This window comes from Enterococcus sp. AZ063 (assembly GCF_051715045.1).
Lineage (GTDB): Bacteria > Bacillota > Bacilli > Lactobacillales > Enterococcaceae > Enterococcus_D > Enterococcus_D casseliflavus.
Map to the genome: position 1 here is coordinate 2,924,716 of NZ_JBIOTA010000001.1, position 57,671 is coordinate 2,982,386.

The window sequence follows — 57,671 nt, forward strand, 5'->3', positions numbered from 1 at the left end:
TTCTTCGGCGGTATATTGTTTTGTCATGAACCAAACTTCCTTGGCTTTTTTATGACCGATCGTCCGTGCAAGATAGCCCGAACCATAGCCACCATCAAAACTACCGACATTTGGTCCTGTTTGACCAAATTTAGCGTTATCAGCGGCGATCGTTAAATCACAAACCAATTGTAAAACATTTCCGCCACCGATCGACCAGCCTTTGACCATGGCGATCACCGGTTTTGGTAACGTGCGAATCAAGCGCTGCAGATCCAATACATTTAAGCGAGGAACCTGATCTTCCCCAACATAGCCACCGTGACCACGGACTTTTTGGTCTCCACCTGAACAAAAGGCTTTATCGCCGGCGCCTGTCAAGATAATCACGCCGATGCCTGGTTCATCGCGACTGATCGAAAATGCATCAATCATTTCAAACACCGTTTTTGGTGTAAACGCATTGTGGACTTCTGGGCGGTTAATCGTGATTTTCGCCACTTTTCCATGTTGTTCAAACAAAATTTCATCGTACTCTTTTAAGGTTTTCCATTCTCTCATTACTTGTTCCTCCTCAATTCACATAGCTCTATTATACACATATCTAGTCGCTTTTCGTTAGAAATTGCTTTGGTTAAGGGAATTTCTTAAGACTTCTCCCCTTGTTGCCGACTTTCTGAGATCTTCGGCTATTTCTACCAAAACTCGTGCTATAATCATGGTAACTTTCTTAGAAAAAGGAGCAAAAAATGAATTTACTGGAAGCCTTAGAAATCGAAGTAGAAGCAGCAACAGCCGATTTTGTTCGTTTACGGATGCCGATCAAAGCGCAGCACAAACAGCCTTTTGGTCTCGTTCACGGTGGCATTAACGGTGTTTTGATCGAGACCGCCTGCAGCATCGGTGCCAATCAAGCTTTGGCTCAAGAAGAAGCCTTTGCCGCCGGCGTTGACCTGCAAGTCAATCATCTAGCCGCCGCCCAAGAAGGAACCCTGATTGTAGAAGCTAGTCCTGATCGTATCGGCGCTCATATCCAAACTTGGCAAGCCACTATTTGGTTAGCTAGCGGGTTAAAAACTGCCGTTGGGCGCTGCACCTTAACGACTGTGCGCAAATAATCCTTTACGCTCCTGCATTGTGCTCACGGGAGCGTTTTTTGGTCTGTTTTGAAGAAAGAGGTCACCAGTCAACGCCTTATTAAAGATATTCTTTCATTATAAAGATATTGAGAATGTGAGCGCGGTTTTTTCGAAAGGTACGTTGTTTTTTTACAGAATAGGGGTCTTTCGTTATAATGTAGCTAAGAAAGCGAGGCTTATTATGAAAAATAACCGATTGATCCACTTTTTAGGCGGCAAAACAAGCTATTATGTCTTAGGACTGATTATCTTGTCGGCAGTTGCTGTCTTTTTGCTAAATCAGATTTCTTTTTTATTTACACCCTTTTCAGCCATTCTTACAGCTATTATCCCACCCTTTTTATTTGGGCTGATCCTTTACTATCTGTTTAATCCGGTGGTCGATAAATTGGAAACGAAAAAAATTCCCCGCAGTGCTTCGATTGCTGGGATCTATCTGTTGATTCTTTTGTTGATCGTCTTTGCTGGTTTCCAGCTTTATCCGATTTTGGAGCAGCAAACCACCGATCTGATCAATAGCTTACCAAGTTTGGTCAGTGACTTTGAGAAAAACGCGACCGCCTTTTTAGAAAATACCCCATTTCAAGATGAGATGGCACAAATTACAGACACACTACAAAATATCACCAGTAATATCATGAGTTTTATTGGAGACTATTGGCAAACTGGTGCCGCTGGGCTCAGCAGTTTATTTTCAACCATTTCGACCTTGTTCATTGCTTTGTTTACTGGACCGATCATTGCCTTTTTCTTATTGCGTAACCCAAACAAGTTTTATTTTTCGGTCCTCTCATTAGTGCCACCACGTTTTCGCAAAGACTTTAATGAAATCGTCAAGATCTCTGACTTACAAGTCGGTGCCTTTTTGAAAGGACAAATCATTTCATCCCTGATTTTAGGGGCGATCTATTGGGTTGTTTTCCTCTTGATCGGCCTAGAGTATGCCAGTATTCTGGCGATCGCCGCTGGTCTGCTTTGCATCATCCCCTATATTGGACCTTTTATCGTCTTTTTCCCAGGGCTTTTCATTGCCGCACAAGACTCCACCGGGATGTTGGTTAAGTTTTTGATTGCTTGGTTTGCTGTACAGCTGCTTCATGGCGATTTAGTCGTGCCCCGTGTGATGGGTGACCGATTGAAAATCCATCCTATTACGATTCTGGTTGTTTTATTGGTGATGGGTGATTTGATGGGAATCGTTGGGGTGATTTTTGGAATCCCGATTTATTGTCTGCTAAAAGTTCTTGTCGTTTACGTGTTCCGCAAATTCAAGCAGCGCTACAACCGCTATTACGGTCAAGACGGCAAATACTTCCACAGTGCCTTCACTAGCAAAGATTACCTAGGTGATGAAGACAAAGGCACCAAGAAAAAAGCCTAAAAAACTGTCGCGAATCGTTGGTTCGCGGCAGTTTTTGTCTATTTTATTTCATCTCATGTTCCAAAAAGAAATGATAGAGCGCCCCTAATAAATTGGCGTCATTTTGAAATTTGCAGGCTTGGATTTCCGGCTTCGTCAAGGTCTGCTGCAAAATCGGTAAACTAGCCAGCAGTTGCTGATACTGACGGTCGATTTCTTCCACCACGATCGCTTGGGCACTGATGCCACCACCAATCACGAAGCGCTCTAAGTCAATCACGGCTTGAACATTGAGTATGACACACGCGATTTCTCGGCAATACGCTGTAAACAGTGCCCAGACCTGTGGCTCTTTTTGATTGATAGCGTCAAAAACTGCTTCACCATCAGCAAGATCAGCTAAGCCTAGCAGTTGGGCGCTGCGACGGATCATGGCGACCGCTGAACCGCTAAAACCTGCCAATTGCTGCAGGGTCAATCCCTGATTATTTGGTTGCTCAGCGTTTTCTGGAGCATCGCTTCTCTTAGTGGCATTTAGTAGAAAACTTAATTCCCCTGCTTGAAAATGTGCACCTTGGATCAGTTTTCCTTCAACGATCACACCACCACCCAAACCAGTACCTAAGGTTATGGCAGCCCCATTTTGAATCCCTTTAAGGTTTCCTAGCCACCATTCAGCTAATGCGGCTGCCTTGCCATCGTTGGTCACAGCCAGCGGCACTTGGTACTTTGCCAGCAGCTGTTTTAAGGAGACTCCATCTAAAAAAGGCAATGCCCCGCCAAACGAGATCGTCCCTGTCTCTGGGTTGACTTTTCCTGGAGTACTAACAGCAATGCCCCGAATGCTCCCATGAACGTCTTCAACGATCGTTTCAATCCCTGTCAGAAATTCCGTAAGATTTTTCGGCGTATCCATCCGTCCTCGTGTCAGAATATTCCCCGAGCGATCAATGACAGCCGATTTGATTTTCGTGCCGCCGATGTCGATGCTTAAATAGTTTTTATTCACTGAATCCCACCCTCTGCTTCTACTGCCCATCGCAGGACGGTTTTGGCTTTATCTGGTGAAACTTTTCGCGGATCAGACAAATAGATTTCTCGATGCTGGAACGTGTCCATCGTTGGACGGATCACTAACTGTTCTTGTTTTAACAGCTCCTTCATTTTCGCAAAGGTTTCCGCTTCAGTGTCAAAAAAGCCTGTATGCATCGCTTGCAGGCACAATCCTTCTTCATAGCGCTCAAAGATGAGCTTTTCTAGATTTGGATTGTCTTTCTTCTCTTTGACTGCCAAGAGCTGTTCTTGAAACAGTGTTTCCGTGACTGGTTCTGGTTGGCGAATCATGATTTTGTAGATCAATTCTTCTTTGTTGACGGCACCGTCTGGCTTTGTCAGAGAGGTCCACACACCTTCTAAAGGAAAGACCGTGTATTCAAAGGGTTCATTGCCAAAAGCCCCTTTTTTCAATCCCATCCTGAGTGAATAAGAAATCGTATATAAAGCGGCGATCTCTTCGCTGAATTCAGGTCGATTCGGATCGCCGCTGCCGCTCAAACTGATAAATTGATACGTTGGCACCTCGATCACTGTTGGTTTTTTGGGAAGATAGAGCTCTTTTTCTAGTTTGCGCCATTCATACTTCATAAGGACCCTCCTCGATTTGCTTTTCTTTATTTTACCATGAATCACTTGAGCCGACCGAATGAAATATAGGCTGTTTAAGTGAAGGAAAATAACTTGGTCAGCACCATTTTCATAATGAAACTAGTTTGACATTACAGAAATTTCTCTATCTTCCTTGCCTTCGCTCATTGTTTTACTATGAAAATCTCCTTTCTTCTATCTTTTCAAATACAAAAACTGCAGAAATCAATTCAAGAAGAGAGTGATTTCTGCAGTGATCGAGCCTCGGCTCTTTTTTTATTGTCTTACAGCCTCATTAGAGGCAAAGCGTTTTGAAAAATGTTGTTCTAATCGCTTTTGCCCGGCTTCAATCAAAATGCACAACAGCCAATAAATGATGGCAACTAGCACATACATGGACATGTAATCAAAGGTTCGTCCGCCAACGATCTTAGCTTTTTGAAAAATATCAGGAATCGTGATCATTGCTGCCAAGGAGGTTCCTTTCAACAAATCCATTGCCACATTACTCAATGCCGGTACAGAAATACGAAAGGCTTGTGGCAAAATAATTAGACGCATCGTTTTCGTAAAGGATAACCCTAACGCATAGGCAGCATCAAATTGCCCACGATCCACACCAGCAATTGATCCTCGGTAGATTTCCCCGATAAATGCGCTGCTGGTCAATGTAAAACAGATGATCGCAGCACTAAGCGCCGACAATTGATAAGGCAAGCCAAAATACAGTAGGAACAGCAAGACCAACGCTGGGACGCCTCTTAGAAATGAGAGGTAGCCCCGCACGAACCCTTTAATGATGGGGTTTTCCAGCATCCCTAAGAAGGTGAGTGTGATCCCTAATACGTTGCCTCCTAGAAACGAAACGACAGCAATGCCGACCGTATAGGACAAGCCCGACAGCAAATAGGGCAATGACTCCCACATCAACGGCAAATCAAGGGTTGGAATATACATTAGTCTGTTTCAACCGTTTGGATCGCTTGATCAGATTTTACTGAAATATCGGTTTGAAAATACGTTTCCGCAAGTTCTTTTAAACGGCCGTCTTCTTTCATTTCTGCTAAAACAGCATCCACTTTTTCCTGCAATGCTTGATGATCTTTCACAAATAAGAAGCCCGTTTCATTCGGATTAAAGTAGACATCTTCCAAAATTTTTACAGGGATATCTGGCAAAGCAGCGACTGCCATTTTTTGCAAATAATAATCATTCAAGATCACATCCGTTCGACCATTCGCAACATCTGTCAAATACTGATCATTCGTTGCGTTGTCGTAAGTCACTAATTCTGCCCCATAGGATTCGGCTAAGCGCATGTAGCTGGTATTCGGTTCACCAGCAGCTTTTTTGCCATCCAAATCTTCTAAAGAAGCAATCCCAGAGTCATCACTTTTACGCACGATCATACTATCGAACGAGTATTTAATAGGCGTTGAGAGACTGAATTTTTCCGCCCGTTCATCTGTCAAACCAAAATCGTTGGCAGCAAAATCGGCTTCTCCACGTGTTAAAGAAGAAACTTGTCCATCGACATTGTACTCTTTAAATGTGATCTCTACGCCTAATCGTTTGGCGACTTCTTTTGCCACATCGACATCATAGCCCACTAATTCATTTTCATCGTTATAGTAAGACGATGGATACAAGGTTCCCGAAGTAGCAACAACCAATGTTTTGGCTTCTTCCACCTTGCTTAAACTGGTGTCTTCTTCCGTTGGTTTGCTGCAGGCACTTAACAAGACTCCCGCAAATAAACCTAAAAAGCCAACCATTGCAACGATTTTCCCTTTTCTAACTTGTTTCATAATATCCTCCTCTTAGTCTCCTTGTTTTGGCAACAGAAATCGTTGCTGTGTTTCAAATAAATAGCCGACTTGGAAAAGTAGATCTTCTCTGCCTTTAGACGCCATAAATTGGATCCCTAGCGGCAACCCTTCCTCACTAAGAGCAGTTGGCAAGCTGATGGCTGGCTGCCCCGTTAAATTGGCTAATTGAGTGTAAGGTGTCAGAGCATAGCTCTTGGCAAACATTTCTTCGATCAACTCACCCGCAGCATTTTTTCCAAGCGTCTCGATCTCATGCAGTCTTTGGCGTATGCTATCGCTTTGTAAGTCTTCCTCAATCAAAGGGGCTGGATAAGCCGTCGTCGGGGTCAAAAAGAGATCATAGGTCGAAAAGACTTCTTCCATTTTTTCTGCCAGCTGATCCCACCACTGCAAGGCAAGAACGTAATCGGCGGCAGGCAGTTTTTTGCCATATTGGTAAAGTGCCCAGGTCATCAATTCCATCCCTTCCCGTCTGACCGGTACTTGACGAGCAGCATCGATCTCAGCAAACATCGCGGCTGTTTCGCCGCCATTCATGGCGTAATAAGTGGTCATCATTTGCTGACCATCCACTGGATAGCCCACTTCAACGACTTCATGCCCCTGCTTTTCTAAAAATGTGGCTGCACTTCGCACTGCTTGGATGGCAGTTTCAGACACTTGGCCACCGGTCGGCGATGCGGTAGTAAAAGCAACCTTCAACCGCGGTTTTTGACTCGCTTGCTGATGATGCCATTCTACTTGCGGTGCCTGATAAGGGGCAGTCGGCTGTGACGTCCGCAACGCATAAAACAATTGTTCCGTATCACGCATGGAAAGCGTCAACGCAAAGTTGATGGAAGCGCCTTGCCAGCTGCGCCATTCACTAGGACCCACAGGCATCGTACCACGGGTTGGCTTCAAACCGATCAATCCGCTAAAGGATGCTGGAATGCGGATCGATCCGCCGCCATCACTGGCACCCGCAATCGGAAACATCCCCGAAGCCACTGCCGCTGCCGCACCACCACTGGAACCACCGGCTGAATAGGCAGGATTCCACGGATTACGTGTAGGCCCATATAATGTTGGATCAGTAATATTTTTGAATCCAAATTCTGGTGCATTGGTTTGCCCTAACGGCACAAAGCCTGCCTCTTCTAAACGGGAGACAAAATGAGCCGTGCGGCTGGCTCGTGCATTTGCAAACAGTTTGGCTCCTGACGTTGCTGGCCACCCTGCTTTGGTTTGGCCGAGTATTTTTAACGGCATGGGTTGTCCCCCAAAAACCGTTTTTTGAAGATGCTGCTCGTAATGCTGGATCGCTGCTTGCGGATCAAATGTTACAAGCGCATTCAAAAGCGGATTTTGTTGATTGACTTTTTCTTCGATCATCGCCACCCGCTCTGCAAAACTGATTTGTCCTTGCCGCAATTGTTCCGCCCAATAGGTCGCATCTTGCATGCTTGCCCCTCCTTTTTCTCAAACCCTCAAACAATTATCTAAACTGTAACACACGAAAAATTCTTCTTTATATAGACTACAATATACCAAACACTAGGAAATCTTTCAACAAAAATAGAACAGTTTTTAAACCTGTATCACATCATTATCAAACGTTCCAATCTTTTTACTACTGGCTGTCGACCAACGCTTCTTCTTAGCTGCCCGAATCATAACCTAACAAAAACGGCACATCGCCAAACGATGTGCCGTTTTGATTTACTTGTATTTTTCTTCCAGCTTGCTCATCCAAAGACCTAACCAAGCCCCCAAGACAAACAAGATAATTCCGATGACGGCCGTTACCCAAGTAAAGCCGCTATAGTTTGCCACCGGAGGAATCACGATCAATATCGTTGAGGCAATAACGATCCCTAAAATGAAGTGATAGACTTTTGAATGATAATGGGTCAATAGCCACTCCATCAATTTCGAAAACAGCAGCATCACTGCCAAGCCGCCAATGGCGATCGGTAGAAAGACACCCATGATGTCAAAGCTCTTAAAGCCTTTCAACATCGGATCATAAAGTCCCAAAACGAGCAAAAGGTTTGAAGGACTCAAGCCGGGAACCAAAACACCTAACGCGATCAGACCGCCGGCGATCACAAAACCTATGAAATTGGCAGGGATCGTTCCTAAGATATCGCCCATAAAATAGAGGAACAAGAAGCCGATGACCATACTGCCGAAGAACCAAATCAAATCACCGGTTGTCCGTTTGCTTTTCAAGGTCGATTCTTTAGCAAGTGCTGGTAACGTCCCAATAATTGCCCCCGCAAAGCCCCACAAAACGATGATTTGATAGTTTTGCAGCAGCCACTCTAATGGCTTTGATAAAAGCCCGATCCCTACGATTCCCCCGATCCCTACTGGCAGGAAAAAGAGGAGATTCTCTTTAAAATTCTTCGTCAGATGTGCCATAAAGCGCAGCATCCGCTCATAAATGCCTAAGATGGCTGCCAATACGCCACCTGAAACACCAGGCAAGATAAAGCCCAAGGCAATCACCACGCCTTTAAGAAAACGTGACAAAATACTTTCGTTTCTCTGTTTTTCCATTTACAATTGCTCTCCTTAGCGATGGTTTTCACCAATCGTTCTTTTTTCATCAATCCCTTTAACTATACTTGATTGCCAAAAAAATGGAAAGTAATTTCTAATTCCTCATACAAAGACAGATTTCAAAGTTCTTTCAGCATCAAGAAATCCGTCTGCTCATCATCCCCCATAAAAAAGGAGTGACTGCCAACTCTTTCAAAGCCCATCGTATGATAAAAAGCCAACGCATTGTCGTTAAATTCCCAAACGCCTAACCAGATCGACTTTTTCTGCAGCTCTTTGGCGGTCTCTTGGGCAAACAGCAGCAGTGTTTTGCCATAGCCTCTGCGCTTATGTTCTTTTTTGATATAGATTCGTTCAATTTCCAACCCCTCTGGGGCAATCGCTTCCGTTTGCGCCTCACCCCAGTTAAGTTTGATATATCCTACGGTTTGATCATTTTCTTGTAAAAAATAAAACGCCGATTGCGGATTTTCTAACTCTCGGGTCAGTTTCGGCAGATTGTAGGCTTCTTCTAGATAGATACGAGTATTTTCCTCCGTATTGAAAGGAGCAAATGTATCGTAATAGGTGGATACGCTGATTTCTCCCAATTCTTCTAAATCTGCCAAAGTACATCGTTTGATAGCCATCAAAACGCCTCCTCATTTTTTCAAGCTATTCTATCACATCTCCATCATCCCTTGCAAAAGCAAAAAGGACAGACAGCTTTCCCCACTGTCCGTCCTTTCATAGACTTACTCTTTTATAACCAAGAGCCAGAAAACTGATGGATCACCATCGTACTCGGATCTTCCTCGACCTCACCAGTGATATAGCTTTTTGGTGAAAACGTCATTTGCGGGAAGATTTCTACACCCTTAACGGTTTGTCGTTGATTATTCAATTCTAATCCGTGGTTTTGCAACAGTTCCGTCACTCGGATCACATTGGTGACGACATCTTCCGTTTTTTCTGCCCGGACAAATTTTCGGTCATCGTAATCGTGGTACCATTCTTCCATAAAGGGATGATGCGGCACCGCTCCAATGATCCCAGTAGAAATCTTGGTTTCGATCTCAAAGCCCATAAATGCCTCCAGTGTCAAGAGCTCATCTAAAGGTTTGACCACCTCGATATCGGTATCCATATAAATACCGCCTTCTGTCACTAACGCATACAAACGAACCACATCTGACACAAAGGCCCATTCTTCTTGGTCATAGGCCTCTTTTAGATAAGGACCGAATTTTGAAAGGTCGATCGTTGATTCATCCCAACGTTTGATCTCATAATCCGGACAATATTTTTTCCAGGTATCCATGTATTTCTTTTCTTGTTCACCTAATGGATTGCCGCCAAACCAGCAATAATGAATAATTTTTGGAATCATCAATCTCTCTCCTTTAGTTTATTGGTCTCTTTTAAGTGTAGCTGATTTTGCAATTGTTTCAAAATCATATACACTTTTTTCAGCGAAAGCAGTTGCTCCTGCTCCTGGGCATGATCAGAAAAATCCATTAAAAAAAGCACCAGAATCAGCGATTCTAGCGCCTTTTTGAGGGATTACTTATAAATAGCGATTGTCCCGTAAAACGGCTTTTTTAATATCTGCCACCGTTTGCGTCCCCGCAAGCTGCATGACCATCTCCAATTCTTTTTTGAAGAAATCAAAGACTTGTTGAACACCGGTAGCACCACCTAGAGCCAACCCATAGATCACTGGGCGGCCGATCGCCACTAGATCTGCTCCGCAAGCAATCGCTTTAAAGACATGCTGTCCTCGCCGTACCCCGCTATCAAAGACGATCGGCGCCCGACCTGCCACTGCTTCAGCCACGATCTGTAAGGAATCAAAGGAAGCTGGACCACCATCCAATTGGCGTCCCCCGTGATTTGAGACCCAAATCCCTTGTGCACCTGCCCCTAAAGCTCGTTCCACATCTTCTTCTGATTGCACCCCTTTGACATAAACTGGCAAGTCAGATTCTTTGGCGATAAAAGCGACATCCTGGGGACTTAATTTTTGTTTTGAGGAGCCGTAAACGGCATCCATCGTTTGTCCGATCCCTGATTGATAGGCCTGAACGATCGGCATTGCCAACGGAAAGGTGAAGCCATTGCGGCGATCCGTTTCTCGATTGCCCCCCACAGTTGCATCTGCGGTCAAAACGATCGCTTTGGCGCCATTGCGTTTTGCCATCGCCAAGATGTCTTTATTGATGCCATCGTCTTTACTCATATAAAATTGGAACCACTGCGGCGCTTCTTGGCCACCAGCTGCTCGGATTTCTTCCAACGTACAAGAGGCATACGAACTCGCCGTATAGATCGTGCCAAAACGTGAAACCCCTTTGGCTGACGCTTGTTCTGCCGCAACATTTGCTAAGCCGTGGGCGGCAACAGGCGCCATAATGATTGGCGCTGACAACGTATCACCGCCAAAGGACAACGTTGTGTCCGGTAATTCAATGTCCTTTAAGACATGAGGAATGATCAATTTGTGATTGAAGGCGCGTTCATTTTCTTGATAGGTAAAAATATCCCCCGCACCACTGCTGATATAGCCATACCCACCTTTAGGAATCACTTCCTCTGCCGCGATCTCCAAATCGCGCATATTGATAAAATCGATTGCTCCTTCTGCGGTACTTGCTTGATAAATTTTTTCCATGCCTTTCCCTACTCTCCAATAAGATAACGTTTACATTTTCATCCTACCCCTGATTGCAGGATCACGCAACTCATTCGCTCACTCCTACTCAACACGCTGCTTTTACTTTCCCACTCAAGACAGCCCTCCATTTGAGTGGGCTGAATTATTTTTATGTTCGTGAGAAATATTCTGCCAACAACAACGGCTGAATCGTTGGATATGTCCAGTTGGCAGGCGGCTCTGCCATTACATAGATTGCCTCGATTTCTGAGGTCAATTCATCCTGCAAGTCCGTGATCTGGGCTTCAAACACCAAGCCGTAATCGGTCTCCCCGTCTTTTTCTACCCCATAGATAAATAACGGCTCTAGGGTAAAGTGCTTAGCGCCTGTTTCTTCTTTTAATTCACGGGCAGCACACTCTGTGATGCTTTCTCCTAGTTCTCGCTTGCCTCCAGGGATCTCCAATGTGTCTCGTTCTTTGTGTTTGACATAGACGAACTTTTCTTGGTACTTGCTGATGATCACGGCAAAAACTAGCTGCTCTTCTGCGATCTTTTCAAGCTCGAATATCGTTACGTTACTCATTTTTCTCTTTCCTTTCAAAAAAGCAGACATGCTTCTAAAATAAACAGTCGTTAAATCAAAAAAAGTGCTGATCCCTTATGGAAAGGGTCAGCACTTGCAACTTATTACTCTTCTTCTTCCGCCATGAATGTGTTGAAGACTTCTTCAATCATATCCCATTCTGCTTCTGTTTCGATCTGTTCTAATTCACCTTCAGAACCGTCTTCGTTTTCAATATAAGCGTACGCTTGTAATTCAACGTCTTCTTCTTCTGGTACGCCTGCTGGATAAAGCAAGACGTAGTTGCGGCCGAATTCTTCCGTACCGTCAACCGTTAATAGAATTTCGTATAAGGTTTCATTTCCTTGATCATCGATTAAAGTAATGTGTTCATGTCCTTCATGATCGTGATCGTGGTTATGATCGTGTGTATGTTCTGACATTTATTTTCCTCTTTTCTGTAAATTAAAACAGCTGTTTCCCAGCACCATCTAAATAATTCTGCAAAATCATGACTGCTGCTAATTTATCAATCACTTTTTTTCGTTTGGCACGCGATGTATTCGCCTGTTCTACCAGCATTCGTTCTGCTTGAACGGTCGTCAGACGTTCGTCTTGGTAAACGACCGGCAAACCGAATTGCTGTTCGATCGCTGCGCCGTAAGCCATAGAAGCTTCCGCTCTAGGTCCGATCGTATTATTCATATTTTTAGGTAGTCCTACCACAAAACGTGAGACTTCATATTCTTTCACCAATTCAGCAAGTCGATCATAACCGAAATTGCCTTCATCTTCATTGATGCGAATGATCTCGATCCCTTGTGCTGTCCAGCCCATTGGGTCACTGACCGCCACGCCGACTGTCCGCGAACCAACATCCAATCCCATGATTCTCATTATAGGTTGATCCCGTGATTGCCTAAATAATAACGGATCAGAACTTCCATGATCTCATCCCGTTCGTGACGACGAATCAAATTCCGGGCATCCCGATAACGAGGAATGTAAGCCGGGTCGCCAGAAAGGAGATAACCGACGATTTGATTGATCGGATTGTATCCTTTTTCCTCTAATGCTCGGTAGACGATAGCTAATGTTTCGCTGACTTCTTTTTTACGGCTATCATCAAAATCAAAGCGAACTGTTTCATCTGTAAAACCCATTTCACGACACCTCTCTTTTGTATAGATTTTAGCATATGTTCCTACTATATTGTACTAAACGTTTGATAAAACTACAAACATATGCTTAGATTTTCTCCATTATAACAAAGGTTTATGATGTTTTTATGAACTTTCTTAAAAAAAGCTAGAAAGCGCGATAGACATACTGGTTTTCTGGTGCTTCAATCGTCTTCTCTTGGTCTGCTACCACCATCGGCAAGTCCCGTTTGAAGGGTTGATAGTACTTCGATTGGATCGTCCCTTCCACGTGGAGCCACTGGTTATTTTCTGCCGTTGTTTGTTGCGGTAATTCCACTCGCAAGCCAAAAACGCCTGAATCAGCCACACAATGGATAATGCCAAAACGAAACAAAAAGATTTCATTGGCATCATCTTGATCTGCATGGTACACAAATCCATCATAGGTGATTTTCTTGCCAATAAATTCGCTCGGGTACGTATAGATCAACTCCATGACTTCCAAGTAATTTTCTTCCGTTACCGCAATCGTCTCATCTTTGGCGTAACGTGCCAATGCTGCATCCATCTGAGTGTCATAATCTTCTTTGTTAAAATAAAGACTTGTATCGGGTTTCAGATATTGGGTCGTCATTTCTGGATCCCCCACAGATTCTTCACTTAGGGGGAAATTAAACCCTTTTGCTTCAACGATCGTCGTATCCAAGCTAACGGTGGGGAAAAAGAGACCCACGATGATCGGTAAGGCTAATAGAAAATACGCAATCACTCGTTGGTGTTTTTTCTCTAATCCATGCTGGTGCTCATCGTCATGATGATGCTCGGGCTCTTGTTTGACCCAAAAATACAGCTGGACCAAAGCCAATAATAAAGAAATGATCATGGATAAAATAGCGAGATAGCGATAATGAATGTTGATAAACTGATTGAGTTTACCCGTCACTTGCAAATACATCATCAATTCAAAATAGCCTGATAAGATCAAAAAACGAACCATTTTTTACACCACCCATGCATAAATTGAAACGACGATTGCGACTAAACCAACTAAAGAAGCGATAAAACGCCCCGAAAAGTACCGCTTCATCATCAACAGGTTTTTAATATCTACCATTGGACCAAAAACCAGGAAACCGACGACTGGTCCAGTGCCGAATAAACTCAACAACGAAGAGCCGATAAAGGCATCTGCTTCGGAACATAGGGATAACGTTAATGCCAACAGCAGCATGACGAAGACCGCTAACAGCTTCGTGGAGCCTAATGTCAGCATCAAACCAGTTGGCAGATAGGTCTGCATCGCTGAGGCGATCAACGCACCAATGATCAAATAACGCCCAGTATCGAAAAACTCATCCAAACTATGCTGCAGCAAATGACGAATCTGCCGAAGGAGCGGATGACTGCTCTTTTCCGTTTGATGGTGGGCGTGATCATGCCCCTGAAGGTGTGGGTGAGCTGCCTGCTCATTCCCGCCACTTAATTGATTGGCAAGCCGTGTTTTTAAGATCTCTTGTTTGTTAAAATACGCCAGCCAGATCCCCACGACCATTGCGACCAATAAGCTGCCTAGTACACGCAAAAAGGCGAACTTCGCGGAATTTCCAAAGGCAATGAATGTAGAAAAAATCACGATAGGATTGATGATCGGTGCAGTCAGCATAAAGGCAAACGCCGTATACACTGGCACCTCTTTTTTTACGAACTGATTAACGATCGGTACGATCCCACATTCGCAGGAAGGAAAAAAGACCCCCAGACCACAACCAACTGTGATCGATGCCAATTTGTTTTTTGGTAAGAGCCTCTTGACTCTTTCTGGCGTCAAGAAGACTTGTAAGGCACCTGAGATCAAGCAGCCCAATAGGACAAACGGCAAGGCTTCAATGACGATAGATAAAAAAATAACACTCATTTGCAGGACAGAATTCGGTAATGCCTGAAACATAACTTTAACCTTCTTTATCAATAAATTCGAAACGCTGGAATTACTATACGTTTTTTCCTTTTTTTATACAACGTTTTTTTTAAAGCAGCCTATTTTTTTAATCGTTGCTTTAGATTTCCCTTATCTTTGAATCCTTCTTACTCACCTAAGCGATCAGCTGCTAGCAGATATTTTGACTTTTCCTCAAGAACAGCGTACATTTTCCATGGAGGAATGACTTATGCAAAAAAATCAACCGATCCAAGATCAGCTCGCCCAACAACCGTTGGCACTACTCTATCTCTCTCAACCGAATTGCAGTATTTGTGTTGCAGACAAACCACGCATCCAAAAACTGGCACAAACCCAGCAACTCCCCCTATTTACCATCAACACGCTGGCAGAGCCAGAAGCAGCCAGTCTATTTTCGGTCTTGACGGTTCCCGTCGTCCTCTTGTTCGCGAATGGGAAAGAAGTGCATCGTGAAGCCCGCATCATCGATTTCACACGTTTGACTCAACAAATCTTGCGGTATCAAGAAGCGCTCACAAGCGTTGAAGAGCAAGATTCCTATGAATCACTTTTTGACCAGTTAGACGAGTAAGTTCAGTGAATGAAAGCAACAAAAAAGCTGTCAGATCGTTGTATATACTACGATCTGGCAGCTGTTTTGCTGGTTCCTATTTATGTGATGCGATTATTCGCTTAGTGATGGTTCTTCTACTGGTTCTTCATGGGACAAGACGTTGCCTGAATGCAAGAAATAAATCAATGTTTGCAATTCATTGGTTAAGTCAACGTTTTGAATCAGCACGCCTTTTGGTGCAGTGATCCGTGCAGGTGTAAAGTTCAAGATTCCTTTAATGCCAGCTTTCACAAGCTCGTTCACTAAATCTTGCGAATGTTGTGCGGGAACCGTCAAGATAGCCACATCGATCTGCTGGATCTTCACTTGTTCCTTCATGTCATCCATTGGATAGACCGGCACACCATCTACGATTCGACCAACTAGATCTTCGTTGACATCAAATGCAGCACTGATCCGAATGCTGTTGCTTTGGTGAAATTTGTATTTCAACAAGGCGCTCCCCAAGTTTCCGACACCGACTAAAGCTACATTCGTCATGTGGTCTTCGTTCAATGTCTTCGCAAAGAACTGCATCAAGCTTTCAACGTCATAGCCATAGCCGCGTTTTCCTAATTCACCAAAGTAGGAAAAGTCGCGGCGGATCGTCGCACTATCAACTTGAACAGCTTCACTTAGTTCGGTCGAAGAAACTTTTAATTTGCCAGCTTGGTGCAAAATACGCAAGTAACGATAATATAAAGGCAATCGCTTCGCTGTTGCCTTTGGAATTTGATGATCTTTCAAAGAATACTCCCCCATTGTGAAAAATTCACTTGTGATGAAGCTATCATAACAAATACATTGTTCAAAAATCAATTTGAATGCTCATAATTTGAAATATAAATTTTATAATGGTAAAATCAAACTTTTTCCCAATCGCCGTTTCCCCTAAAATATGATAGACTTGTAGTATTGCAACCTTGATACAGACAAGTTTCTTAAAGATAGGAATGACATACACATGATTTTATTACAAGCCAACCAAATCGCCCGTCTTTTCGGAGCCGAGGTTTTATTTGAAAATATCCAATTAGAGATTGCCAGCAATTCCCGAATCGCGCTTGTTGGGCGCAACGGTGCTGGTAAATCAACGCTACTGAAAATTATTGCTGGACTCGAAAGTCCTGATAAAGGAACGATTGCTAAAAACAAGACCGCTACGATGGGCTACTTAGCTCAAGATACCGGACTTGATAGTCAGGCCACCGTATGGGAAGAAATGCTGGGAGCTTTTGCAACGGTTCGGCAGATGGAGCAGCGCATGCGTACCTTAGAGATCGCCATCTCCGAAGCACATCCTGCTGCTGACTCTGGCAATCTCCTGAAAGAATACGACCAATTGCAGCATGAATTTGCAGAAAAAAACGGCTATGGCTATGAAAATGAGATTCGCTCCGTCTTGCACGGTTTTCAGTTTGATCCTTCTTTTTACACGCAAGCCATCAATACCCTTTCTGGTGGTCAAAAAACCCGCTTGGCACTAGCAAAAATGCTGCTGCAAAAACCTGATATCTTGATCCTCGATGAACCGACCAACCATTTAGACATCGAAACGTTATCTTGGTTGGAAAACTATCTACAAGGATATGCCGGTGCGTTGCTGATCGTTTCCCATGACCGTTACTTCCTAGACAAAGTCGTCAACGAAGTCTACGAACTGAGTCGTCAAAAAATGCGCCACTACAAAGGCAATTACAGCCGCTATTTGACCCTGAAAGCGGAGCAGCTGCAAAGTGAATGGAAAGCCTTTGAAAAGCAGCAAGAAGAAATCAATAAACTGGAAGACTTTGTTGCCCGCAACCTTGTCCGTGCGTCTACCACCAAACGCGCGCAAAGTCGCCGTAAGCAATTAGAGAAAATGGATCGGCTGGATCGCCCGCAAGGAGATGAAAAATCCGCCCACTTCCTTTTTTCTATTGAAAAGCCTTCAGGAAATGTTGTGATGCAAGTAGAAAATGCCGCTATCGGTTATTCTGAAGAAGAAGTTTTATCGGCGCCCATCGACTTAGATGTTCGGCGCAAAGATGCGATCGCTTTAGTGGGACCGAATGGGATCGGCAAATCAACCTTACTGAAATCGCTGATTCATAAAATCCCCTTTATTCAAGGAAAGGTCCATTTTGGCGCCAATGTCTCAATCGGGTACTATGACCAAACCCAATCCGATCTGCACTCAACCAAAACGATCCTCCATGAGCTTTGGGATGACCACAGTACCACACCTGAAGTCGAGATTCGCAATATATTAGGCAGCTTCTTATTTTCGGGAGAAGATGTTGAAAAGCCGATCACGCTGTTAAGCGGTGGCGAAAAAGCCCGTGTCGCTTTGGCAAAATTAGCCATGGACCATGACAATTTCTTGATTTTGGATGAGCCAACCAACCATTTAGACATCGACAGCAAAGAAGTCTTAGAAAATGCGCTGATCGATTATGAAGGCACTTTGTTCTTCGTATCTCATGACCGCTACTTTATCAATCGAATCGCCACCAAGGTCGTGGAACTGTCTGAAAACGGCAGCAAGCTCTATCTCGGCGATTACGATTATTATTTAGAAAAGAAACAAGAAGAAGCTGAGATCGCAGCAATGTTGGAAGCAAAAACAACCGAAACCACCCTCTCAGCGGGCAAGCAAAACTTTGTCCAAAGCAAGGAACAGCAAAAAGCCGTTAGAACCTTACAGCGAAAAGTCACCCAAATCGAAGAAGAACTTGCCGCAATAGAAGAAACGATCCAACAACTGGAACAAGACATGACCGCACCAGATGCGTTGAATGATCATGTCAAATTGACCGCGTTGAATCAAGCGTTAGAACAAGCCCGCACTGAACAAGAAGCTCTACTAGAAGCATGGGAAAATACTAGCTTAGAACTAGAAGCATTTGACAGTTGATCGAGGAATCGGTCTGTAGGCCGATGACAAGCGCCCCCTCCTTTGTTTTACTTAAAAGAACAGGATGAATACGTACGATTCGTAAAACAAGGAGGGAAAAATGCAAAAACAGACAGATGTTTATCGAAAGCGTCGGCCAATGGTTGTTTTGGCAGGATTGGTGTTGATTTGGATAGGGTTCAATCGAATCTCTCATCACGTGTTGTACGGAGAGTTGTCTGAACACGTGCATACCGTCGTTGCCTATGATGAGAGTTATGACGACGAATATGTTTATTCTCAGGCTATCTTTAGTGATGACATCAATGCTTATTTATGGGAAATGGACATCACGACACCGATTTTCTTGCAGACGAACGAAGATTGGGCTGATAGATCCTATGGCAATGACGGCAGCCAAAGCTTAGCAGAAAACGGCTGTGCGATTGCTTCTCTGGCGATGGTTCAATCCTATCTTGAAGGCTATCCCATTTCGCCACTAGAAGTCCTTGATTGGGCAGGAGATCATTATTACGTTGACGGCCAAGGAACGGACTGGCGGATTTTTTCTGACTTTGCCGATGCAAACGGCTACAACTATTATGATCTTGGCACAGATCTAGCCAGCGTTGAAGCTTACTTGCAACAAAATCATCCCGTCATCGTTTCTGTGACTCCAGGGGAATTTACAGATGGCGGCCATATTATGGTCTTAGGTGGAATGATGGACGATCAAGTGTTTGTCTTAGATCCCAATGATGATCCAGAAAAATCCCATTACGCTATCTATTACACACTAGATGAAATCGCTGATCAAAGCTTGCGCTTTTGGACCTTCAGCTGATTGATCGAAAAAAGTCCCATTGGGGGCTTTTTTCTTTGTCGTCCCGAAAGCAGCAACTGGATCTTACTTTTTTAATAAAAAAACCATTCTTTCTCCCCTTAGGAATCCGCTTTCTATTATAATGGAAGAAAGAAAGGTGTGAAGTCTATGAAAATCGGTATCCCCAAAGAAATCAAGAACAATGAAAATCGAGTGGCCTTGCCGCCCTCCGGAGTCTATGAGTTAGTCCAAGACGGACACGAAGTCTTCGTTGAACAAGGCGCTGGTGCAGGATCAACCTTTTCTGATCAAGCGTATCAGGAAGTCGGCGCTACGATTGCTACCGTTGAAGAGGTTTGGGCCTCTGAATTGGTTATGAAAGTCAAAGAACCTTTACCAGAAGAATACCCCTTTTTGCATGAGGGACTGGTTTTATTCACCTATTTCCACGTAGCCGCCAATCAACAGCTTGCTCAAGCGTTGATCGACAGCAAAGTGATCGCTGTTGCTTATGAGAACGTCCAGCTGGCGAACGGCACCCTGCCTCTGCTATCGCCTATGAGTGAGATCGCTGGAAGAATGTCTGTTCAAATTGGCGCGCAATTTCTCGAAAAAATTTATGGCGGAAAAGGAATCCTGCTTTCAGGTGTTCCCGGCGTCCGTCAAGGTCGGGTTACGATCATTGGTGGTGGCGTCGCCGGTGAGAATGCCGCGAGAGTCGCCGTAGGTCTAGGCGCACAAGTGACGATTTTAGACGTTTCGATCCCACGCTTACAAGAGCTGGATCGACAGTTTTCTGGTCAAGTCCAAACCTTGTATTCCAATCGCTTGAATATCGAACGAACGATCCAATCCGCAGACTTGGTGGTAGGAGCGGTCTTATTGCCAGGACAAAAAGCCCCGTGCTTAGTGACCCGCGAAATGGTGAAACAGATGCCTGAAAAATCCGTGATCGTCGATATTGCCATTGACCAAGGCGGAATTTTTGAGACCGAAGACAAAGTCACCACCCACGACGAGCCAACCTATATCCGGGAAGAAGTTATTCACTATGCAGTGGCGAATATGCCAGGTGCTGTGCCGCAAACGGCAACCATCGCATTGAGCATTGCCACCTTACCGTATGCCCAGCAGCTAGCGAACGATCCTTTAGCAGCGTTGCGAGATAATCAGGCACTTGCCAAAGGGGTCATCGCCTATGAGGGCGCATTTACTTCAAAAGAAGCCGCTCACGATCTGTCATTGCCTTTTACCGATCTATCGGAATTGATTTGAGCCACTCTCCCACAATAAAAACAGCAGCCGCACAAGTAATTCGCGGCTGCTGTTTTGCTTTCTATGAGAATTTCCTTTTTTGGGTAGCATGGGCTTTGGAAGTATGCTATATTCATACTTAAAAAAAATTCGACCTAGACAGGAGGAACACTGTGCTTACTCAACAACAAATCCAAGCATTTCCTAAAGTAGAACTTCACTGCCACCTCGACGGTTCCATTCGTCCAGAAACATTGATAGCCATCGCCAATCAGCAAGAACTACCGATCGAGCAAGACATAGAAGCTGTGAAAGCACAGATGCAAGCCCCCAAGGATTGCCATGACCTGAGGGATTACCTTAGCTGTTTTGATTTCGTTCGGCCGTATCTGCAAACACAAGAAGCGTTAGCTGCCGCCGCCTATGACGTGATGGAACAAGCTGCTCAAGATGGGGTCGCTTATATTGAGATCCGCTTTGCTCCCAGCTTATCGATGGACAAAGGACTTACTTGCAGCCAGACCATCCAAGCCGTGATCGAAGGCATCGCACGAGCAGAAGAACGCTACCCAATCAAAGGCAATGTTTTGGTCATTGGGATGCGTCAAGAAGACCTACCAGCTATTACGGCGATTTTTGATGAAGCGATCGCTCTTACCGATGAAAAAGTAGTCGGCATTGATCTGGCAGGTCCAGAAGAAGATGGGTACGTCCCTGATTTAGCTGCCAGCTATCAAGTGTTCCTCAAGAACCAAAGTGTCCAGCTGACCTTACATGCAGGCGAATGTGGCTGTGTGCAAAACATTTATCAAGCCATCGAAAGCGGTGCGCAGCGGATTGGCCACGGCATCGCCTTAAAAGGAGATCCTACTGCTCAAGCATTTGTTCGAGAACAAAATCGCTGTATCGAAGGCTGTCCTACCAGCAATGTTCATACGCGTGCGATTCCCACATACTCGGCATACCCATTAAGAGAATGGCTGGAGGCCAAGATCCCTTTTTGTTTGAACACCGATAACCGAACGGTCTCAAACACGACATTGACCAATGAATACCTACAAATGGCTCATCATTGCGACATGACCGAATCAGAGATGCGCTTCTTAAACGAAACTGCCGCTCAGCATTCCTTTGCTGAAGCTGCCGACAAAGCGGTACTCTTGAAAAAAATTCAAGAATGGCAATTCTAATAAACATGGACGCTAGTGATCCCCACTGGCGTCCATGTTTTCTTTCCTTCACGCAAAGAAGAGCCGATCGATCCGTGTTAACCCCAAAGCATCGATTTCTAAAAGAGCTCTTTCGTAAATTTCTGTATTCGTTAAAGCCGCACTCTCGTGGGCATCGATCCCAATAATACAAGAGCAGCCGACTTCCTTGGCGATCTTCCAAAATTCAGGATGCGGATAGCCACCGTTCGTATAGCCTGCCAAATTATACTCCAACGGCAGCTGATACTCTTTGGCTTTTTCACATAAGCGGTAGGCAACTTCTTCACAATGAGAATCGAAGGTTTTATAGCCCCGCATGAACACATCTGGGTGTGCCATATAAGCAAAAATTTCTGATTCAATTCCCTGTAAAGAAACACGGAGATAATCTTTGATCGCTTTTACCGAATCCCCGGGTGTATGGTCGTAATAGTGATTGCTTTCGATTTCAGGAAAGTGATTGCCAAAAATCAAATAGTCGATCGACAGCCTTTCTTTCTCTGCAACTAGCCAAGGGATCATTGTTTCAAAATATTCACACTCTAATCCTAATTTCACATCGATTTGTCCTTGGTATTTTTCCCTTAAGCTTTTCACCGATGAAACGTAATCTTCCAATTGCGCAACATCCATCCGCATGGGGGAGACATACCCATCCTCAAAGGGCCAGGGACAATGATCAGCGAAGCCAATTTCCTTAAAGCCAGCTTGGATGGCTTTGATCACATAGTCTTCATCAGAATCCCGTGCATGTTTGCATCGAGTTGTGTGGGTATGATAGTTTGCTTTCCACATGGTTATTCACTCCTTCTTATTACATTTAGGTTAATTTGTTTTTGTGATCGCATTTTAGGTACACTCTTCTTGAGGCGCTATCCTTCAAGCCGTTCGCTATTTTACAGAATCCTTTGTAAGCGGAACCATTTTTTCGAAAAATAGTACTAGCTATCAACACCTATCACTTAGCAACTTCCTCATTCTGGATTTATTCCAGTCCATTTCATTATAGAATTGCGGCTATCCCAAGACAATCAAAAGAAAACTGCAATCGGTTGCTTCTTTTTCCATCACTTCCATTGAGTCGTTTCTCTTGGGACAAATGAATTTTTCAAGAGGACGTGTCTTGGTGCGGTTTTGTCTCCTTGTACCTCTTGAAAAAGTAGCTGGGTCGTCCAATCCACCATCTCCTCTAAAGGTCGTGCGATGGACGAAAGCAAAGGGCTAGTACAAAGACAAACATTGGTGTTTTCATAACCAATAACCTGAATCGCTTCACCAATCTTTTTATCCAGTGAATGAAGGGAACGTAAAGCGCAGGCTGCAAAAAAATCGCTTGCCGCAAAAATGCCATCGATAGAAGGCCATTGACGAAAAAGTTGATCAAAGGATGTTTGCGTGACATTTACAAAATCGAGTATGACCTCGTGAACATGGATCTCTGGGTATTGGTCCATCACTTGATAAAAACCAGCTGATTTTTCTTGAACGGAATGTAATGTCTTTGGTCCATTAATGAAGAGGATCTCGCGACAACAATTTTGGCTTAAGATCTGTGCTGCCAACTGTCCACCTGAGGTATTATCCGCAGAAACGGAGGATACTTCATCGCTAAGGACTCTACCCACACTCACTAGAGGTAATTTGAGAACCTTTTGCAACAACGGACCTTGCGTACAAAGGTTGGTACATAAAATTACCCCATCAATATTATTTGCGAGAAACAAGTTCAAAAAATAGGTTTCTCTTTCAGGATTCCCTTGTGTGGTACCAATCATCAAACTATAGCCTTTCTCAATCAGTTGCGACTCGATTCGGGTAATAAATTGATTATAAAAATCATTTTTCAAATCATAGATCAGCAAGCCTATCATCTTTGAGGAATTGTAATAAAAGGACCGTGCTAATTCATTTGGTACATAATCAAGTGCTTGAATTGCTTCTAGCACAATCTGCTTTGTTTCTTCATTGACATATTTTCTGTTATTGATCACTCGTGAGACGGTGGTCACAGATACATTGGCAAGTTTTGCCACGTCTTGCATGTTTGCCATTGGTTCCTCCTTTCGCTCTTTTACATGTCTCGTAAATATTAAATCCTTTTCCATTTGATCCATTATCCGAATGCAACAATCTAAAATACTTCTTTTTATTCTATAATAACAAATTTTACATCATATTTTTTATTTTTATGAAAATAAAAAAGTTGTTTAGATGAAATCTCATCATAAACAACTTTTCTATGCTAGATAAAATTTGCATTCAATGCCAGCGTTTTTTAAGAAAACAAGAAAACTACTCCCGTGTTCTCTTACACAATCATCTACACAAACCCCCAGCTAATTTTTTAAATCTAAGCCTTCAATCAACGCCACCGCACGATCGATCCCAGCGTCTTTTGTTTCTTCTAGCACCACGTAACAGTATGGCTTGTGTTTGATCAGAAGCTGTAAAATTTCTGAATACCGTATTTGTCCTTCGCCTAATGGGACAGGGATCACCTCTTCTCCCGAGAGTTCAAAATCCTTTAGGTGCAAGCAGACGATTTTCTCTCCGAAAAGAGTAAATGCTTCTTCTTCCAATGCGACTTGATCAGCAGCCGTTTTTGCGGTGATCAAATTCGTTGGATCGTAAATGATCCCTAAATAATCAGAAGGAACACGTTCAATCAGCTCGGCGATGCGCTGATTCGAATACAGCGGATGATTCAGTCCGGCTTCGATCCCTACCATGATTTGATATTTTTCTCCCACTCGAACGAGTCGCTGGATCACATGGATCAAGTCTTCAAAAACCTCATCTGAAAAATTCTCTTCACTATATCCCAGTGCGGCAATGACTGAGCCTGTTTCTGAAGCCACCATGCTGGCACCAAAATAACGGGCATGGAATAAATAGCGCTCAAATTTCTGTAAGATTTTTTCTCGTTCCTCTGGTTCGGGATGAATCAAGTTACTATAACAACTTAACAAAGCGATTTGAACGCCTTGTTCTTGGAATTCATTCTTGAAGAAGGTCCCCATACCTGGACTCATCTTTTCAGGAGCACTTAGATCTGGAAAAGACGCATTCAAGGCAAACTGAACGTTTTTTATTTTCTTTGCACCTACCGCTTGTGCTAACTGCTTTGGTGTATATTCTCCTGAGAGGTCATGCCCTCGGATGGCTAAATGAATCATCTGACTCCTCGCTTTCTACTATTTTTTCCCATTCAATAATCAAATTTTCATAAGGTTCTAGCCTATGGTTACCCCGCGCCAGCGCTTCACCTGATAAGCGTTCGAAACCGGGGAGATGTAAGGTAAAGTCAGCTGTCGTCATCCCTAAGTTACTGATCCAGAGTTGGACATGGGTCGCTGACTCTCGGCGATACTTCATCACACCTTCCGAACATTTGATCAACTGGCGCTCTGATTCATAAGGGAAAAGTTCTTTGCGACAAAACGACTGCCATATCAAACTGTCTGGTAAATTGCTAGGTAGCGCACCTAAATAGATGATCTCTCCTTGAGCCAGTTGTTTCTTAGCTAGTAGCGTTTGGTCATTCCCTCGTCCGATCGTTTCCCAATCTTCTGGGCAGTGAAAAACTGTGACCAAATGATCCAAAGGTTCTTTTAGGCCGTCATAGGTTAGCTGATAAGTCAGTCCTTTCACCGTAAACTGCTGGATTTGGTCAAACCCGAGCCATTCTCCTAAACGATCTAAGCCATTCGTCGCTGGCCACGCCAGCTCTTTTGTCCGATCCCCCGTCATCGGGCCTAAAATCAGCTTGCCTCCTGCTTCAGTAAAGGCGGCAAATTTTTTCAACAAGGTAGGACTGATCCAACGAACAAATGGGGCAAGAACAACATCATACTCTTCTAACGGACTATTTTCTTGAATGATTTCTACACGAATTCCTTGCCGAATCAGACTGCCGTAAAATTCGGTAAACAGGCTGCGATAATCATAAACACCCCCATGATCGATCGTGTAAAAACGTTTCGAGTAATCCGAGTAGATAATGGCTATTTTTGCCGATACATACTTCGTTTCCGCTAAAAGTGGTGCGATCTGTTGTCTTAGTTCGCCAATCCGAACTACCTCTTCATACCCACGATCTGGCTCTCCCCAAGCAGTTAACACGGCACTATGGGGTTGCTCCACACCATAGCGATGTCCACGAAAATGCCAAAAGCAGAAGGATTTCAAATTACCAGCATAGCCAATGAACGCTTCACTTGTGACAAACCCATGAGGACGAGGTGCCGCATAATTTTCAATATGACCTGCATTGGCAGTACAAGTTTCTAACAATAACATTTCCTTGTTGCGCGGTTTGACATTCCGCCAACGATCCAAGTTCATCGTATACGCTGGATAGTTGTCTGCCGGTGCATACGTATCAAAACCAGCAATATCTAAATCAGCAAATAGCTCATCATTTTGCAAGTTAAACCCAAAAGCGGAGTTATGGGTAATGGGTAACGCGGTCTCCATTCGGATAAAATGACAAAGATCATGCGCAAACTCATTCAACGTATCGGTGGTAAAACGGCGAAAGGCATTCATCAAGGAAGAATTATGCAAAAATGGGGTCGTTAGCGGCAAGACGACATCCTCAAATGCGTCATACCACTCACTCCACACCTTCGTTCCCCAACACTCATTGAGGTTAGTCACGGATTGATAGCTGTCTTTTAAATACGTATGCCAACGCGTTTGGCACGTCGTACAGTAACATAGATCGACATGACATTTAAACTCATTGTCCAATTGCAACATAACGACATTTTCATGTTTTTCGGCAATCTCAGCGATTTTTCTCGTCAAACGATAGGCATAACGGCGAAAGTCCTCGTTGTTTGTACAGACATGCTGTCTTGAGCCGTGATGCATCTTCGTTCCATCTTGGTTAGTGACCAATGCTTCTGAGTACTGTTTTGTAAACCAGCGGGGTGGGGTCGGCGTTGGAATACATAAGCAAACATCGATGCCATTTGCTTGGTACTGTTCTAGCGCACGTTCCAACAACGAAAAATCATATTCTCCAGGTTGAGGCTCCAAGTCGCGCCACATGAATTCCCCAATTCTAGCAAAATTCATGCCCAACGTTTTCATCGTGTGACTATCACTTTGCATGATTTCTTCCGACCAGACTTCTGGATACATGCAGGCGCCGTAATAAATATCAGGAAACAGTGGTTGCTCATGGAAAAACGCCTGTAGACGAATCGCTACATAGCGAGCGATCATATGCGCCCCGAGCTTTGAAAAGTGGGTATCATCTGCGAGACCTGCAGGATAATTGGGGTGCTCATTCGGTGCTAACCAAACAAAGAGTGCCTTGGAAGCTTCTAGTCCTAATGTGTCATAATAATGATAGGTATAGCGATTTAAATCAAACAAAACTACTTCTTCCGTTCGACTAAGTTCTCTTAAGACAGGTAAAAATGCTGACAACGTATGCGCCAATCGTCCCTCTTCTCCTACCCGCCGTTCAACAGGTGTACACAGGATCGGGATTCCTGCTTTTTCTTTGATTTGACGGATCATGTCTGTCAAATGAGCAATGTACGCCTCCATCGTGACATGATTTTTCTCTTTTTGGTCATTATGTCCAAATTGCAGTAGGACGACTGTATTCGGTTCGACTTCTTGCAGGAGTTGCTCAAACAACCCTTCTTCGATAAACGAACGAGTCGTACTGCCGTTTTTTGCAAAATTGTGTACGTTTACTTCTGGGGATAGATAGCTTGGTAAGGCTTGTCCCCAGCCCATCATTGGCTGTTGATCAAGGGGATAATCCGCCATGGTTGAATCTCCGCCTAGAACGATTTTCATTTCTTTTCTTCCTCCATCTATTTACTATCCGATTTCCAACAGCTTTGACAAGTCTGCTGGTTTTCTTGCTGAACTTAAGCTGTATTAGAAATCGCTTTCTTTTCTATTATACAAAACATTGGCTGACGAAAACATAGAAAAATCAGAGCAAAAGCTGCGAAAATACGAGCTTTTCCGCAGCAACCAACAGTGATCAGCTCTGACCTTTTCGATATTGTCCTGGGGTCATTCCCGTGCACTTTTTAAATAAACGATTGAAGTAACTGGGATTATACCCAAGGTTTTCTGCGATTTCATTGATTTGGTGATCGGTTTCGAGCAGCTGCCGTTTTGCTTCTACGATGCGAACGTTGGTTAAATAATCAATAAAGTTGACCTGCTTGGCACGCTTGAACTCCTTACTCAAAAAGATTGGGTCTACTTCGAAACGATCCGCAACATATTCTAACGAAATTTGTTCATTGCGAAAATCAGATTGGATGTACTCCGCTACTTTTTGGATCATTTCACTATAAGAATTAGCGACATTTTCTTGCCAGAGGATGGAGACGGGCTTTAAGAAATGATGGTACAAAAAGGCTTGGATCTGATTGATGTCTAAAAGTCGTTCGATTCGCTCTAACACAACCGTTTTCGATACATAATCCGTTCGTGAGACACCATTTTCATTTAAAAGGTAATCGACTTGATCATACAGTCGATTGACCACATAGATCACCGCAGCCTGTTGATTGTTTTCTGCCACGACCTGTTCCAAAAACCGCTGGACACTTCGTTGCAATTCTTCATGATAGCCACTTTTCAGCGCTGTTAAAATCAAGTTTTCTTGCGAAAGAGAATACTTCGGCAGCGGACGCATTTTCTCTCCTTGAAGCACTTGATTTTCGGGAATCAACCGTTGCAGATGGATTTGCTTTTTGAGACGTTGGGCAACTTCAGGCAACTTGCGAATCTCAGTTTCTTGTTGCGAACTAACGATGGTGACATAACGACAGACGATCAAATTGATTTGCTTGGTGACCATCGTGAAGTAATCTGTCAGTTGCTGCTCTTGATTGACCACAAAAACCAAAATCCGCCCTTCATTTGACGAAACGATGGTTGATTCTGGGAAAAACATGGCTGTGACATCCGTTATAATGTTTTCTAGCGCAAACAAAATGTGGGTTTCATCTTGTGAATTTGCTTGATTGCTTAATAGATCATTGAGTTGGAAATAAAACAGGCGATACCCTTGGTCACTTAAGCGCCAGTTTTTTTGCTGCAGTAATTGTTGCGATTCTTCCTCTGACAAATAGCCATAATACCCTTCCATCAAATGTTGGATCACTTGCCGCTTCAGCGAATCTTGAAAGCGTTCCGCCTGATTTTGTAGCAATCCTTTTTCCCGACTTAATTGTTGCCAACGGTCCACCAAAAACTCCAGATCGTTTTCTTTTTTCCATTGGGTATTACCAAAGAGCTGATCCATCGTTTTTTCAAAAGGTTGGTATTGTTTTTTTGCCAAAAAGAGACTCATGACTGCCACACAAGCAATAAAAAGAATACTTACGACGATCAGCACTCTAGCCAAATGAGTGACTGGCTCGGTAATCAATGCTAAGGGAACGACGGTATAAAATGTCCATATTTGGTTGAGTCGCGTACTGTTTACGGCGATCATGCTATAATCATTGCCATTGATCGATTCGACCCAGGTTCCTTGATGCTCCTCACTCAGCGGTTGGATAACATTCGCTAAGTTCTGATCGCCAATAAAACGAAAACTCTCATGATTAAAGGAAATCGCTGCGAGACCATTTTCAATTTGAGTATCATAAAAATACTTTAACAATGATTGCTCGTCGATCGTTGCAACTAAAAAAATTTTAGGCTGATCTTCACCTTGGCTATCAATGTTTTGTACAAAAATCAATTCATCCTCTTCTTCAATGATCTTCCACTGATACTGCCTACCATTATCGATCCGATAGCGTTCAAATGCTGTTTTGGTTTGCTCGAGCGTTAATTCATACGTGCCGCCACTTTCAATCCCAAAGGGCGCCTCTCCGAGCGAATAAATACCGATTCGATTGACATAATTGGAGCTATTGGTTAAGTAAAACAATTCTTCCGACAGCTGGATCAACGTCTGATAATTCGTCGTTTCCAATAAATCTTCTTGGTAGCGCCTTTGAAACGATTGCCCCCAAACGCTTAAAGTCACTTCCAGCTGCGAGAACTGTTGGTTGATGTTACTAACGATTCCTTCGACTTGGCGATTGTTTAGTTCTTGATACGATCGTTGTAATGGTCCGATCAAATAGGCATGCAAAAAGATTGCAACGGCTAATAGCGGCACGACGATCCATAGACTGGCTAGCTGCAGTTTTCGATGAAAACCGCCTGTTTTAAAGTACTTCATTCCCAAACACCCTTGTAATAGATTTTATGTAACAAATTGTCATGCGAAAAAACGCATGACAACCTATCCACAACTATTGAAGTGTATCATCCTTTGACGGATCCAATCAGCATTCCTTTGGCAAAATGTTTTTGCAAAAACGGATAGAAGATCAAAATTGGTAAAGTCGCCACAATGATGACTGCAAATTTGATTCCTTGTTCAGGCGGCACATAGTTGGGGTCCATACTTGCTAACGCATTGGCACCACTGGAGGCCATCGTGATCTGTCTTAACAATAACTGAATCGGCCATTTTGCTGAATCGTTGATATAGAGCAATCCACTCATGAAGTCGTTCCAGATACCAACGGCGTAAAAAAGGGTGAAGGTCGCGATCACTGGTTTTGATAAAGGCAAAATGATTTTCCATAAGATCCCTAGTTCCGTACAGCCATCCATCTTGGCGGATTCTTCCAATTCGATCGGCATTTCTTGGAAAAAGTTTTTGATGATCATTAAGTTGAACGGATTGATCGCGATTGGCAAAATCAATGCCCAATAAGAATTGATCAGTCCTAAATTTTTCACCACGATAAACGTTGGGATCATCCCACCTGAAAAGAGCATTGCAAAAATCACGAGATTCAACAAGGTGTTCCGTCCTTTTAGGTGCTTGCGTGATAAAGGATAGGCAAAGGTGAAGGTACAGAAAAGCTGCACCAGCGTGCCAACGATGGTAACGCCGACCGTTACAAGCAAACTACGGATAAAGGTGTTGGTTGAAAAAATAAAGCGATAGGAGTCGAGACTGATCTCATTTGGCCATAAGAAAAACGAACGTGTGGTCAATTCTAACTCCGTAGCAAATGAACCTGCGATCACATAAATAAAAGGAATCACCATGAATAACCCAATCAATGCCAAAAATAGCGCATTAAAAATGTCAAATATTTTCCCTGCCTTCGTATTGTGTAAAGTATCCATCTTTTTCCTCCTTAGTATAAGCCGCTTTCGCCAAAGCGTTTCGCTAATTTATTGGTACAAAGTACGAGGATGATCCCAACGATCGATTTAAATAATCCGACGGCTGTTGAGTAACTGTAAGCGCCATTGGTGATCCCCATCATATACACATACGTATCAAAAACATCTGCTACTGTTCGGTTCAACTGATTGGTCATCAAGAAAATCTGATCAAACCCAGTAGACAAAATCGACCCGATCCGCATGATCAGCATAATGATGATCGTCGAACGAATCGCAGGCAAAGTGATGTGCCACACACGACGAAAACGTCCTGCACCATCCATGATCGCGGCTTCGTATTGTTCCTGATCCACACCTGATAAGGCAGCTAAATAAATAATGGTCCCCCAACCGATCTCTTTCCAAATCGATTGCATTACGATCATGGGGCGGAACCATTGCGGGTCTGAGAGAAAGTCGATTTCAACGCCTGTCAACGAAGCGATAAATTGAGTGATCGCTCCATGATCGATGTTGAATAAGATATGCCAAAGACTAACGACGATCGTCCATGAAAGAAAATGTGGTACATAGACGAAGGTTTGAATGGTCCGCTGAAACAGCTTGTTGCGCAATTCATTCAGTAACAGTGCCAAAAAGATGGGTGCTGGAAACGAAAAGAAGATGTTTAAAAAGGCAATCATCAACGTGTTCCACAAGATCCGAAAGAAATCAGGATTATTGAAGAAATCCATAAAATTTTGTGTTCCGACCCATGGACTATCTGCGATTCCTAAAAAAGGCACATAATCTTTGAAAGCAATGATCAACCCATACATCGGTGCATAACGAAATACTGCAAAATAGATGATCCCGGGAATCGTCAAAATATAGAGCCATTTATTTTGTTTAAAATGGTTGAGAAAACTCCCCCATTGCTCTTTCGTTTTCGGCACTTTTTTTATTGTTGTTTCCATTCATTCTCCTCCTCTAACTCCGCTCCGATCAGTGCTAAACAACAAATCGTATTTAGACCCCACTGTGACAACACATTGGTCGATACCCACGGCATTTCTTTTATTTTTTTCCACGTTGTCGCTGCTTCAATGGTCGCTTCGATCGGCAATGGAACACCCGATTTGTCATTATCAAGCAATAACTGCCAAGCCCTTTGACTGATTGCTTGATCGTTACGCACTCGCCCAGCAAAGGCCATCATCGTCGACGCAAACATTGGCCAGGCAAAATGAGGTTCCGTCAGTCCCCCGTTTGATTCTTCTGCTTTTCTCTCAGGACTCAAGCTATAAAACCAGCCAAACTCCCCTAACATCTCTGTCCACTCGGGGTCTTCCAGCACTTGAGCAAGTTCTAACCAAACTTGCGGCGCCCCAAAGGAGATGACCATGTGATAGCCGCCAAAATTCCCAGTTCCCATATAAGATAAGGTTTTGTCTTGTGGATCAAATAACACTGTGGGACCAGACAATAGGCGCTGGGGCATGGCTTTGATGCAGGTGATGCCGGTGCGAATTTTTTCAAGGTAAACAGGATCATTCGTCCGTTCCCACTGGGTAAACCAGTTCGAGACTAGCGCAGCCCAATCTGGTCCGATGCGAATCGGTATCCGCTTCGTTTCTCGTTCATAAAACTCGCGCATCGGTGGTAACGCATCAAAAGCATAGGTTTCATTGTCTTTGACTTGTTCCATAATCTCCCCAATGCGTTCATCCGCTGTCAAATAGTAGTAGTAGCGATGGAGACCCGCCATTGAAATTCGAACTTCTTTTGCTTGGCAGCCCCAATGAACGACATTATGCCGTGACCCTAATCCTTTGTATTCACCAGCATGATACTGATCGACTTCTGAAGTATGTCTCGTCATGCTTTCAGCCAGATAGTAGACGCTTGGATCACCAGTCCGTAAGAAATCTAGCCAAAGCCACATGTTAGGGACCAATTCAGTGTTTTGCCAAGCGTACCCACCAAGATCGTAGCGCCATTGGTGTCGAAACTGATCATAGGTATGCATGACATCACCATAGTTCCAATAGCCATACCAACTTCTTTGTTGGACTTCTGCTAAATAGAATTGACGCATCTCAGCCAATTGTTGCTCCAGCAACTGTTTCGTTTTCGTTGATTCGTCTGGTAAACTGATCCTGCCAAAAACCTTCGTCTCTTGATAACGCTCTGGCAATGAAACGATCTGGGCAGGTTCTTGGTTTTCTTGAGCTAAGCCCAGCAACACTTCTTCTGACGGGGCTTCTTCATATAGATCCAACCAACAACGCGTCGTATTTGCTACACCAACTGCCGTCGAACGAACCTCTTCCATTCCTTCGTATCCGCTAAGCATATGATCCCGTTTGGAATAGTGCTGAAAATCCATTGGCTTGGCATTCGGTGACCACTGCCACATCGTGATTTGGGTTTCTTTTTGGGTGATGCCTGTCACCTCGATCGCAGATGGTGCTTTTTCCCAAAATTTCTCCATGCTGCAAGCAACGCCGCCGGTTTCTCCCCCAGCGTAAAAGGTACCTGAATAATGCTCGCCATCCCCAATGGGCAACCAACAGTACCCAGCTTCGGTCTGTTTTTCTAATTCAAATGACCGATGATTGATTTGATTGACCCGAAAATTATCCCAAATAGCATTTTCCACCGCATGAGACAGCATCGGCTCGTCCGCTGGGGTCAATGAAACGAGCTGTCCACTGGCTTGTTCTTGATAGGGAATGTTTTGTTGATAGTGTCGCCGTGAAAGTAACAATTGTGCCGCTTCATGATACACAGCATCTGCAATAAATTTGACTTGTCGATTCCAATTTTCACCTGTCAACGCATAATCAAATGCTATCCCCATGCCTTCATAAGCAAGTGGTTTGATGATAATGACCGTATGAATGATTTCCAATTTGCTGATTTCGCGAAAGATACGGAACCGCAAAATAAACTCTTGCACCACTTCTTGATTGATCTCAATGACGCCCGATACTTTGATAACGGCTTTCTCGGAACCATTTTCTTCCAACATCAAGTCCGTTACTTTGGACTGCACCTTTTTGTTTTGGTATTGCAGGATTGCGTGAAGATCTTGCAATTTTTTCTGCCCATTGACCGCTACCCAGTCCAATACATTTTTCCCTTCCCCATGTTTCGGGAAGAAGCCTTTGATCGTACCGTTGTCAAAATAAATACCGTTGTAAGCTTCCCTAGCAATCGCCTGTTTCTTCTGGACACGCTGTTTTCTTTGAAAAAGTAACTGCGTCGTTTCTGCCACCAGACCACTGTGTCCTGTCCATTTCACACTGCCATCTGGCCAGTAAGCCAGTACTTTCGTTTGCAACGGCTCCTCCCCCAGCAAAAACAGTTCCTCACTTAGAACCTCAGGTTGTAAAGCTCCTTTTTCCCAGGGATACCCAAAACTCAGCCCACGTTTTCCCTTAGGTTTATTTTTGAGCCATTTCAATGCCATGTTCGATTTCCTCCTCTTCCCTCTCTGCAGGTTGAACTGCATCGTTTTGTTGCTTTAGCTTTTGTTCATTTTCATCAAATAATTTCAAGTAAATCCCCATTGTGCCAATGATCCACATCCCAATACTTAAAAATGGCAGGAGACCGGGGAGAAAAAAGCTGATCGTACTACAAATCCCAAACCAAAGGACGCCTAAAAAGGTGCCAATAGGTTGAAAAAAAAGAAAGCGTAGCGAAGCGCCTAGGTACTTCTTCGATGGGAGCACATAATATTCGTACATGCTAAGCAATGTATTGATCACAGCGATCGCGACGCATTGGCTAACGATCAATAGGATCAAGCCTGTTTGAGTCAATGCCGCTAAAAATCCTTGCTGGATCACCACCATGGGGCACAAATAAAAGAGAATGATCGGCAAGCCCAAGCGATTCGATCGCCAAAAGTTCCTGCGGTAATACCCAAAGAACGTTTGAAAAAAAGGCGGCGATTCCTGTTTAAGGGTTTTCTTTGCTACGTGGAATCCGGCTTGTACGCTAGGCGCCAGTCCAAAGATGATCCCACCTACTAGTGCACCTATAATAACGGTTACATTTATCAGCAAACAATAAAAGACAAAATCTGCTGCTTGATATGCTTTCTGCCAATTCATCACCGTTCCTCCTCTAAGGAATATACCTTCAAGTCTTTATAGCGGGCCTTCATTGGCGCCATTTGCCGAAATCCGATCGCTCCTTTAGTTAATACGGGACCAAACTGTTCCTCATCAAGGTACCTTAACACCAATAAGTCGTTGATCCAAAAGGAAATCGTTGCACCTACCTTATCGATTCTTAGGTGATAAAACCCTCGGGCATCTGCTACATTCGGAAGTGGGTCTGCGCCTTGAGCGACCAGATGAAACCCATGGCTTTTGCGCAAATTACACGTTTCAAACGCCCGTTCCTCCTCATACTTTCTTCGAAAATAAGAAAGGTGGTAAGCATCGATCCCTCCAGAATGATACTCGGGATATGCCCCGGTTCGTTTGGGTACTCCAGAATCGAAGATCGAGCCACCCTTGCGATTGGCTGCTGCAAAAAAGAGCATACATAAGCCTGGTTCAGCCAGTGGTTGAAACTGCCAGGTGATTCGTAGGTCCGCTGGAAATTGTTGAGGCAGCCATAAAACAAAATGTGGTTGTTTGTTTGATTCTTCAGAATACGTATTCGCCAGAATCATCCCGTCTTGGAAAGTAATTTTGGGCTGTCCTTCAGCAATAAAGTGTTGAATATCTGCTGCTTGATTCAGCGGATTTTCATAGATCAATTTCGCTACCATTTCTTCTTCTCCTTTTATGCGTATATGAGCTACTTTTCTCTTTTCATAGTAAACTTGACCTACATTTCTAACAATTGACTTTTTTTGAATTCCTTGATATCAAGCGTTAGATCAGGGTTTCCACTTGTTTTTTTCCATTTTTTCTTTTCTGATTTCTTACTACCTGTCTCGTCTCACCTGAATAGTACTCCATTTTATTAGCTGAATAATTAGCTGAAAAAAATCATTGAAAAAGAAAAAGGTTGAGAGCAAGATCCACTCAACCTTCTTCGACTGTCGTTATTGTGCTTGATGAAGGGTATTCGTTTCTTCCATCAGCTGCGTGCCTCCTTGATTCTTCCAAAGTTCGATCGCAGCTTCCCAACCCGCTTCATCGATTTGTCCCGCAATAAATTGAACCCGCGCATCACTAATGATCTGATCAAGCTGTGCCCCTTTTGTTACATACGTATCTGTATTATAGGAGGCTGCTGGGTTAAAGACAGCGTGCTCTAAATCAGCTTCCATCAATGACAATCGTTTTTCATAGCTTTCAGTAGCCGCTTCTGTATCAGGCTTAGCAATATAGTACAGGGTATCTTCCGTTACATTCATCCCAATTTGTGAGTACCCTTTGACCGCATTGGCTAACGCTTCAGCTTCTGATCCTTCTAATGCCACGGACATTCCATCCACTACTTCAAAATTGATTCCTTCGATTCCGTTGTTCAGCAATACCTGTGCTTCTTTATCATTTAATTTATCAAGGAACGTCAACACCTCTTTTAGATGTTCCTCTGTCTGGACACTCGACTTAGGAATCGCCAAGAAACCAGAATAGCCATCTGTCGGTAACGCATTCATCGTACCGCTATTATCTTTTAAATTCCCTGTAAAGACGACGAGGTCTTCTTCTCCAGCTTGCAATAATTTATTACTGATTTGTGCTGCTCGTGAATACGTATCAATAATGATCCCACCACGTCGATTGATAAACGGCTCATCCCATTTATCTGCTGCCATAGTTGCAAAATCACGATTGACATAGCCTTGTTCCACCATATCTTTAACAAATTGCATTGATTCTAGGTATTCTGGTTGCATAAAGGATGGCTCTAAAGTGCCATCTTTTTCCACCCAAGCATTTCCTGCCCCAAACCAAGTAGCTAACACATCGTAAGGACTATTTGAATTGATCGAGCCAGGCCATTGGGGAATAATCAAACCAAACGTATCATTTTCACCATTCCCATCGGGATCGTTCTCAGTAAATGCTTTGGCAACCTCATAGAGATCGTCGATCGTTTCGGGTACATCCAAGTTTAAGTTTTCTAACCAATCTTTTCGGATGATCACCGCCGTCCGCATCGCATCACGTTTCCGATAAATTCCGTACACTTTGCCATTCACAGAAGAATTACGCAAAACATCCTCGTTAGATTGAGAGAGATTAGGATAATCAGCTAAATAGTCGGTCAAATCCCAAAAAGCGCCATTTTCTGCTGACTTGATAAACCCTCCTGATTTTCCTTGAATGACCATCACTTCTGGAATATCATCCGAAGCTAACGTAATATTCATTTTATCCTCATAGGATGTATTGGGTGCCCAGGTAATATCAATGTTTTTGCCAGTGTAAGCTTCTAATTGCTTCAAAATCTCGTTGTCACTTGCAGGTGGTTCAGTTTCAATGTACGGCGATAAAATCGAAATCGTATCATAATCTGTTGTGGAACCTGCTTCCTCCTTCCCACATGCCGATAAAAAGGCAACTGATAGTAACCCTAAACCAAGAATCGTACTTAATTTTTTCACTACTTTTCCTCCTTAGATTTTGTTGTTGAGCCCGATTAAATAAACCGCTTTCAATACCAAAAGCATAACGAAAAGCAGGATTTCCAGCAATTGACATTTTTTGTTAATCGTTGATATATGGCTAGATAGGGAGTTTTGCTTTACATTTGCAGGTAACGTAAATTATAGGAAAAAGAATAAATAGTTCTACGTGTTCTTAGTTCGCTCAATCAATCTTATTATCGCAGTTTTTCTGATTCCTATCATTCTTAAATTCTAGTTATAGAAAGCATAGCCTAAGTACTGAAGTTCTTATTCGTTAGAGCTTTGGGAACATCTTATCATGAAAAAAAGACCAACTCATTGGTCTTCTTTGATAATTCATCAGTTTTTTAGTACTAAGCGGATCACCACTCATTCATATTTGACAGAAAAAGTACTACCGCTCATACACATCATTTTGATCCAAGGTTGGCGCTAACGCAGTGACGATCGTTTCCACCATCTTTAAGTTCTCAACCCCTGCAATCTTGCCGAACTCGTCGGCATGGATGGAAAGATTTTTTAATGTTAGATTGCGGATCGGTTCTGCTGGGCTGGCCTCGATGAAAAAAGCACGCACGCTTTGTTGTCCTGTTTTGGTAGCTTGCACGTTTTCAATAGTAATGTCGCAGACCTTTGCTGGACCTACTGGAATAGCTGGGTGTACCATCAATTTGTGCCAATAGTCGGGAATCTCTTCCTCATAATCAGCTGGCAGTTCTGGATAACTATAATCTGGGTACCAATTTGTTTGTAAGAGAAAAGGAAAGCCAACATCCTTCATCGTTAAATCCGAAGCAGTGACCTTGCGTATAAATCCACCTCGATTGTTGGCGGATTTGATCCGAAACCCTGCGCCAGTTTGCTCAAAGACGACTTTTTGGATTTTGATCTCTTCGATCCCACCCGAAGTTTCACTACCAATAGCAATTCCTGAACCATACCCTAACTGACAGTCTTTGATCGTGATTTTCCGACAGCTTCTTTGCTGGGCTATGGCTTCTGCTCCACGTCCCGCCTTGATCGAGATATTGTCATCGTTGCAGGAAATGTGAGCATTTTGAATCGTGACTTCTTCACAGGAATCAATATCGATGCCATCAGTACTAGGCCCTTTTCCATTGTCTATCGTGATGCCGTCGATCAATATGTGGTGAGAATACGTAATTTGGGTATTCCAAAAACCCGACTGTACCGACGAAATATCTTTGATAGTTACTTGCTGACTTTCATAAACAAGGATATTCCGTGGACGCTTGCAATCATAATCTGCTGCCCAGCGTAAGCCTTTCTTTGCATAATCCGCCATCATCCCGCTGGCTTCATCTGTTCCCCAAAACGTTTGCCACCATGTTTCTCCACGACCATCAAGTTTCCCTTTTCCAGAGATCATGACATTTTCTGCGTGAAAAATATTGATCATCGCTGCAGGCCACTTCATATTGATCCCTGCGACCCGATTATTTACTTCGGGATAATCGGCCAGTTCTTGACTACCATACAGAATCGTATCCTCTGAGACAATCAAGTGCACATTGCTTTTTAAAAACAATGCGCCGATTTGATAGGCGCCGGGTGGTGTAATCACTGTTCCCTGCACAGTTGATGCTTGGTCAATTTCTCGTTGCAATAATTGCGTGATGTCTTCCATTCTTGCTTGCCTCCTATGTTTTTGTTTTAAGCTGCAAATAGGTTTGTCGATACCCATGACTTTAAATTTGCGCACTACCAATCTTTTTTCATCTATCATTTCGTTGGATAGAACTGAGTGGTGCTTACTGGCGCTGTCCATCAAGTAAAGCATTCCTCTTGGCACATCTCGTTGTCTTTTCCCATGTGCTTTCTGGCGTCCTTTTTTCCTACATTCTTTACTATAGTCCCCTTAGCGGCAAAAGAAAGTCCTTTTTGATTTCTGGGGATCGTCTTTTTTTGCATCGTCCTTTCTTGTTAGAAAAATGCGCCTTTTTGTCTACAAAAGCAAAAAGGCGCAACCTGTCAATGGAGGAAATAAGGTGCTTAACTAACTGTTTCTCATTGGGAGAACCAACGCAGATCATTTTCAAAAGCTTGTTCTACGTGCGTTTCTTTTGCCCCACCATGGATAGTTCGACTGTTTCTTGGCAACTTATTGCGTCACTTATGGCCGCTCGATCAATGATCGCTGCCTCTTTAAAGCTGACCTCCTGACACTGTTCAAAAATCATTTTCTTTTGCCCTTTAGCTGATTCAAAGGCAACAGACTCAAAAGCAACGCGTTGGATCAGTGAAACCTGCTGTGTTTGTTCATCGACAAACCCTTTTAGCTCGACCAAAGGGTTCTGCCCTACGATACGGGTATTCTTGACCAAAATATCCGAAATGATCGGTAACTGTTGTGCTGCCTGACCATCGGCATTGTAAGCAACAGGATGAGCCATGAAACGATCCAACAGGCAATCGGTGATCGTCACTTGACGAATATAGCCACCACGATCATTCTGCGCTTTCAATTCTAGCCCATAAAGCGTATTGGTCAGTTGACAATCTCGAAAGGAGATATTTTCGACACCACCAGATTGCTCACTACCAATCGCGATGCCATGTCCCCCACGAATAGCCAAATCAAACAGCCGAATATTTTTCGCTGGTCTATTGATCTGATTTCCTTCTGGATTTTTGCCAGATTTGATTGCGATACAATCATCACCCGTATCAAAAACGGTGTCAAAAATCAGCAGATTTTGCGAAGAATCTGGATCCCAACCATCGCCATTGTCGATGCCTTTGGACTGAATATTCACTCCATGGGTCACAACGGTGTCACAGTAAATCATATGGACAGTCCAGCATGGTGGATCAATCAACGTCAGCTCTGTCAAATGGATGTTTTTGGCCTGCATCATACAGATCAAACGTCCCCTTACTCGTCTTCCAGGTTTTCCATCAGAAACATATTCTGGATACTGTTCACGGTCTGCATAAGAGTTTCGCATCGCCAGTCCTAGTGGATTCCCGCCACCAATGATCGTTCCTTTGCCACAAAGACGGACATTTTCACAAACGATACGCCCTCGATCGCCCCGATCGATATACCCAATGTTGATCAATGAACGGAAGCAAAACAATTCCCAGCCTTCATAACGGCTTAATGGTAAGCCCTCTTGATTCACGCTTCCTAAATACTCGTGAGGGGCAACCCGATACGTTTCTATGTCGAGGCTTGCTTGCAATGTGCCATCTACCTGAAAAATCATATTGCTTTTTAGCTCCAACGCACCAGAAAGGATCACCGCCCCTGTTGGGATCCAGACAGTGCCATTGCTAGGGCAATCGTTGATCGCTTGCTGGAGAATGGCGGTACTATCTTCTTTGCCTGCGCTATCAGCATGGTAGGGTGCTTGCGTAACATCTAACAAAACACTTTTTTTCTTTGTACGAAAGGTCGTCGTGACTGCGGTATTTGTAAGCAGGCACCCCTGATGATCGAGGCAGATGATCGTTACTTGATACGTTTGATCGGCAGATAAGTTTGTCAACGTCCAATGCGTCTTGTTTGTTGGTCTGGTTTGGATCAAATCGTTGTCTAAAAACAATTGATAACCAAAAATAGCTTGAGCGTGTAGCGGCTTCTCCCAAATAAGGGTCGCTTGATGAGCGCCGATCGTGCTTGGTACGACATGAAAATCAATTACTTGAAATGGTTCCATCGGTTTGTCCTTTCTTCAACGAATTCATTCAATAGAAAAAAGATATTCCAAAACAGCGAATATCTTTTTCCACACTTATTTAAGACCCGTCGTGCTGATGCCTTCAACAATGTATTTTTGGAAAATAAAGAAGATGATCAACACAGGCAGCAAGGAGACGACAGACATCGCGAACATCGCTCCCCAATTGGAGGTGCTGCTAGCATCTAGGAACTGCTTTAAGGCAATCGATACTGTGTAGTTTTGCGGACGTGTAAGGTACAGCATCGGTCCGATCAGTTCTTCCCATTTCCAATAGAAAGAGAAGATCGCAGCGTTTGCCAAGGAAGGCTTCATCAACGGTAGAATCACGCGGAAGAAAATACCGACCCGTCCACAGCCGTCCATTTTTGCTGCTTCATCTAAATCTGTCGGGATCGCAGAGACGAATTGAACCATCATGAAAATAAAGAAAGCTTGTCCGAAGTATGAAGGAACGGTTACCGGACGAATCGAGTTAAGCCAGCCTAATTGATTAAACCAAAGATACTGAGGCACCATGATGATCTCTTGCGGCAACATCATCGTGACCAAGATACAAGCAAACCAAAAGCCTTTTCCTTTGAAAGGAATTCGACCAAATCCATAAGAAATGACAGCCGAAGAACAGACCGCCCCTACCATTGAAATCAACGCGATTTGCAACGAGTTGAAAATATAGCGAATGAAGGGAATCCCTGCGATCCCTTCAAACCCTTTGGTAAAATTTTCTAACGTCCAGCTTCGGGGGATCAACTCCGTTGCCGTTCGAAAAATGTCACTACTAGGTTTAAAGGCACTAAACAGCAGCCAGAAAATCGGATAAAGCATCAGTAATGCAGCAACTAAGATCACGGCATCAAAGAAATAATTTTGTTTTTGTTCACGCATCAATCAAACCTCCTCGTTTTCTTTAAACACCCAAAATTTCGATGTTGCGAACAACAGAATCGTAATCAACCCAACGATGACCAGTAAAATCCACGCTAAGGCTGAAGCATAGCCCATTTTGAAATCGGTAAAGGCTCGTTGATACATGTACAAGGAATAGACTAACGTGCCGTTACGGGGTGAACCCGTCCCGTTCGAAATGATAAACGCAGGTGTAAACGTCAAAAAGGCCATGATCGTTTGATAGATCAGATTGAAAAAGATGATTGGCGTCAGGACTGGGACCGTGATATTGAAAAACTGTCTGATTTTTCCTGCCCCATCAATTTCCGCCGCTTCGTAATAATCTTTCGGAATATTTTTCAAACCGGATAAGAAAATCAACATCGACGAGCCAAATTGCCACGCTGCTAATAAAATCAAGGTCATCAATGCTAAGCCAGGACTTTTAAAGAAGTAGATCGGGTCTAAGCCGATCGCCGCTAGCACGCCATTGATCAACCCTGAATCGCCAAAAAGATTCCGCCACATGATCGAGACCGCCACGCTCCCACCTAAAATCGAAGGGATATAAAATAATACCCGATAAGCGCCGCTTAATTTCGATGGGCGGTTGATCAGCATCGCCACTGCTAATGCGACGATCAGCCGTAAAGGGACTGCCAACACAACATATTTCAGCGTAACAGTCAGTGACTGAACAAACTTGGGATCATTCGTAAAAATCGTCTTAAAGTTATTCCAGCCAACAAATTGCGCCTCTGTCAATAAATCATAGTCATGAAAAGACATAAAAAGAGAAATCCCCATCGGGACGATAATAAAAGCAAAAAAGCCAATGATGAAGGGTGAGATAAATAAGTAGCCTGTAACCATATTCTGTTTTGATTCTGGTAATCGATTAAACCAGCTTTTGAGTTTCCCAGGTTCTTTTGCCGTGGGTGATTTTGATTGTAGTTCCATAATTTTCACTTCCTACCTCCTATAGTTGATTACGCTTACAAGTTGATTTTAACGAAGTGCTTCTTAAGAATGAATAGAAAAAAAAGCACAGAAATGTGAAAAACTAGAGGACCTATATTTTTTCCTCCATTGCTTCTCCTAAAAAAACGCCTTTACTGAAAAAGTCAGTAAAGGCGCCGCAGCTATGCTTATTGATAGTTTTCTGAAAAAATTTCTTCGCAGCGTTGCGTAAAGGCATCATAAGTTTCTTCTGATGTCATCGTGCCATAAGTGATCTCTGCGTACAGCTCTTTAAAGTACGTGTTGATTTCAGCAAACCCAATTGGTGGGATTGGGGATGGATCACCGACGATGTCTGCAATATCATCTAAGAAATCAGAGGACTCTTGTTCTTCTGGTGTCATGTCGGCATAAAGCAATTCTTTGATGGCATCATTGGAAGGAATCCCCCGCTCAGTACCGATGATCTTATTGGCTTCTTCACTATTCACTAAAAAGTCAACAAACTTCGCAGCTGCTTCTTTTGATTCAGAAGCATTCGCGATCGAATAAAAGAACCCTGGTCGATACGCCATCGCCCCGTTTTCTGAGTCGAATGGACGAGCCAAGTTGATTTCGACATCTTCTGCGGCGGAGGCCTTATAGGTCAAGTATTGATTGGACCAAGTCATCATATAAGCTGCTTTTCCTTGTGAAAACGGATATTGATCCATACTGTTGGCATTGCTAGTCACTTCTGCGGTTGGCATTGCTTTGGCTTCCGTAAGGTCCGCGATAGCCCCCATAAATTCAACCCAGTTTTCTTTGGTAAAACCGATCTCTGGTTTGCCGTCTGCATCGTATTGGTATAGATCTTCGCCTTTAGTACGTAAAAAGTATTGCAAAATCGTACTGTTGTCATTGTTATCATTCCAACCGTAATCACCGGTTGCTTCAGCGATCGCTGCCGTACTTTCTACAAGGTCATCAAAGGTATAATTGCTAAAGTCGATCCCGGTGCCCCCTTGTTCTACTAATGATGGATTGTAGAGCATCGCCATAGTATTGACAGAAGTTGGTATGCCAAAAACTTTTCCATCTAACTCGCCAGTTGCTAAAATCGACTCTTTGATATCATCAGTTTGAATCTCATTGCCGATAAATTCCGACATATCTGCTAATTGATTTTTCGTTCCATATTGCGCAATGTACTGCACATCCATCTGGATCACATCAGGTAATTCACCAGAAGCCGCTTTTGTCGCTAGTTTTTTCCAATGGTCATCCCAAGAACCATACTCATATTCAACTTTGATGTCAGGATTTTGTTTCTCAAATTCTTTGATCGATTCGATATACTTCTCGTGTCTGACTTCTGAGCCCCACCAGGTAAAGGAAATCGTCGTTTTCCCATCTGCATCAGCTTCTGAGCTTCCGCTACTATTGCCGTTGTTGCCACAAGCTGCTAAGGTCGCACCAAGAAACAACAAGCTCGCTGCTTTTAAAAAAGTTTTCTTCATTCTTCTACACTCCTTTTTGTTTGCGCTTACAAGGTGATTGTAATGGAAATCCTCGTTAATAAAAATGAAAAAACAAGAGCAAATATGTGAAAAACTAGACTGTCGTTTTTGCTGAAGGCTAAGCCTTCACCGGCAATAGCTAGAAAAAAATAGAAAAACAGATGAAAAATGTAAAAAAACAGACATGCTCTATTTTTTCCAATATACTATGCTATACTAGCGTTGAAAAGGCTTACTTTTCAAAAAACAAGGTAGGTGGAAACAATGAAAAAAATACAAACCGGACTGTTTCGTCTTTTTACGGTAACAGCTTATTTTGCTAAATTAAACCTTTTATGGCTTTTCTTTACCCTTTTAGGGTTGGGGATTTTTGGCTTCGGTCCTGCCACCGCTGTCACGATCAAATGTTTACATGATTTTCGTAAAACTGGTCATGACTATTCAGCTGTTGCCTTCTGGCAAGCCTACAAGCAAGCCTTTCGCACCTTTTCCCTTTTTGGCATCGGATTATTAAGTACAGTACTCCTGTTGTTGTTTAACTTACGGATTACTCATTTTTTCCCGACTGAAATGGCTTGGCTGCGCCCTGTCTATTTACTTTTAACGATTCTCCTCCTTTACACTGCATTCATCAGCTTTATGACCTATGCCAAAGCCGAACAACACGCTTGGAAACAGACCTTGTACGTCAGTATCTTTCTAGTCTTTCGCTACCCACTGCAAGGCCTTGCCTTGTTGTTTACCTGGTATTTATTGTTTCTCTTATTGACTGCCAAAACCTCCTTGTTACTCGTCTTTGGACTGGTGATTTTCTTGTTTTTCGCTGAATTTTTTCATGGTCAGATGATTGAAAAAACCAAACAATTGCAAGCAAAGCGAGGCAGTGTCCATGAAGTCCCAGAAGCTGATCAATCACTTTAAAAAGCAGCCTTTTGAGCGACAGTTACATTTTGTCTTTTTTGCAACGGTGGCAATTATCGTCTCATTGGCTGTTCTCCTGACCTTAGTTTGGCGACAAGTCTACATGGCGCAGCTGAAAGAAGCCGCGTATAAAGATGTCTCGATCATTTCAACAAATATCGCCAAACGTTTAACTGCCGTCGAAACCCTCTCTTTTCGCATTATCGATAGTGCACCGATCCAAAATGGCCTACAAAGGATCTTGGCACAAGATTCCTTGCAATCCTTAGAGGCGATCGACCAAAAGAATGCCTTAAGTGCAGAAATCAACGCCCTCGTACGCAATGAATCAACGATTCAAAACGTCTATCTCTTTACCCCAACGAACGAAAACATGATCAACTTTCTAGCCGAGACCGACCATATCTTTAATGGCCAAACCATCAAAGATATGATCGAGACTTTGCCCGATAAGCCTGCCAAAGGGAGTTGGTTTTTTGCAAAAGACCTTTCTCAAGGTGTCTACCTGCGAAAAATCTATTCAACAGCCGATCTTTCTTTAACCTATATTGGTACGGTGATATTTCTAGTCAATACGTCCTTCTTTCGTAACGAGATCGAAAGTCTTCCTATTGTCTCTGAACAAAACCAATTTTTCATGGCGTATCAGAACCAATTTTATAGTACCGCAAATGACGAGCAAACCCTCGCTGCGGATCAAAATACCTTGCAGCAGAAAATGGGAACCTTCCAGCGATCGATCGGCTCCATGACGTTTGATAATCGCCAGTACTACTATGCAATGGATCGGAAGACGATGCCGAATATGACCTTCATTTATTTACTGCCTGAAAACCAAGTCTTAGCGGATCTTTATAAACTACAAGGCCTTTCCATCGCTGTGAGTTTGCCTTTTTTATGTTTGATTATTGTTGTGATTCGGAAAATAAGCAATCAGCTGACCCGTCCTTTAGCTGACTTGGCTTCGCAAATGGCCGTTCTGCGGAAAACGAAAAAACTGGCCTCTTTAAAGACCCTCGCTGTCCCAGAAAATAGTCAAGAAGAGATCATGGTCCTTTACGAAAGCTACAATACGATGATCGATGAATTAAATGCCTTGATCAAGGACAATTATGAAATGCGTATTTTGTCCCAAGAAATCGAATTTAAGGGATTGCAAGCGCAATTAGATCCACATTTTCTCTACAATACGTTAGACTCGATCAATTGGATCGCCATTGAAAATCAGCAGTGGCAGATCTCAGAGATGGTCACCTCCCTTGCCTATTTGTTTCGTAAAAAAATCGATACCAAGTCTGACTTCACGACGCTGCAAGATGAGTTAGATATCGTGCATGCCTATATCAATATTCAAAACGTTCGCTTCGGGAAACGGATCGAGTATATCGAAGTAATTTTGGTGAATGACCTGTCCTTTAAGGTTCCTAAGTTACTGATTCAACCATTGATTGAAAATGTCTTTAAATACGCCGTCAATGATATGAAGGAGACGTGTCGCCTCGTCCTTACGATTGAACAACAAGCAGCCTTTCTCCAAGTCAGTGTCTCTGACAATGGCCCTGGTTTTAAAGCCAACTTCTCGATTGAAAAAGAAGGCGGCATCGGATTGACCAATATTCAAAAACGATTGCAACTGCATTATGGTGATCAAGCGTCGTTAGCCATCGTCTCCTCGATTCCCTTCAAAAAGACGACGGTGCGCTTTGTGATCCCCTTGAAAGGAGTGAGTGAAACATGAAAAATATCCTCGTTGTTGACGATGAACCCTTGATAGCAAATGGTGTGGCTAACCTCGTTGCTTCTTTTGATTTCCCATTAGTGGTCAAAGGAATTTACACAGACAGTGAAGAAGCCTTGGCATTTTGTCAGCAAAACACCATCGACATCGTGATTACCGACATCAATATGCCTAAAGTCAATGGACTTGCCTTGATCAAAAAATTAAAAGCCATCAATCCTGCGATTCAAATCATTATTTTGACAGGCTTTGGTAGCTTCTCCTTTGCCAAAGAAGCGATGGCTTTAGGGGTCAAATTTTTCCTTGAAAAACCTGTTTTTCCGAGCAAGCTTTCAGAAGCGTTGGCTGAGACGATCGAACGCTCTGAACGTCGCCAAATGGAATCTAGCCTCTATTTAAAACAACAAATTGAACAATACATCAATAGCTGCGGAGAAGAACCGCTGCCTGAATCGTTCGTTTTTCCATTTTGTATGTACTTATTTGATTCGAAATTCTATCACGCCATCGCTAAGCGGATCGAAAGCTATGAGAACCATCACGAGTTGGTGATCGGTCATCAAAACAAAGTTGGCTATATCCTGAACTTCAGTACGGAAAATACCTTTAATCTCTTTTTTAAAACGAAGGTACAGGCTGCGCATCTAGGAAAAGGGATCGCCATCAATTGCTGGGTCGAAACTCCCGAAAAATTTTTACTCAGTTATCATTTAGGCAAGCGGAACTTGGATAAGGAGTTTTATTTTGATACCTTTGAAGTCATCCAAGAAGCCCAAATCTCACAAGAAAATGTCTATGAAAATAGTCTCTATATGGAATACCGTGAAAAACTTTTGGCATTGATCGACAAAGGCGAACTGACTTTAGCCCAAGTTCTTACGGAAAACTTTTTTTCTACCTGTCGCATGGAGCTTTACCCTGTCCAACTATTGCGGCTGCAGGTCAACGATTTGTTATCGGCAATTTTTGAAAACCATCGCATCAAAAAAGACATCTACTTTGATGACTATTCCCCAAAGATCATGCTCTTGAATAATTGGCACGAACTCCAGTTTATGCTGCTTCACTGTATCGATTTGATGCGGGGCAGCTTAGATGATAGCGAGAACATGCAGCTGTCCCAAAAGGTCAACCTGATCATCGAAGAATATTATGACCATGAAGCATTGTCATTGAAATGGATCGCAGCCCATCTTTTGTACTTAAATCCTGAATACTTAGGAAAAACCTATTACAAAGAAACCGGGATTCGCTTCAATCAAAAATTAGCCGAATACCGCATCCAAAAAGCACAAGAACTGCTGAAGAAAAACTACAAAGTATACGAAGTGGCAGCGATGACGGGCTTTAGCAATGCGCCTGAATATTTTGTTCAAACGTTCAAAAAGATTACTGGTATGACACCAAAGAAATTTTTGAAGCAGCAAGAAAAAGCCCTTCTCTCTTAACGTTTCTTCTATAACGAAAGCATTGTTTTGCTATTTCAACAAAAGAGGTAGTCCGCTCACGAATGTGAGCGAACTACCTCTTTGACTAACCAGTGATTGATGTCAAACAACTGATGCGACCGTGTTCGTTTTAAGGAATGAGCATTTTTGTCTAGCTTACAGCGTAAAGACTTCCTTTAACTCCTGTGTCACTGGCGAATCATCAGGATTTGTTTCCATGAGTTCTGCCATGTAATGCCACCATTTTTGGTTGATCTCGGTTGCCGCTAACTGCTGCCAGCGGGTTTCATCTTCAATCTCAAGGTAGCCAAACAACGCAAGGGTTTCTGGATCTAAGAAAATCTGGTATCTTTTCGCCCCGTGTGCTATGAGCTGCTCTTTTAGTTCTGGCCATAGTTCGCGATGCCGTTTTTCATATTCTGCTTCATATCCAGGATGTAGCTTCATCCGAATCGCTTTTTTGATCATCTTTGTTTGCTCCTCTCTTTATTGCGTAAGGTGTTTAACTTAACAAAATGAAACCAATAGTTCAGTAAATGCTAAGACTGTCAGTGATTGCCCGTAAGGCATCGCCGTAATCGCAATGTTTTTGTAGTACGCCAAGTCTTCTCCCATTCCAGTACCGATGGAAACATTTTGGACTTCTCCATCTTCTGCGACTTGTTCGATCAAACCGGCTAAAGCTTTATAGGCAACATCTTCCCAAGCTTTGTCAATGTAACGCTTATGAACAGCTTTTAAGATCCCATAGGCAAAACCAGCCGTTGCGGAAGCCTCCACATACGAGCTAGGATCGTCTAACAAGGTGTGCCACAGGCCACTTTCATCTTGCATTTCTTGCAAGGCAGTTAGTTGGTCTAAGAGGGTATTGATCAAGAAGCTACGTAACGCATCTCCTTCTTGCAAGTCGAGAATTTCAATGATCTCAGGAATCGCAATGGTGATCCAGCAGTTGCCTCTTGCCCAAAGCGCTTGTGCATAATTGTGGCGTTCTTCAAAGGTCCAGCCGTGGAACCAAAGCCCAGTTTTTTTATCCACTAAGTATTTGATATGGATCATAAATTGTTGTTTTGCTTCTTCGATATAAGCCGGACGATTCAGCAACATGCCAATTTTCGCCAAAGGCAAAGCAGTCATCATCAAGGTATCGTCCCAAAGCTGGTTGCGATTTTCTGGTCCATAGGTCGCATGCTGCAGACCATTTTCGTCGGTTCGCGGCATATCATGCATGACCCATTCCGCCCATTGTTCAAGGTAAGCCAAGTACCGAGAATCTTTGGTGTCTTCATAAAGATACGCCATTGCCAAAAGCGGCGCCATCGTGTTGACATTTTTAGGGGGCGCGCCTTCTAACATGCGCTGCTCAAACCATTCTTCCACAACTTGGAGCGCTTTAGGATTTTTGGTGATTTGGTAGTTTTTATAAATGCCATATAGTCCCACCCCTTGCGGCCAGTTCCAAATCCCCCAGCTTTTATCATCAACGATCAAGCCGTCAAAGTCTAATAAAAATTCACCATTATCATCCTTGATCGTCGTTAAATTTTCGATCATGCGATCAATTTTTTCTTCCACGACACGTTTTTCCACAAATAACTGTTCTAAAATCACCATTGGGTTCATCCTCTCATTTCTCTTTGATAGATTGATCGTAACACGCTTACATTTACACAAAAATAGCAGTTATTGACACTTTACTATCTATTCTTGTATGATAAAATCAAACGAGCACGAAAGGAGCCAATCATGGAGAAGCAAAGTGCGGACACGATGATCAACGATCGCTTTGAGGCCTTTCATATCAAAGACATCGTAGAAGAAAACAATACCCTTTATCATTACCATAGTTTTTATGAGATTCACTGTACCTTAAAAGGATCAGCGGTCTTCTTTATCGATGGCGGAGAATTCCCTCTAGAACCTGGTACGATCATCTTGATTCCTCCGAATGTCTTGCATCGAATCGTCCATCAAACTTCTGATTTTTTCGAGCGAACTTACCTGTATATCAATCCTAGTTATCTCGCTGCCCTCTCCACTACCCAAACAGATCTCACTGCCTGTTTTCGTAGCAACGGCGGCATCAACAGTCGTATTTTATCGATCGATGCCGACCAACTAGACCAGCTATTGCGACCTTTGCGCAAAAAAACGGATAGCAATTATGGCACTGACTTACTTTATCAAAATCATTTGATCGCGTTTTTGATTTCCATCAATACGATTGCCTATCAGGAAAAAGAACCGCTGTTTTTATCCGATTCACTTTACAAAAATAAAGACATTTTGGCTGCCATTACCTATATCAATCAGCATTTGACCGCTGATCTCTCCTTAGAGACCGTCGCCAAAGCCCTTTTCATGAGCCCATACTCGCTTTCAAGGACCTTCAAAAAAGAAACTGGCGTCGCCTTTCATGCCTATGTCGTCAAGAAACGACTCTTAAAGAGCAAAGAAATTTTACGTAAAACCAGAAGCGCCACCGCCACCTACGAAGCTTGCGGCTTCAACTCCTATACCCATTTTTTACGCTGCTTCAAACAAGAATTTCAGTTGACACCAAAAGAATTTTTACAAGAAGAAGCCCAAAATCAATTTGTTCGTTTTACGCATTTTGCAGGGAAAAAATAGCAAGCCGATGAAAAGATTTGCTTACAAAAAAGACTCTCTTACATTGACGATCGTAAGAGAGTTTTTCATTCAATCTTTTAAAAACAGCTACCCAAGTTCCTCAGAAGTTCCCCGCTCGAAATAAAGAAAATAGCGATTGCTGATCCCTGAGACAATCCCAATCATAACCAACAAGACCCCTGACAGGATCATCTGCATCCCTGCTGTTTCATTGCCGCTGACTAGTATCAGCAAGCGTGATGCATAAGGTGCTAACGTGACCCCTAAATTGTATGCAACGATCGAGACGATCGTGCCAAACTTAGCTTCCGCTTCACCACCAGTCGTCAGCAAGTGGGTGAAAAAAGGCATGATGCTGCGAAAGGCAAAGCCTAGTAGTAAAGAACAACCCAAGAGCAGCCCCAGCGTCTGCAAGGGATAGGTTAAATAGATGCTGCTTCCTGCAAGCAATGCCGCAACGGGCAGCAACCAGCGATGTAGGCGGCTATATATCAAGCCAAAGGCATTGCCTGCGATAAATGCCCCCGTCGCAATGGCGGCGATCATGTTACTGCCATCGGTCGCATCACCGATTCCTTTTTCCAACAACAACGGGGTGATCTGCAGATTGTAGTTGATAAACAAGACAACGATCAGAAACAAGAGCACACCCAAAACAAATGACTTTTGTTTCCGTTCTGTTGAAACCGTGACGTTCGCTATCAGAGCCTCATCAGTGATCCCTTTTGTTTCGTTGGGAATAAATACCTGAACAAAAAAGAGACTGATCAAGGCAAAGCCATAAACGAAGAAAGAGATCTCCCAACTGATCTTCACTAGCTGTCCTACCAGCAAAGTCATAAAGATACCGCCTAAACCACCGACGGCACTTTCTAACCCAAGAGCCTTAGCTTTCTTTTGCGGCTCATTTTGAAACAACAAACTAATCATTTGAATCGCCAAACGATTGAATAAGCCAATCCCGAAGCCAAGAATCGCGCGCGAAAGAAACAAGACGGGAAAGCTCCCCTGATACCATGCCGGCAGCGTACCAAAAATCGCCACAATGACCAAGCCGGTGACCATCGTGTATTTTTTGCCGATCCTTTTTTCGATCATGCTAGTAGTAAAAATCCCCAGCAAAAGAAACAATGACGGAATCGTGGTCAGTAACCCGACGTAGACCGCATCTACTTCTGGAAAGCTTGCCGCAATCGCTGGAACATTGGCAGAAATCGCCGGTGCCGAATAGACGACCATTGCCACCGACAACAGTGCCAGCAACTTCATTGAAAAAAATTTCATAGTTACCCCTTTTCTTTTTACAAAATACTTTTTTTGTTTCTCTGAGCTCAACCGGATAAGACACCAAAGCAATCTTTTCCTACCTCTTTATTATTTGCTGGATCGCCAGCATTTGACCAATGCTTCCTACGCTGAGAATTTATGCTTGAAAAGCATTGGTCTTCTGCATTTGCTGCAGATCGTCACCGATAGTCTGCGAAAAAACCTTGCAGTCTGTTTTTCTGCAAGGTTTCCTTCGATCATTCATTTTTTATCAATCCTATCAGCTACACAAGACACCCTAAGAGAACTTATTTCTGCAGCTGTTCTATGACATCTTTCGTAATTGCCTCAGCAGTGATACCAAGTTCAGATAAAACGTCCGCTGCTCGGTAATTATCATAAAATTTCTTTTCTAAGCCATAGTTTTTGACGGCAATCTCACGATCACCAAGATAGCTGGCAATCATTTGTCCATAGCCGCCCTCTCGTATGCCGTCTTCCAACGTGACAACGAGTTTATGCGCTCGTGCCACAGCATCCAGCAACTCTTTGTCGACCCCTGAAATAAACTTAGGATTGATCACCGTTGGGGTAATTCCATGTTGCATTTCCAATTGTTCAGCGATCTCTTCTGCTAGCGCATAAAAGTTTCCGACACCGACGATGGCTACCTGCGTGCCAGCTTGAGTCACCTCATTTTTTTGATTGCTGTAGTCAGTAGAGGCTGCCACTGCCGTTTCGTTGACAGGTCCAACCGGTACCCGGATCGCAACTGGAGCGTTGGTTTGTTCCAGCGACCAATCCAACATTGCTAGATATTCTTCTTTAGAGGTTGGCGCAAGATAAACAAGGTTGGGAATATGTGCCAAAAATGGGATATCAAAAATTCCCAAATGGCTCTCGTCATTCATTCCATGAATCGATGCACCGTATACCAGAATCGTTCCAGGCAGATGATTTAGGGCCAAATCATGGGAAATTTGATCAAAACTACGTTGCATAAAGGTAGAAAAAACGGCCCAGACAGGTTTCGCTCCATTTTTTGCTAACCCAGCAACCATCGATACCGCATGTTCTTCTGCAATACCCACATCTACAAATTGTTTACCTGCTTTTTCTCGTTGTTCTGGAGAAAAAAGCAGCATCGGTGTACCAGCGTTTACTGCCACGACTTTAGGATCTGTCGCCATTTTTTCTAATAAATAATCCGTTGTTAAGCTGTTGTAGGTTACTTGATTGCCCCCAGCAGAAATATATTCGCCTGTTTCTAAACGAAAGGGACCACCTGCATGAAACTTTTCACGATTTTCTTCCGCAAACTTGAAGCCTTTGCCTTTGATCGTATGAATGTGTAATAAAACAGGATGATCAATGTCTTTCACTTTTTCAAATAAAGCGATCAAGGCAGCGAGGTCATTTCCTTCATCTAAATAGTGGTACTCAAAACCAATCGCTTTGAACAGATTGTCTGCTGCTTGCCCCTTGGTTTCCCGCAATGTCCGTAAATTTTGATACATCCCTCCATGGTTTTCCGCGATCGATTGGTCATTGTCGTTGAGGATCACGATGGTATTGGTGCCTAATTCCACGATATTGTTCAAGCCTTCAAACGCTAAGCCACCTGATAGAGAACCATCGCCAATGACGGCAACGACGTTATACGTTTCATTTTTTAGGTCACGGGCTTTCGCCACACCATTTGCCAACGAAACTGAGGTGGAGGTATGACCGACCGTAAAGAGATCGTGCTCGCTTTCTTTCGGATTCGTGTAACCAGAAACCGCATCATACTGCATAGCATCAAGAAAGGCATGGGCGCGTCCCGTCAGCATTTTGTGGATATAGGTCTGATGAGACACATCAAAAATCAGCTTATCGGTGGGGGAATCAAAGACTTTATGCAACGCGATCGTCATCTCGACCATCCCCAGATTGGAGCCATTGTGCCCCCCATGGTGACTGATTTTTTCCAATAAAGCAGTTCGTGCTTCTACTACCAGTTCTTGAAGTTGCCCACTGGTCAATTCTTTTAACGCTTTGGGGCTTTTGATTTTTTCTAATAACATGTACGTACCTCCTGTAAAAATGTTTGAATGGTTCGTGTGTTTACTCACAAGGAAAAAGACACGAAGTCGAAATGAGTGGATCGTTTTCTGGAATGAAAAAAGCGGCAATCGGAGCTGGACGCTCTTTTTTAAATTCCTGTCAAACCAAGAAATAGCAAATTATCCTAAAGGGAAATCGTGATTTTTCTTAGATCTAACCATCGCTGCTCATTTCTTCTATCTAAAAAGATACCACCTAGAGTTGACTTTAGGTCAAGTGGTTTTTGAAACATTTTGAACAAAACGAGGTTGATTTTTTCTAATTATTGAAACAATTGCAGGTTTATTCTCTATAAATTTTCTTTTCTAATACATATTGCTAGAGGTTCATTTGATATGTCATAGTAAATTATAAAAAACTGCCATTAAACAGGATCCATTCCCTGCTTAATGGCAGTTTGCTTATTTCCGATACATCTTCAATTCCAAGAACAAATCATTATAGATGCCCAGATACTCAGCACCTAAGTTTTCATAGACTTCGAGGTGTTCCATTAATTCATCGGATGGATAGAATTGTTCGTCTTCGGTGATCTCGTCTGGCAGTAAGGCCATGGCTTCTTGGTTAGGTGTGGAATAGCCGATGTATTCTGCGTTTTGTGCAGCATTCTCGGGTTCCAGCATAAAGTTCAAGAAGGCATAAGCGCCGGCTTCGTTTTGTGAGGTCTTAGGAATGACCATATTATCAAACCACAAGTTGGAGCCTTCCGAAGGGATCACATAATGAATGTGTTCATTTTCGTACATCATGTCGGCTGCTTCCCCAGAAAATGTGACCGCAACCGATGCTTCTTCATTGGCCATGTACATCTTGATTTCATCTGCGACGATGGCTTTGATGTTTGGGGTCATGGTCCGAAGCTTATTGAATGCCTCTTGCAACTGATCATCGTCTTTGCTGTTTAGAGAATAGCCTAAGCTGTCCAAACCTAATCCCATTACTTCACGCGCGCCATCGATCAGCATGATGCTGTTTGCTAATTCGGGTTTCCAAAGATCGTCCCATTGGGTGATCTCACCTTCATCAAAGAATTTATCGTTATAGACGATCCCCAGTGTTCCCCAGAAATAAGGGATCGAATATTGATTGCCCGGATCAAAACTCAGGTCTAAAAAGCGAGGGTCGATATTGTCTAGCCCTTTGATTTTGCTGTGATCCAATGGTTTTAAAAGATTTTGTTCCATCATTTTCTCAATCATGTATTCACTCGGTATGGCGATGTCATAGGACGTACCGCCTTGTTGGATCTTCGTGAACATCGCTTCATTTGAGTCAAAGGTTTCATAATTGACTTTGTAGCCAGTCTCTTCTTCAAACTTACTGATCAAATCAGGGTCGATGTAGTCGCCCCAGTTGTAGATGTTGACGACCTCAGCACCTGCCATACCAGAGGTGCGTTCCAATTCACGGACACCAAAGAGCAAGATCAGGACGATCGCAACAATACCGATAATCAGAGATTGTAGTCGTTTCATCGCAGATTTGCCACCTCCACACGGCGGTTTTTACGCAATTTCTTCGCGCCGTTTTCTTTACTGATAAAGTAATAACCTACCACCAGGATCATGGAGAATAAGAAGACAAGTGTACTTAATGCATTGATTTCTAAACTGATTCCTTGACGTGCTCTAGAATAGATCTCTACCGATAAGGTACTAAAGCCATTGCCTGTCACAAAGAATGTCACGGCAAAATCATCGAGTGAATAAGTAAAGGCCATGAAATAGCCGGCGATGATGCCCGGTGTCAAGAAAGGCAAAATGATATTTTTAATGACTTGAAAATTATTCGCGCCTAAATCACGGGCAGCATCGATCATTGAATCGTTCATCTCTTGCAGTTTCGGCAAGACCATCAACACCACGATCGGGATACTAAAGGCGATATGCGAAAGCAATACGCTGAAAAAGCCTAAGCTAAACCCACGGAACAAGTTGCCGATCATCGTAAAGAAAATCAAGAAGCTGGCACCAATGATGACATCTGGTGAAACCAACAAAATATTATTCAAACTCAACAATGCCGTTCTCGTTCGACGTTTGCGGGTATAGTAGATGCCCATCGCTCCAAATGTCCCGATGATCGTTGCCAATAATGCTGATAAAAATGCCAGCATAAAGGTGTTCAACACGATGATCATCAAGCGGGTATCTTGAAAGACGGATTGGTAATGTTCAAAAGTGAAACCCGTAAAAGCATTCATGGTGCCTCCTTCATTGAAGGAATAGAAAATCAAATAAAAGATCGGCACGTACAAAAGAATAAAGACGACGATCAGATAAAGATTCGACCAGCGAAATTTTTTCATTTACGTTGCCCTCCTTTTTTCTTTTCTCCCGTAAACAGCATCACGAGGAACATAGCGATGATCAAAATGACGCCGATGGTCGAACCCATGCCCCAGTTTTGGGTAACAAGAAAGTGCTGCTCGATCGCCGTACCAAGCGTAATCACGCGATTGCCCCCAATCAAACGGGTCAACATGAAGAGGGAGAGCGATGGAATGAAGACGGCTTGGACGCCGCTTTTTACCCCGTTTAACGAAAGAGGGAAAATCACTCGTCGAAACGTATCATAGCTGTTTGCCCCTAAATCGCGACTGGCACTGATCAAAGAGGGATTCATTTCTTCTAAGGCATTAAAAATTGGCATGATCATAAAGGGCAGTTCGATATAGACGGCAACCGTCAAAAAGCTGAAGTCAGTAAACAAAATCTGCTTTGGTCCAACCCCCATGATTTCTAGGAAGTTGTTGACACTGCCATGAATGCCGAAAATCCCAATAAACGCATAGGCTTTTAACAATAAGTTCACCCACGTTGGTAAGATGATCAACAGCAGCCACAAATCTTTGTGGCGCAGCTTAGTTAAGAAATACGCTGTCGGGTAGCTGATCACTAAGGTAATCAAGGTGATCAAAAAGGCATACCAAACCGAGTTTAAGGTCATGATCAAATATTTTCCCGAACCTAAGTAGCTTTGATAATTGACCAGCGAAAAGTTGCCGTTCATATCAAAAAAAGATTGGTAGATGATCAATAAGACTGGTGCAATAACAAATAGCAATAACCAAAAGACATAGGGTATCGCATAAAAACGACGCATTTTCGTCATTAGCTTTCCCTCCTAATCTTCGTAGCTCTCTAAACGAGCATCAAAATCTTCTTCGGACTC

General features: G+C 43.2%; 52 protein-coding genes (2 of these 52 only partly in view). 11 read left to right on the forward strand and 41 right to left on the reverse strand.

All coding sequences use genetic code 11. The features are described from left to right. Positions 1-540 carry the 5' portion of a 1,4-dihydroxy-2-naphthoyl-CoA synthase gene (menB, locus tag IGK61_RS13770; RefSeq protein WP_005228595.1) on the reverse strand. The gene continues 276 nt to the left of window position 1, outside the view, so 540 of the gene's 816 nt are visible here — the first part of the coding sequence; its start codon is at positions 538-540; its stop codon lies beyond the left edge, outside the window. Positions 541-728: 188 nt separating this feature from the next. On the opposite strand from menB, the gene IGK61_RS13775 reads away from it, so the two are divergent. Further along, positions 729-1,097 (forward strand): PaaI family thioesterase, encoded by a 369-nt coding sequence (locus IGK61_RS13775; RefSeq protein ID WP_438844950.1) that lies wholly within the window; start codon positions 729-731, stop codon positions 1,095-1,097. Between the two features lie 202 nt (positions 1,098-1,299). Then, a complete protein-coding gene (locus tag IGK61_RS13780) occupies positions 1,300-2,499 on the forward strand; it encodes an AI-2E family transporter (protein WP_010749831.1) in 1,200 nt (399 codons plus the stop codon). 43 nt (positions 2,500-2,542) lie between these two features. Here IGK61_RS13780 and IGK61_RS13785 read toward each other — a convergent pair whose 3' ends face one another. From IGK61_RS13785 to IGK61_RS13855, 15 genes are all read right to left on the reverse strand, one after another. After that, complete coding sequence (locus tag IGK61_RS13785) at positions 2,543-3,487, reverse strand: ROK family protein (RefSeq protein WP_074535512.1); 945 nt, start codon at positions 3,485-3,487, stop codon at positions 2,543-2,545. Next, complete coding sequence (locus tag IGK61_RS13790) at positions 3,484-4,122, reverse strand: GyrI-like domain-containing protein (protein WP_074535511.1); 639 nt, start codon at positions 4,120-4,122, stop codon at positions 3,484-3,486. The genes IGK61_RS13785 and IGK61_RS13790 overlap by 4 nt, the downstream gene beginning before the upstream one ends. A 276-nt stretch (positions 4,123-4,398) precedes the next feature. Beyond that, positions 4,399-5,079 (reverse strand): amino acid ABC transporter permease, encoded by a 681-nt coding sequence (locus tag IGK61_RS13795; protein ID WP_074535510.1) that lies wholly within the window; start codon positions 5,077-5,079, stop codon positions 4,399-4,401. Continuing rightward, positions 5,079-5,930, reverse strand: coding sequence for a transporter substrate-binding domain-containing protein (locus IGK61_RS13800; RefSeq protein ID WP_015510211.1), 852 nt, complete (start codon positions 5,928-5,930; stop codon positions 5,079-5,081). Before IGK61_RS13800 ends, IGK61_RS13795 begins: the two co-directional genes overlap by 1 nt. A 12-nt stretch (positions 5,931-5,942) precedes the next feature. Beyond that, positions 5,943-7,394 carry an amidase gene (locus IGK61_RS13805; protein WP_074535509.1) on the reverse strand — a complete coding sequence of 484 codons (1,452 nt, stop codon included), beginning with the start codon at positions 7,392-7,394 and terminating at the stop codon, positions 5,943-5,945. A 258-nt stretch (positions 7,395-7,652) separates the two neighbouring features. Next, complete coding sequence (locus IGK61_RS13810) at positions 7,653-8,495, reverse strand: DUF368 domain-containing protein (protein ID WP_060793123.1); 843 nt, start codon at positions 8,493-8,495, stop codon at positions 7,653-7,655. Between the two features lie 122 nt (positions 8,496-8,617). Further along, positions 8,618-9,127 (reverse strand): GNAT family N-acetyltransferase, encoded by a 510-nt coding sequence (locus IGK61_RS13815; protein ID WP_015510214.1) that lies wholly within the window; start codon positions 9,125-9,127, stop codon positions 8,618-8,620. Between the two features lie 113 nt (positions 9,128-9,240). Continuing rightward, positions 9,241-9,867 carry a glycosyltransferase family 32 protein gene (locus tag IGK61_RS13820; protein WP_010749841.1) on the reverse strand — a complete coding sequence of 209 codons (627 nt, stop codon included), beginning with the start codon at positions 9,865-9,867 and terminating at the stop codon, positions 9,241-9,243. Between the two features lie 177 nt (positions 9,868-10,044). Further along, positions 10,045-11,148, reverse strand: coding sequence for an alpha-hydroxy-acid oxidizing protein (locus IGK61_RS13825; protein WP_010749842.1), 1,104 nt, complete (start codon positions 11,146-11,148; stop codon positions 10,045-10,047). Positions 11,149-11,299: 151 nt separating this feature from the next. Further along, positions 11,300-11,716, reverse strand: coding sequence for an NUDIX hydrolase (locus IGK61_RS13830; protein WP_074535507.1), 417 nt, complete (start codon positions 11,714-11,716; stop codon positions 11,300-11,302). Between the two features lie 104 nt (positions 11,717-11,820). Beyond that, positions 11,821-12,138: a DUF1292 domain-containing protein gene (locus IGK61_RS13835; protein ID WP_005228559.1), complete on the reverse strand. Its 318-nt coding sequence runs from the start codon at positions 12,136-12,138 to the stop codon at positions 11,821-11,823. Positions 12,139-12,160: 22 nt separating this feature from the next. Further along, positions 12,161-12,592, reverse strand: a complete 432-nt coding sequence (gene ruvX, locus IGK61_RS13840) for a Holliday junction resolvase RuvX (protein ID WP_005234242.1) — start codon at positions 12,590-12,592, stop codon at positions 12,161-12,163. Continuing rightward, the gene (locus tag IGK61_RS13845; protein WP_005228556.1) at positions 12,592-12,858 is read right to left on the reverse strand and encodes an IreB family regulatory phosphoprotein; all 267 of its coding nucleotides are present in this window, start codon (positions 12,856-12,858) and stop codon (positions 12,592-12,594) included. Before IGK61_RS13845 ends, ruvX begins: the two co-directional genes overlap by 1 nt. A 145-nt stretch (positions 12,859-13,003) precedes the next feature. Next, complete coding sequence (locus IGK61_RS13850) at positions 13,004-13,834, reverse strand: TIGR03943 family putative permease subunit (protein WP_005228555.1); 831 nt, start codon at positions 13,832-13,834, stop codon at positions 13,004-13,006. Positions 13,835-13,837: 3 nt separating this feature from the next. Then, positions 13,838-14,785, reverse strand: a complete 948-nt coding sequence (locus IGK61_RS13855) for a permease (protein ID WP_074535506.1) — start codon at positions 14,783-14,785, stop codon at positions 13,838-13,840. 220 nt (positions 14,786-15,005) lie between these two features. Here IGK61_RS13855 and IGK61_RS13860 point away from each other — a divergent pair, with 220 nt between their 5' ends. After that, positions 15,006-15,368 carry a thioredoxin family protein gene (locus tag IGK61_RS13860; protein WP_074535505.1) on the forward strand — a complete coding sequence of 121 codons (363 nt, stop codon included), beginning with the start codon at positions 15,006-15,008 and terminating at the stop codon, positions 15,366-15,368. A 93-nt stretch (positions 15,369-15,461) separates the two neighbouring features. Here the strand turns inward: IGK61_RS13860 and IGK61_RS13865 are convergent, their stop codons facing one another. Further along, complete coding sequence (locus tag IGK61_RS13865; protein WP_005228549.1) at positions 15,462-16,136, reverse strand: redox-sensing transcriptional repressor Rex; 675 nt, start codon at positions 16,134-16,136, stop codon at positions 15,462-15,464. A gap of 217 nt (positions 16,137-16,353) precedes the next feature. Between IGK61_RS13865 and IGK61_RS13870 the strand changes: the two genes are divergently transcribed. The 4 genes from IGK61_RS13870 to add all read left to right on the forward strand — a co-directional run bounded on the left by IGK61_RS13870 (position 16,354) and on the right by add (position 21,531). Continuing rightward, positions 16,354-18,285, forward strand: a complete 1,932-nt coding sequence (locus IGK61_RS13870; protein ID WP_074535504.1) for an ABC-F family ATP-binding cassette domain-containing protein — start codon at positions 16,354-16,356, stop codon at positions 18,283-18,285. 100 nt (positions 18,286-18,385) lie between these two features. Beyond that, on the forward strand, positions 18,386-19,108 hold the full coding sequence (locus IGK61_RS13875; RefSeq protein ID WP_074535503.1) for a C39 family peptidase: 723 nt from the start codon (positions 18,386-18,388) through the stop codon (positions 19,106-19,108). Between the two features lie 147 nt (positions 19,109-19,255). Continuing rightward, the gene (gene ald, locus IGK61_RS13880) at positions 19,256-20,362 is read left to right on the forward strand and encodes an alanine dehydrogenase (protein ID WP_074535502.1); all 1,107 of its coding nucleotides are present in this window, start codon (positions 19,256-19,258) and stop codon (positions 20,360-20,362) included. Positions 20,363-20,514: 152 nt separating this feature from the next. Next, positions 20,515-21,531 carry an adenosine deaminase gene (add, locus tag IGK61_RS13885; protein WP_074535501.1) on the forward strand — a complete coding sequence of 339 codons (1,017 nt, stop codon included), beginning with the start codon at positions 20,515-20,517 and terminating at the stop codon, positions 21,529-21,531. A 48-nt stretch (positions 21,532-21,579) separates the two neighbouring features. Here add and IGK61_RS13890 read toward each other — a convergent pair whose 3' ends face one another. From IGK61_RS13890 to IGK61_RS13965, 16 genes are all read right to left on the reverse strand, one after another. Next, positions 21,580-22,347 (reverse strand): histidinol-phosphatase, encoded by a 768-nt coding sequence (locus IGK61_RS13890; protein ID WP_074535500.1) that lies wholly within the window; start codon positions 22,345-22,347, stop codon positions 21,580-21,582. 272 nt (positions 22,348-22,619) lie between these two features. Then, the gene (locus IGK61_RS13895; protein ID WP_074535499.1) at positions 22,620-23,603 is read right to left on the reverse strand and encodes a LacI family DNA-binding transcriptional regulator; all 984 of its coding nucleotides are present in this window, start codon (positions 23,601-23,603) and stop codon (positions 22,620-22,622) included. 285 nt (positions 23,604-23,888) lie between these two features. Then, entirely contained in the window at positions 23,889-24,728 is an 840-nt protein-coding gene (locus IGK61_RS13900) for a sugar phosphate isomerase/epimerase family protein (protein WP_074535498.1), read from the reverse strand. Then, a complete protein-coding gene (locus IGK61_RS13905; protein ID WP_074535497.1) occupies positions 24,700-27,372 on the reverse strand; it encodes a beta-galactosidase in 2,673 nt (890 codons plus the stop codon). Before IGK61_RS13905 ends, IGK61_RS13900 begins: the two co-directional genes overlap by 29 nt. 193 nt (positions 27,373-27,565) lie before the next feature. After that, complete coding sequence (locus IGK61_RS13910) at positions 27,566-29,776, reverse strand: helix-turn-helix transcriptional regulator (RefSeq protein ID WP_010749860.1); 2,211 nt, start codon at positions 29,774-29,776, stop codon at positions 27,566-27,568. 86 nt (positions 29,777-29,862) lie between these two features. Then, entirely contained in the window at positions 29,863-30,741 is an 879-nt protein-coding gene (locus IGK61_RS13915) for a carbohydrate ABC transporter permease (protein WP_005234200.1), read from the reverse strand. Between the two features lie 11 nt (positions 30,742-30,752). After that, positions 30,753-31,700 (reverse strand): ABC transporter permease, encoded by a 948-nt coding sequence (locus tag IGK61_RS13920; RefSeq protein ID WP_005234199.1) that lies wholly within the window; start codon positions 31,698-31,700, stop codon positions 30,753-30,755. Then, positions 31,685-34,198 (reverse strand): exo-rhamnogalacturonan lyase family protein, encoded by a 2,514-nt coding sequence (locus tag IGK61_RS13925; RefSeq protein ID WP_074535496.1) that lies wholly within the window; start codon positions 34,196-34,198, stop codon positions 31,685-31,687. Before IGK61_RS13925 ends, IGK61_RS13920 begins: the two co-directional genes overlap by 16 nt. Further along, complete coding sequence (locus IGK61_RS13930) at positions 34,173-34,847, reverse strand: YesL family protein (protein WP_074535495.1); 675 nt, start codon at positions 34,845-34,847, stop codon at positions 34,173-34,175. Before IGK61_RS13930 ends, IGK61_RS13925 begins: the two co-directional genes overlap by 26 nt. Next, positions 34,847-35,515, reverse strand: coding sequence for a DUF1961 family protein (locus IGK61_RS13935; RefSeq protein ID WP_074535494.1), 669 nt, complete (start codon positions 35,513-35,515; stop codon positions 34,847-34,849). Before IGK61_RS13935 ends, IGK61_RS13930 begins: the two co-directional genes overlap by 1 nt. Before the next feature lie 279 nt (positions 35,516-35,794). Further along, positions 35,795-37,309: an extracellular solute-binding protein gene (locus IGK61_RS13940; protein ID WP_074535493.1), complete on the reverse strand. Its 1,515-nt coding sequence runs from the start codon at positions 37,307-37,309 to the stop codon at positions 35,795-35,797. A gap of 418 nt (positions 37,310-37,727) precedes the next feature. Beyond that, on the reverse strand, positions 37,728-38,981 hold the full coding sequence (locus tag IGK61_RS13945; protein ID WP_074535492.1) for a glycoside hydrolase family 28 protein: 1,254 nt from the start codon (positions 38,979-38,981) through the stop codon (positions 37,728-37,730). A 421-nt stretch (positions 38,982-39,402) separates the two neighbouring features. Continuing rightward, positions 39,403-41,016 (reverse strand): glycosyl hydrolase family 28 protein, encoded by a 1,614-nt coding sequence (locus IGK61_RS13950; RefSeq protein WP_074535490.1) that lies wholly within the window; start codon positions 41,014-41,016, stop codon positions 39,403-39,405. A 75-nt stretch (positions 41,017-41,091) separates the two neighbouring features. Next, on the reverse strand, positions 41,092-41,925 hold the full coding sequence (locus tag IGK61_RS13955; protein WP_005234188.1) for a carbohydrate ABC transporter permease: 834 nt from the start codon (positions 41,923-41,925) through the stop codon (positions 41,092-41,094). Positions 41,926-41,928: 3 nt separating this feature from the next. Then, entirely contained in the window at positions 41,929-42,888 is a 960-nt protein-coding gene (locus tag IGK61_RS13960; protein ID WP_016608843.1) for a carbohydrate ABC transporter permease, read from the reverse strand. A 188-nt stretch (positions 42,889-43,076) separates the two neighbouring features. Then, positions 43,077-44,387, reverse strand: coding sequence for an ABC transporter substrate-binding protein (locus tag IGK61_RS13965; protein WP_074535489.1), 1,311 nt, complete (start codon positions 44,385-44,387; stop codon positions 43,077-43,079). A gap of 264 nt (positions 44,388-44,651) precedes the next feature. Between IGK61_RS13965 and IGK61_RS13970 the strand changes: the two genes are divergently transcribed. The 3 genes from IGK61_RS13970 to IGK61_RS13980 are packed head-to-tail and all read left to right on the forward strand — an operon-like array spanning position 44,652 to position 48,494. Then, positions 44,652-45,308, forward strand: coding sequence for a DUF624 domain-containing protein (locus IGK61_RS13970; protein WP_010749870.1), 657 nt, complete (start codon positions 44,652-44,654; stop codon positions 45,306-45,308). Then, a complete protein-coding gene (locus tag IGK61_RS13975) occupies positions 45,277-47,046 on the forward strand; it encodes a sensor histidine kinase (RefSeq protein ID WP_074535488.1) in 1,770 nt (589 codons plus the stop codon). The genes IGK61_RS13970 and IGK61_RS13975 overlap by 32 nt, the downstream gene beginning before the upstream one ends. After that, positions 47,043-48,494 (forward strand): response regulator, encoded by a 1,452-nt coding sequence (locus IGK61_RS13980; protein WP_074535487.1) that lies wholly within the window; start codon positions 47,043-47,045, stop codon positions 48,492-48,494. The genes IGK61_RS13975 and IGK61_RS13980 overlap by 4 nt, the downstream gene beginning before the upstream one ends. A 156-nt stretch (positions 48,495-48,650) precedes the next feature. Here IGK61_RS13980 and rhaM read toward each other — a convergent pair whose 3' ends face one another. Both rhaM and bglB read right to left on the reverse strand, forming a co-directional pair. After that, a complete protein-coding gene (gene rhaM / locus IGK61_RS13985; protein ID WP_074535486.1) occupies positions 48,651-48,962 on the reverse strand; it encodes an L-rhamnose mutarotase in 312 nt (103 codons plus the stop codon). A 39-nt stretch (positions 48,963-49,001) separates the two neighbouring features. Next, positions 49,002-50,108 carry a beta-galactosidase BglB gene (gene bglB, locus IGK61_RS13990; RefSeq protein ID WP_438844951.1) on the reverse strand — a complete coding sequence of 369 codons (1,107 nt, stop codon included), beginning with the start codon at positions 50,106-50,108 and terminating at the stop codon, positions 49,002-49,004. A gap of 132 nt (positions 50,109-50,240) precedes the next feature. On the opposite strand from bglB, the gene IGK61_RS13995 reads away from it, so the two are divergent. Then, the gene (locus IGK61_RS13995; protein WP_074535484.1) at positions 50,241-51,125 is read left to right on the forward strand and encodes an AraC family transcriptional regulator; all 885 of its coding nucleotides are present in this window, start codon (positions 50,241-50,243) and stop codon (positions 51,123-51,125) included. An 87-nt stretch (positions 51,126-51,212) separates the two neighbouring features. Here the strand turns inward: IGK61_RS13995 and IGK61_RS14000 are convergent, their stop codons facing one another. The 6 genes from IGK61_RS14000 to IGK61_RS14025 form a co-directional block, all read right to left on the reverse strand. Further along, the gene (locus IGK61_RS14000) at positions 51,213-52,409 is read right to left on the reverse strand and encodes an MFS transporter (protein WP_074535483.1); all 1,197 of its coding nucleotides are present in this window, start codon (positions 52,407-52,409) and stop codon (positions 51,213-51,215) included. Between the two features lie 290 nt (positions 52,410-52,699). Further along, positions 52,700-54,457: a 1-deoxy-D-xylulose-5-phosphate synthase gene (locus tag IGK61_RS14005; protein ID WP_074535482.1), complete on the reverse strand. Its 1,758-nt coding sequence runs from the start codon at positions 54,455-54,457 to the stop codon at positions 52,700-52,702. A gap of 441 nt (positions 54,458-54,898) precedes the next feature. Next, positions 54,899-55,972 (reverse strand): ABC transporter substrate-binding protein, encoded by a 1,074-nt coding sequence (locus IGK61_RS14010; protein ID WP_005234158.1) that lies wholly within the window; start codon positions 55,970-55,972, stop codon positions 54,899-54,901. Further along, a complete protein-coding gene (locus tag IGK61_RS14015) occupies positions 55,969-56,805 on the reverse strand; it encodes an ABC transporter permease (RefSeq protein ID WP_005228535.1) in 837 nt (278 codons plus the stop codon). Before IGK61_RS14015 ends, IGK61_RS14010 begins: the two co-directional genes overlap by 4 nt. Beyond that, on the reverse strand, positions 56,802-57,611 hold the full coding sequence (locus IGK61_RS14020; RefSeq protein WP_005234157.1) for an ABC transporter permease: 810 nt from the start codon (positions 57,609-57,611) through the stop codon (positions 56,802-56,804). Before IGK61_RS14020 ends, IGK61_RS14015 begins: the two co-directional genes overlap by 4 nt. A 12-nt stretch (positions 57,612-57,623) precedes the next feature. Further along, positions 57,624-57,671 carry the final stretch of an ABC transporter ATP-binding protein gene (locus tag IGK61_RS14025; RefSeq protein WP_005228533.1) on the reverse strand. It continues 1,041 nt past the right edge of the window, so only the last 48 of its 1,089 coding nucleotides appear in the window; its start codon lies off the right edge, out of view; the stop codon is at positions 57,624-57,626.

Bases quoted from the DNA above. Each gene is read 5' to 3' on its own strand.
- IGK61_RS13860 (WP_074535505.1), top strand. From the start codon at position 15,006: ATGCAAAAAAATCAACCGATCCAAGATCAGCTCGCCCAACAACCGTTG.
- IGK61_RS13870 (WP_074535504.1), top strand. From the start codon at position 16,354: ATGATTTTATTACAAGCCAACCAAATCGCCCGTCTTTTCGGAGCCGAG.
- ald (WP_074535502.1), top strand. From the start codon at position 19,256: ATGAAAATCGGTATCCCCAAAGAAATCAAGAACAATGAAAATCGAGTG.
- IGK61_RS13980 (WP_074535487.1), top strand. From the start codon at position 47,043: ATGAAAAATATCCTCGTTGTTGACGATGAACCCTTGATAGCAAATGGT.
- IGK61_RS13855 (WP_074535506.1), bottom strand. From the start codon at position 14,785: ATGTTTCAGGCATTACCGAATTCTGTCCTGCAAATGAGTGTTATTTTT.
- IGK61_RS13850 (WP_005228555.1), bottom strand. From the start codon at position 13,834: ATGGTTCGTTTTTTGATCTTATCAGGCTATTTTGAATTGATGATGTAT.
- IGK61_RS13805 (WP_074535509.1), bottom strand. From the start codon at position 7,394: ATGCAAGATGCGACCTATTGGGCGGAACAATTGCGGCAAGGACAAATC.
- IGK61_RS13890 (WP_074535500.1), bottom strand. From the start codon at position 22,347: ATGTGGAAAGCAAACTATCATACCCACACAACTCGATGCAAACATGCA.
- rhaM (WP_074535486.1), bottom strand. From the start codon at position 48,962: ATGATCAAAAAAGCGATTCGGATGAAGCTACATCCTGGATATGAAGCA.
- IGK61_RS13830 (WP_074535507.1), bottom strand. From the start codon at position 11,716: ATGAGTAACGTAACGATATTCGAGCTTGAAAAGATCGCAGAAGAGCAG.
- IGK61_RS13935 (WP_074535494.1), bottom strand. From the start codon at position 35,515: ATGGTAGCGAAATTGATCTATGAAAATCCGCTGAATCAAGCAGCAGAT.
- IGK61_RS13815 (WP_015510214.1), bottom strand. From the start codon at position 9,127: ATGGCTATCAAACGATGTACTTTGGCAGATTTAGAAGAATTGGGAGAA.
- IGK61_RS14020 (WP_005234157.1), bottom strand. From the start codon at position 57,611: ATGACGAAAATGCGTCGTTTTTATGCGATACCCTATGTCTTTTGGTTA.
- IGK61_RS13790 (WP_074535511.1), bottom strand. From the start codon at position 4,122: ATGAAGTATGAATGGCGCAAACTAGAAAAAGAGCTCTATCTTCCCAAA.
- IGK61_RS13960 (WP_016608843.1), bottom strand. From the start codon at position 42,888: ATGGAACTACAATCAAAATCACCCACGGCAAAAGAACCTGGGAAACTC.
- IGK61_RS13775 (WP_438844950.1), top strand. From the start codon at position 729: ATGAATTTACTGGAAGCCTTAGAAATCGAAGTAGAAGCAGCAACAGCC.
- IGK61_RS13945 (WP_074535492.1), bottom strand. From the start codon at position 38,981: ATGGAAGACATCACGCAATTATTGCAACGAGAAATTGACCAAGCATCA.
- IGK61_RS13930 (WP_074535495.1), bottom strand. From the start codon at position 34,847: ATGAATTGGCAGAAAGCATATCAAGCAGCAGATTTTGTCTTTTATTGT.
- IGK61_RS13975 (WP_074535488.1), top strand. From the start codon at position 45,277: ATGAAGTCCCAGAAGCTGATCAATCACTTTAAAAAGCAGCCTTTTGAG.
- IGK61_RS13965 (WP_074535489.1), bottom strand. From the start codon at position 44,387: ATGAAGAAAACTTTTTTAAAAGCAGCGAGCTTGTTGTTTCTTGGTGCG.
- IGK61_RS13820 (WP_010749841.1), bottom strand. From the start codon at position 9,867: ATGATTCCAAAAATTATTCATTATTGCTGGTTTGGCGGCAATCCATTA.
- IGK61_RS14000 (WP_074535483.1), bottom strand. From the start codon at position 52,409: ATGAAATTTTTTTCAATGAAGTTGCTGGCACTGTTGTCGGTGGCAATG.
- IGK61_RS13845 (WP_005228556.1), bottom strand. From the start codon at position 12,858: ATGGGTTTTACAGATGAAACAGTTCGCTTTGATTTTGATGATAGCCGT.
- IGK61_RS13810 (WP_060793123.1), bottom strand. From the start codon at position 8,495: ATGGAAAAACAGAGAAACGAAAGTATTTTGTCACGTTTTCTTAAAGGC.
- IGK61_RS13915 (WP_005234200.1), bottom strand. From the start codon at position 30,741: ATGGATACTTTACACAATACGAAGGCAGGGAAAATATTTGACATTTTT.
- ruvX (WP_005234242.1), bottom strand. From the start codon at position 12,592: ATGAGAATCATGGGATTGGATGTTGGTTCGCGGACAGTCGGCGTGGCG.
- IGK61_RS13825 (WP_010749842.1), bottom strand. From the start codon at position 11,148: ATGGAAAAAATTTATCAAGCAAGTACCGCAGAAGGAGCAATCGATTTT.
- IGK61_RS13910 (WP_010749860.1), bottom strand. From the start codon at position 29,776: ATGAAGTACTTTAAAACAGGCGGTTTTCATCGAAAACTGCAGCTAGCC.
- IGK61_RS14005 (WP_074535482.1), bottom strand. From the start codon at position 54,457: ATGTTATTAGAAAAAATCAAAAGCCCCAAAGCGTTAAAAGAATTGACC.
- IGK61_RS13925 (WP_074535496.1), bottom strand. From the start codon at position 34,198: ATGGCATTGAAATGGCTCAAAAATAAACCTAAGGGAAAACGTGGGCTG.
- IGK61_RS13795 (WP_074535510.1), bottom strand. From the start codon at position 5,079: ATGTATATTCCAACCCTTGATTTGCCGTTGATGTGGGAGTCATTGCCC.
- IGK61_RS13905 (WP_074535497.1), bottom strand. From the start codon at position 27,372: ATGAAAATCGTTCTAGGCGGAGATTCAACCATGGCGGATTATCCCCTT.
- IGK61_RS13995 (WP_074535484.1), top strand. From the start codon at position 50,241: ATGGAGAAGCAAAGTGCGGACACGATGATCAACGATCGCTTTGAGGCC.
- IGK61_RS13895 (WP_074535499.1), bottom strand. From the start codon at position 23,603: ATGGCAAACATGCAAGACGTGGCAAAACTTGCCAATGTATCTGTGACC.
- IGK61_RS13920 (WP_005234199.1), bottom strand. From the start codon at position 31,700: ATGGAAACAACAATAAAAAAAGTGCCGAAAACGAAAGAGCAATGGGGG.
- IGK61_RS13955 (WP_005234188.1), bottom strand. From the start codon at position 41,925: ATGCGTGAACAAAAACAAAATTATTTCTTTGATGCCGTGATCTTAGTT.
- IGK61_RS13900 (WP_074535498.1), bottom strand. From the start codon at position 24,728: ATGATTCATTTAGCCATCCGAGGGCATGACCTCTCAGGAGAATATACA.
- IGK61_RS13780 (WP_010749831.1), top strand. From the start codon at position 1,300: ATGAAAAATAACCGATTGATCCACTTTTTAGGCGGCAAAACAAGCTAT.
- IGK61_RS13800 (WP_015510211.1), bottom strand. From the start codon at position 5,930: ATGAAACAAGTTAGAAAAGGGAAAATCGTTGCAATGGTTGGCTTTTTA.
- IGK61_RS13970 (WP_010749870.1), top strand. From the start codon at position 44,652: ATGAAAAAAATACAAACCGGACTGTTTCGTCTTTTTACGGTAACAGCT.
- bglB (WP_438844951.1), bottom strand. From the start codon at position 50,108: ATGGTGATTTTAGAACAGTTATTTGTGGAAAAACGTGTCGTGGAAGAA.
- IGK61_RS13950 (WP_074535490.1), bottom strand. From the start codon at position 41,016: ATGGAACCATTTCAAGTAATTGATTTTCATGTCGTACCAAGCACGATC.
- IGK61_RS13835 (WP_005228559.1), bottom strand. From the start codon at position 12,138: ATGTCAGAACATACACACGATCATAACCACGATCACGATCATGAAGGA.
- IGK61_RS14015 (WP_005228535.1), bottom strand. From the start codon at position 56,805: ATGAAAAAATTTCGCTGGTCGAATCTTTATCTGATCGTCGTCTTTATT.
- IGK61_RS14010 (WP_005234158.1), bottom strand. From the start codon at position 55,972: ATGAAACGACTACAATCTCTGATTATCGGTATTGTTGCGATCGTCCTG.
- IGK61_RS13875 (WP_074535503.1), top strand. From the start codon at position 18,386: ATGCAAAAACAGACAGATGTTTATCGAAAGCGTCGGCCAATGGTTGTT.